Raw genomic sequence first — 56,691 nt, 5'->3', positions numbered from 1 at the left:
TGAATTGTGCTCGCTGTCGTACCAAGCGCGTTTGGCATAAACGGCACTGCTGGCAAGTACATGTCCATGCCGAGTGATGCCAATAAATCGAACGGTGATAACAACAACACCGTGGCGGCAAGGGAGTACCGCCAACTAAAGTTTTTTGAGCGCACGAAACCATCTCCTTGAACAAAGGATTTGGCGGCGCTCCCGTAGAGCAAAAGGATTCATGAGAACGCCGCAACAACCGAAAAATGAAGGTTGCTGCGGCTTACTTGTCTGCGTTCTTGGAAGTGCTCATCTGCTGACTATCTCATGATTGAATTTGAATCGTAACAACTTTCAAGCAACTCTGCGAGGAGCCTTATTGTGCGCCCAACGCCGCCATAAACGGCGACAGGGTGGCGGGCACTGTTGCAAATAGTCGGTGGTGATAAACTTATCATCCCCTTTTGCTGATGGAGCTGCACATGAACCCATTCAAAGGCCGGCATTTTCAGCGTGACATCATTCTGTGGGCCGTACGCTGGTACTGCAAATACGGCATCAGTTACCGTGAGCTGCAGGAGATGCTGGCTGAACGCGGAGTGAATGTCGATCACTCCACGATTTACCGCTGGGTTCAGCGTTATGCGCCTGAAATGGAAAAACGGCTGCGCTGGTACTGGCGTAACCCTTCCGATCTTTGCCCGTGGCACATGGATGAAACCTACGTGAAGGTCAATGGCCGCTGGGCGTATCTGTACCGGGCCGTCGACAGCCGGGGCCGCACTGTCGATTTTTATCTCTCCTCCCGTCGTAACAGCAAAGCTGCATACCGGTTTCTGGGTAAAATCCTCAACAACGTGAAGAAGTGGCAGATCCCGCGATTCATCAACACGGATAAAGCGCCCGCCTATGGTCGCGCGCTTGCTCTGCTCAAACGCGAAGGCCGGTGCCCGTCTGACGTTGAACACCGACAGATTAAGTACCGGAACAACGTGATTGAATGCGATCATGGCAAACTGAAACGGATAATCGGCGCCACGCTGGGATTTAAATCCATGAAGACGGCTTACGCCACCATCAAAGGTATTGAGGTGATGCGTGCACTACGCAAAGGCCAGGCCTCAGCATTTTATTATGGTGATCCCCTGGGCGAAATGCGCCTGGTAAGCAGAGTTTTTGAAATGTAAGGCCTTTGAATAAGACAAAAGGCTGCCTCATCGCTAACTTTGCAACAGTGCCGGGTGGCGCGCCTATTGCGCATAAAATGGCGAAGCCATGCGCAACAGGCGCGGAATCTCTGGCGTCCGGTTTGATGGCTTTGTTATGCAAAGGACTAGTCTTCAATGACGTGTAAACCACGGCGCTTTAAGTCCTCTAACGAATCCAACATTCCCCTTATTAATTCAACAGGATGCCCCTCCCAGTCTTCAACAACGCCAACAATTCTCAAGGGTTCGCAGGTTCTATAGGACTGTGTTGGATTACCGGGAAATTTTTTGTTCGTAAGATTCGGATCGTCTTCGAACGGTCCTGTTGGCTCAACTATGTATATGTAGCCGCGACCCTCGAGGCCAGACAGTGACATAGCAAGTTCAGCTCCCCAAACTGCTGGCTCCATCAAGGCTGAAAAGTAGATGTGCTTAAGAATACGACCGTCCTCGAAATGAGAGATGAACCCTGTGGTTAGCAAGTCACCAATCGCCAAATTGGCTTTGGTTCCATGATAGAACGGTCCTTGCACCTGCTTGTAATTATCATGAGAGATGGGAATCCAATCTTTTACCATTTTAAGACCCTTAATTGTTGGGATTTGGCTGCATAACGTCGCTATCAATCGCGGAAAAGGCGTAGTGCGCGAAGCGAACGAAGCTTTTTGCCGTCGATTGCATAGCTTTGTTAACCCTTTTTCCAAATTTGATAGCAATAGTTAATGTTTGAAGTAAAGTGTTGCTCAAAAACAACTTCGAAGGTATTTGGAATACTCGGGAAGAAAACATCCCCCTCTGGCTCGATGTCGATCGTCGATAAGTGGAGCGTAGAGGCCATGGGTAATGTTTCTCGGTAAATTTCTCCGCCACCAGACACTATAACGTGACCGGTGAATTCAGCTAGCCTGTCCATGGCCTCTTCGATTGACTGAAATACAACTACATTGTCATCATTTGATGTCCAACCTGAGCGGGTAACGACCGCGTATTTCCTATTGGGGAGTGCGCCCATAGATTCAAACGTCTTGCGACCCACCAGAAGCCACTGATTGTAGGTCAATGCTTTAAAAAGTAGCTGCTCCCCTTTCGCGGACCAGGGTATGTCTGGACCGCAACCAATCACGCCGTTTTTCGCTTTCGCAGCCATCAATGATACTTTCAAGGTTCTCATCCTGGGTTAACTTTGTTTTAGGGCGACTGCCCTGCTGCGTAACATCGTTGCTGCTCCATAACATCAAACATCGACCCACGGCGTAACGCGCTTGCTGCTTGGATGCCCGAGGCATAGACTGTACAAAAAAACAGTCATAACAAGCCATGAAAACCGCCACTGCGCCGTTACCACCGCTGCGTTCGGTCAAGGTTCTGGACCAGTTGCGTGAGCGCATACGCTACTTGCATTACAGTTTACGAACCGAACAGGCTTATGTCCACTGGGTTCGTGCCTTCATCCGTTTCCACGGTGTGCGTCACCCGGCAACCTTGGGCAGCAGCGAAGTCGAGGCATTTCTGTCCTGGCTGGCGAACGAGCGCAAGGTTTCGGTCTCCACGCATCGTCAGGCATTGGCGGCCTTGCTGTTCTTCTACGGCAAGGTGCTGTGCACGGATCTGCCCTGGCTTCAGGAGATCGGAAGACCTCGGCCGTCGCGGCGCTTGCCGGTGGTGCTGACCCCGGATGAAGTGGTTCGCATCCTCGGTTTTCTGGAAGGCGAGCATCGTTTGTTCGCCCAGCTTCTGTATGGAACGGGCATGCGGATCAGTGAGGGTTTGCAACTGCGGGTCAAGGATCTGGATTTCGATCACGGCACGATCATCGTGCGGGAGGGCAAGGGCTCCAAGGATCGGGCCTTGATGTTACCCGAGAGCTTGGCACCCAGCCTGCGCGAGCAGCTGTCGCGTGCACGGGCATGGTGGCTGAAGGACCAGGCCGAGGGCCGCAGCGGCGTTGCGCTTCCCGACGCCCTTGAGCGGAAGTATCCGCGCGCCGGGCATTCCTGGCCGTGGTTCTGGGTTTTTGCGCAGCACACGCATTCGACCGATCCACGGAGCGGTGTCGTGCGTCGCCATCACATGTATGACCAGACCTTTCAGCGCGCCTTCAAACGTGCCGTAGAACAAGCAGGCATCACGAAGCCCGCCACACCGCACACCCTCCGCCACTCGTTCGCGACGGCCTTGCTCCGCAGCGGTTACGACATTCGAACCGTGCAGGATCTGCTCGGCCATTCCGACGTCTCTACGACGATGATTTACACGCATGTGCTGAAAGTTGGCGGTGCCGGAGTGCGCTCACCGCTTGATGCGCTGCCGCCCCTCACTAGTGAGAGGTAGGGCAGCGCAAGTCAATCCTGGCGGATTCACTACCCCTGCGCGAAGGCCATCGGTGCCGCATCGAACGGCCGGTTGCGGAAAGTCCTCCCTGCGTCCGCTGATGGCCGGCAGCAGCCCGTCGTTGCCTGATGGATCCAACCCCTCCGCTGCTATAGTGCAGTCGGCTTCTGACGTTCAGTGCAGCCGTCTTCTGAAAACGACACCATGTGCAAACGATGTCAGAATAGAGTTAAATTTCCTATTGATTGACATATTCCGTCAAAGGTAATAGATTTCATCCTGACACTTTTGCCTTTGGAGGCATCTTGCAAGGTCAACGCATCGGCTATGTCCGCGTCAGCAGCTTCGACCAGAACCCGGAACGGCAATTGGAGGGTGTTCAGGTGGCGCGGGTGTTCACCGACAAGGCTTCTGGCAAGGACACCCAGCGTCCCGAGCTGGAAAGGCTGCTGGCCTTCGTCCGCGAGGGCGACACCGTGGTGGTGCATAGCATGGACAGGCTGGCACGCAACCTTGATGACCTGCGCCGCATCGTCCAAGGGCTGACACAACGGGGCGTGCGCATGGAGTTCGTCAAAGAAGGGCTGAAGTTCACCGGCGAGGACTCACCGATGGCCAATCTGATGCTGTCGGTCATGGGAGCCTTCGCTGAGTTCGAGCGCGCCCTGATCCGCGAACGTCAGCGCGAGGGAATCGTGCTGGCCAAGCAGCGCGGTGCCTACCGGGGACGAAAGAAATCGCTGAACAGCGAACAAATTGCCGAGTTGAAACGGCGAGTTGCGGCAGGCGACCAAAAAACCTTGGTGGCCCGTGACTTCGGCATCAGCCGCGAAACCTTGTACCAGTACCTGCGGGAAGACTGACCATGCCACGCCGCTCAATCCTGTCCGCCACCGAGCGCGAAAGCCTGCTGGCACTGCCAGATGCCAAAGACGAACTGATACGGCACTACACGTTCAACGAAACCGACCTGTCGGTGATCCGTCAGCGTCGCGGCGCCGCGAATCGATTGGGCTTCGCTGTGCAGCTTTGCTACTTGCGATTCCCTGGCACCTTTTTGGGCGTCGATGAGCCTCCGTTTCCGCCCCTGTTGCGCATGGTGGCCGCGCAACTCAAGATGCCAGTGGAAAGTTGGAGCGAGTACGGCCAGCGCGAACAGACACGGCGGGAGCACTTGGTCGAGCTGCAAACGGTTTTTGGGTTCAAGCCCTTCACCATGAGCCACTATCGGCAAGCCGTGCATACATTGACCGAGCTGGCCTTGCAGACCGACAAAGGCATCGTGCTGGCGAGCGCACTTGTCGAGAATCTGCGGCGGCAGAGCATTATCCTGCCCGCCATGAATGCCATCGAGCGCGCAAGCGCCGAGGCCATCACCCGTGCCAACCGACGCATTTACGCGGCGCTGACCGATTCTTTGTTATCACCCCACCGTCAGCGCCTGGACGAACTTCTCAAGCGCAAGGACGGCAGTAAAGTGACGTGGCTGGCATGGCTGCGCCAGTCGCCTGCCAAACCGAACTCTCGCCACATGCTCGAACATATTGAGCGCCTGAAATCCTGGCAAGCACTTGATCTGCCCGCAGGCATCGAGCGGCAGGTTCACCAGAACCGCCTGCTCAAAATCGCTCGTGAAGGTGGCCAGATGACGCCTGCTGATCTGGCAAAGTTCGAGGTGCAACGACGCTATGCCACGCTGGTAGCGCTGGCCATCGAAGGCATGGCCACCGTCACCGATGAAATCATCGACCTTCACGATCGCATCATCGGCAAGCTGTTCAACGCGGCCAAGAACAAGCATCAGCAGCAGTTCCAGGCTTCCGGCAAGGCGATCAACGACAAGGTGCGGATGTATGGGCGCATCGGTCAAGCGTTGATTGAGGCCAAGCAAAGCGGCAGCGATCCGTTCGCCGCCATCGAGGCCGTTATGCCCTGGGACACCTTCGCCGCCAGCGTCACCGAAGCGCAAACATTGGCGCGGCCTGCCGACTTTGATTTCCTGCACCACATCGGTGAAAGCTATGCCACGCTACGCCGCTACGCGCCGCAGTTCCTGGGCGTGCTCAAATTGCGGGCTGCGCCCGCCGCCAAGGGTGTGCTCGATGCCATCGACATGCTGCGCGGCATGAACAGCGACAGCGCGCGCAAGGTGCCCGCCGATGCGCCAACCGCATTCATCAAGCCGCGCTGGGCAAAGCTGGTTCTGACCGACGACGGCATCGACCGGCGTTACTACGAGTTATGCGCCCTGTCGGAGCTGAAGAACGCGCTGCGCTCCGGTGATGTCTGGGTGCAGGGTTCTCGCCAGTTCAAGGACTTCGACGAATACCTGGTGCCGGTCGAGAAGTTCGCCACTTTGAAGCTGGCCAGCGAATTGCCGCTGGCAGTGGCCACCGACTGCGACCAATACCTGCATGACCGGTTGGAATTGTTGGAGGCGCAACTCGCCACAGTCAACCGCATGGCTGCGGCCAACGACTTACCGGATGCCATCATCACCACCGCGTCAGGCCTGAAGATCACGCCGCTGGACGCGGCAGTACCAGACGCCGCGCAAGCCATGATCGACCAGACAGCTATGCTGCTGCCGCACCTCAAAATCACCGAGTTGCTGATGGAGGTCGATGAATGGACGGGCTTCACCCGCCACTTCACACACCTGAAGACCAGCGACACGGCCAAGGACAAAACCTTGCTGTTGACGACGATCCTGGCCGACGCGATCAACCTGGGTCTGACCAAAATGGCCGAGTCCTGCCCTGGCACCACCTACGCCAAGCTGTCTTGGCTGCAAGCCTGGCACATCCGCGATGAAACCTATTCGACGGCGCTGGCCGAGCTGGTGAATGCGCAGTTTCGGCAACCCTTCGCCGGCAACTGGGGTGACGGCACCACGTCATCGTCGGACGGCCAGAACTTCAGAACCGGCAGCAAAGCAGAAAGCACTGGTCATATCAACCCGAAGTATGGAAGCAGTCCAGGACGGACTTTCTACACCCATATCTCCGACCAGTACGCGCCCTTCAGTGCCAAGGTGGTCAACGTGGGCATTCGTGATTCAACTTACGTGCTTGATGGCCTGCTGTACCACGAGTCGGACTTGCGCATCGAGGAACACTACACCGACACGGCAGGCTTCACCGATCACGTGTTTGGCTTGATGCATTTGCTGGGATTTCGCTTCGCGCCGCGTATCCGTGACTTGGGCGAAACCAAGCTATTCATCCCCAAGGGCGATGCCGCCTATGACGCGCTCAAGCCGATGATTAGCAGCGACAGGCTGAACATCAAGCAAATACGCGCCCATTGGGATGAAATTCTGCGGCTGGCCACCTCCATCAAGCAAGGCACGGTAACGGCTTCGCTGATGCTGCGCAAACTCGGCAGCTACCCGCGCCAGAACGGCTTGGCCGTGGCGTTGCGCGAGCTGGGGCGCATCGAGCGCACGCTGTTCATTTTGGATTGGCTGCAAAGCGTGGAGCTGCGCCGCCGCGTCCATGCGGGGCTGAATAAGGGCGAGGCGCGCAACGCGCTGGCCAGGGCGGTCTTCTTCTACCGATTGGGTGAAATCCGCGACCGCAGTTTTGAGCAGCAGCGCTACCGGGCCAGCGGCCTCAATCTGGTGACGGCGGCCATCGTGTTGTGGAACACGGTATATCTGGAGCGTGCCACCAGTGCTTTGCGTGGCAACGGCACGGCGCTGGACGACACATTGTTGCAATATCTGTCGCCGCTGGGGTGGGAGCACATCAACCTGACCGGCGATTACCTATGGCGCAGCAGCGCCAAGGTCGGTGCGGGGAAGTTTAGGCCATTGCGACCGCTGCCACCGGCTTAGCGTGCTTTATTTAATGAGATGGTCACTCCCTCCTTCCCGGTACTATGCTGAGGACAGGCTTTCATTCGGAGAACTATCATGGAAAACATTGCGCTCATTGGTATCGATCTGGGTAAAAACTCTTTCCATATTCATTGCCAGGATCGTCGCGGGAAGGCTGTTTACCGTAAAAAATTTACCCGGCCAAAGTTGATCGAATTTTTGGCGACATGCCCCGCTACAACCATCGCAATGGAAGCCTGTGGCGGTTCTCACTTTATGGCACGCAAGTTGGAAGAGTTGGGGCATTCCCCAAAGCTGATATCACCACAATTTGTCCGCCCGTTCGTTAAAAGCAATAAAAACGACTTTGTCGACGCCGAAGCTATTTGTGAAGCTGCATCGCGTCCGTCTATGCGTTTTGTGCAGCCCAGAACGGAATCTCAGCAGGCAATGCGGGCTCTGCATCGTGTCCGTGAATCCCTGGTTCAGGATAAGGTAAAAACAACCAATCAAATGCATGCTTTTCTGCTGGAATTTGGCATTAGCGTTCCCCGAGGAGCTGCCGTTATTAGCCGACTGAGTACCATTCTTGAGGATAATAGTTTGCCTCTTTACCTCAGCCAGTTATTGCTGAAATTACAACAGCATTATCACTATCTTGTTGAGCAGATTAAAGATTTGGAATCCCAGTTGAAACGAAAGTTGGACGAAGATGAGGTTGGACAGCGCTTGCTGAGCATTCCCTGCGTCGGAACACTGACAGCGAGTACTATTTCAACTGAGATTGGCGACGGGAAGCAGTACGCCAGCAGCCGTGACTTTGCGGCGGCAACAGGGCTTGTACCTCGGCAGTACAGCACGGGAGGTAGGACGACATTGCTGGGAATTAGTAAGCGAGGTAATAAAAAGATCCGAACTTTGTTGGTTCAATGTGCCAGGGTATTCATACAAAAACTGGAACACCAGTCTGGCAAATTGGCCGATTGGGTCAGGGATTTACTGTGCCGGAAAAGCAACTTTGTCGTCACTTGTGCTCTGGAAAACAAGCTGGCCAGAATAGCCTGGGCCCTAACGGCACGACAGCAAACTTATGTAGCATAACGGCAGAAATACACCGGTTTAAAGAATTACTGATCTGGTTTTGCGAATACTGATATTGATGATACTAACGGCCCACCGGCCTGTTGAGGAACCTGTAAAACGGAAAGGCTCATTGAAGCCGTATATTTTCTGGAGGTTCATCAGGCGCGGAACTCATCAAGGCGCGGGAATAAAATCCCATTCAGACGCCGGATAGATTCAAGCAAGCCAACTTGTCGTCAAAATCGGTGTTGCAAAAACGGGAGTGACCATAGATTCCGTTTTCTGAGACGACCCCTACAATACCGACACCGATGGCTGTTACGGCGACCTTACGCAGGTCTTCACCGATAGCTCCCAGAGTCTTCTTGTCAGGAGAGAAAAGACGCACAAACCACGTCTTAATACGCAAAAACTTTTTCATGATTACCTCCATAGTTGAAGAGGAGGCGAATCATGCCTGAGAGGGCATGAACACCCCCTCAGGGTTAAAGTTTTAGGCAGACAAAGCTGTTGGCTTCGCCTTGTTCATCTTCATTGAGTTAATGATCTTCGTCGCTTCATCAGCAAACGGGCCAGTAACTTGGATAGGCTCCCTTCTTGCGAAGGAGGCTGTCACCATCATTCTCTGGCCGTGCATCAGATGACGATACCGAGACCGCATAAGCTCAACGTAGGCCGCAGAGTCCCCCTCCCACCCCTCAGGGGGAGAGAAGGGGCACACCGCGTCGTTACCAGGCGTTGTATCAACCTTCGAGACATCAATGACGGCCATACTCAGCTCTCCTTCTCGCAATGAAATCGCGCAGGTAGCGAGCATTCGGGAAACCGAGGCTTCCCTGACTCATCAGGACATCGTTCCAGTCAATCCCTTTCGCTCTGGGCGGGATCGGGAGCTTAGGCAGCAGGACGTACACACGAATGCCGCGCTTCTCCAGCTTGGCTTTCAGCACGTTCGCTGACTTCTCCCCAGTCACAGACTTATCTTTGTCAGCCCAGATCAGTACGGTGTGAACACCTTCTGGAACCTCGAAGGACTCCATTAGGGTGGCATTGACCGTTGACCAAACCGGGATTTGAGTGACTCGATAAGCTGACAGAGCTGTTTCCAGCCCTTCTGCAACACCCAGGATACCCTCAGTCGGTTCACCGAGGCGGATGGCCGCGCCATTGACATCCAAACCGTCAGGAATGGGCATCATCTTTTTGGCGTTGCCGACCTTGGCTTTTTTACCGTTTTGGGTGAGATAGGTGCGGTGGAGCGTTACCAGGTTGCCTTCCACATCTCGGATAGCGCAGACGATAGCCGGGAATTTCCCAACTTCATTGCCATCTTCGTCGTAGTAGGCCATAGCCGGATTGAACCGCAGACAGTCTGTTTTTTCTACTTCATCAACTTTGAACAGCAGCTCGCGGTTTTTGAAGTACAGACGCATTGGCTCAGTCACATGACTGGAGAACGGCAAACACTCGTTCCATACCTTCTCGATTTTCTCACGGAGACGAGCACTGTAAGCGCGTTCGCGCTCCATTCTCTTCTCCATTTCTTCTTGGAGCTCAAGCAACCAAGGCTTAGGTTGTTCACGAAACATCGGAACAACTTTCGGCTTATTTTCGCTGCTTTGCTCTTCCGGTTGTGTGGCCGCAGGTTGTACTTGCGGTGCCGGAGTTTCTACCTTGCGGTTGACCACAGGGGCCGACTCAACATGGTGACTCACCGGCTCAACACCACCGTTCGAGCGAGCGCGGAACTGCGTTACCGTAGCGCCGCGACGTTCCACCAGCCAGGTGTTGCGATGCGTTTGCATAGGTTGTTCTCTCACAACATTCCCCTGCTCGTCCTTAACTTCAACGACGACAGTTACAGGCTCGCGCCCGAGGTTTGTCATGACGATCTCATCCCCATACTTGGCTTCACTTTCACCAATGGCTCTTTCAAGATCCACGCCCCAGATGGTGCGTTCCAAACCGCTCTTGTCACGGATGAAGGCAAAGTAGCTGAGCTCGTTGTCTTCGTTATGCTCATAAGGAGCTTTACCGTGGGCAATCAGAGTACCGGCAATGGATTTTTTACGATTCTTGGAATCGAGAACCTTGTTATTCACCTTCATAGGCTCTTGCTGAACAGGCGCTTTGGCCTGGACAGGAGCTCGTGTCGGTGCAGCGGCTTGTTGATACTGGGGTTGCTCTTTCTCAACGCCCAGATAATCACCAACCTCGCTCAGGCACTGTTTAAAGTCCCAGTTATTGAGCCACATCAGCAGCTCAAAACCATCATGATTGGCACCGCATGTATTGCATACGCCGCCACCAGTCAGGTGGGCATCCTTGAACAGTCGGAAGCCATCTTTCCCGCCGTGGATAGGACAAGAAACATGACGACCAGGTTTACGGAGAGCTGGTTCAAGATGGGGCGCTAGGGCCGCCAGGATGAATAGCCAGTTTCCGTTTGCAGCTTCACGAACGGTGTCAGCTTTGTAGTAAGACATAGGTTTTCTCCTTAGCGTGAACCCCAGCATCGAGGCTTCCTTAAACCCCCGTCGCCAGGGTTTTAAGGAAACCCCGACACCGGGAGAATGTGCCAAGGAGGCTCCCCAGCCGGGGAGTTCTCCCCGGCGAGGGGTTTAAAAAGGTCGCCCCCGAAACGGAGGCGAATTTTGTGAATATCACAAGCACAAATGAGCGCCCTCTTCCGAGGCCATCATGATTGTGACATCTGCGGTTACAGGATCTGACTTAATCACAACCTCAGTGGGTTTGAAAAAGCCATCTACAGTGGGCATGGGGTAATAAAGACGAATCTTTCCCCAATTCTTGTTGTCGGTAAAAGCGACCTTTGTTTGAGCAACACAAAGCTGCAAAAACATGAAAAGGAAGTCTTCTACCGAGTGCTTACCATCTGCACCAAATACTCCATCGACAATTGCCGGGGTCACTGCCACATTGGTCAGGAAACCAGCTTGTTTACCGATGGAAGATTGGTCCACCAGCAGACCATCATTGATGGCTTGTTGACGGATTTGGGCGAGGTCCAATTTAGCTACTTGGTTCATAAGGTGTACTCCAAAGTTAATGGGTACACCTACCCCGTGCGGGGAAGTGTACCCGCATGGGTTATTGAAAGGTCACGGCCAAAGCCGAGCTTTAAGGTTCCGAGTTTTACGCTGGCTGAATGCGCCAAAGAACGGTCGGAGGAAACGAGTCAGCGACACGCTTCACATTCGCGTAAAGAGTGTCCGTAAAGACACGCTCTAAGCGACGACCACCTTGACGATAAACCAACTTAAAGTCTTGGAATTTGTTCATGGATACCTCCAGAAATAACGGGAGGTATCTCCAGCAGGAGATAGACTCCCGCAGGGATTAATAAATTAACGTTAATTTGCTGTTTGTTTTTGGCGACCAGCTATCGCACTTTTCGCTCTCCGAAGAGAACAAAATCTGCTTACTGATGGTATTCACCATGAGTAAGAAGACTTGGGAAGTAAAGCAGGGGTTTCCCCCTGCCTTGTTATGCCGCTTTGAGGTGGCGAGAGAAAAAGTCCCTGGTTTGCTGGATAGCTCCCCGGAGAAGTTCTCGTCTGTAGCCAGCGTAGCTCTTGTCATCACTGGCAACGGTCAAGCCGTGCAGACTCTCTTCACCCAGGACAATCTCGTTTTCACGAGAGAGTACCTCAACACGTAGGCCAAGCACTCGCTCTTTCCCTTCCAGGATAGAACAAATTGTTTGGTCTCTTACTTCGTCATCCCAGTGGCCCATATCGAAATCCCGCTCAGGGAGTTCAGTAACACGCACCAGGTAGTTTTCAGTGGCCCGTTCCCAAACCACTTCATCTTCGCATGGAGAGGCCTCGATCAGCGAGTACCCGTCCGCTTCGAGCTTCTTGGAAAGACTTTTTACATCATCCGCCAGCTCCAGCACAAAGCGTTCCCAGAGGTCTTGCCAGCGCTCGACCATATCCTGGTTAATCCCTTCAATGCCGGTGCCAATCATGGAATCATCATCAGGGAAGATCCCTGTGAAGTCCACGTTGTCGTCGATGTTCATGCAGTTCCAATGGCTGTAGTGATGCCCGTGACTATTCCGAGTAATGGACAGGTCACAGGAACCATATTCGCGGAGGACAGAAAGCATATTCTCAATGTCTTTCTGTGCCATCAGGTTCTGTTGTGGTCAAGTTTTTTTGGACACGCCGATCAGATGGTAGGGTTATGCACAGGCGGGCAACTGGGCGGCAGGGCTGGCCAGCGTTTCGTACTGTGCGGGTGATCGGTAGCCAAGTTTTGAATGCAATCGGGTACTGTTATAAAAGTTAACGATGTAGTCGGTGATGTCTTGTTTGGCTTCTGTATGGTTGGCATACCGAGTCTGCCAGACACGCTCCATTTTCAAATTCAGAAAGAACCGCTCCATCACGGCATTGTCCCAGCAATTACCCTTGCGGCTCATGCTGAGTACCAGACCATGGTTTTCAAGTAATTGCCGGTGTTCAGCACTGGCATATTGACTGCCCCGGTCCGAATGAACCAATAAACCCGGTGCCGGTTGGCGAACCGAAATAGCCATGCTCAACGCATCGCACACCAGCTGTGCAGGCATGGTCGGTGCCATGGACCAACCCACGATGCGACGTGAATACAGATCCAGCACAGCGGCCAGATATAGCCAACCGCTGTCGGTCCGAATGTACGTCACATCGCACACCCAGGCCGTATTGGGTGCTTCAGGCTCAAACTGACGGTTGAGCACGTTCTCTGCCACCGGCAAATGGTGTTTGCTATCGGTGGTATGAGCGAACTTGCGACGCCAACAGGCCTTGAGTCCACAGGCTTTCATCAAGGTACGACAGCGATGACGTCCAACATCATGGCCCTGGGCACGCAGGGCTGCACTCAAACGACGACTGCCATAGGTGCGACCACTGGCAAGAAAAACCGCCTGAGCATGCACGCTGTCCTGGCAAATAGGTTTGGGTGTATTGACTCTGCGACGCGCTGCGTAGTAACCAGAGCGACTGATGTCCAACGCCTGACAGACCTGCTTGATCGGGGCCTGCTTCGCTAACTCAGTGACAACATCGTGGATCACTTTATTTCCCGTGCGAAGAAGGCCGAAGCTTTTTTTAATAATTCATTGTCTGATTTTAGTCGCCTGACTTCGGCTTCCAGTTCTCGAATACGTTGCTGCTCAGCCGTTAACGGTTTACCAATCCCCGGCCTGCCGGCTGACTCGTCATCCAGTTGGTGTACCCAGCGTCGGACCACACTTTCGGTCAGCTTCATTTCGCGGCAGACTTGGCTGACGCTGACGCCTTGCTCGCGCACCATGCGCGCCACCTGTAACTTGAACGCTGGATCAAAGGTTCGGCGATTCTTGGTTGTGTCGGTTGTCTTGTCGGTCATCTCTTCATGTTCCTTGTCGGGGGGAAAACACCCGATCAAAGTGTCCATTTAAATTTGACCACAACATTCTTCACGCGGCTGACAGCATCCACTTGGCCGGGCTCAGTGCTGAATAGGCGATTCATGAGAGCTTTGACGTCATCAACGCTCAAATCCCCGTAGAAGGCTACGCCATCCCCCTGGCAGTATCCGAGACTGTACTCAATCGTCAGATCATCCGGGTATCCACACTTAACCAGTTCGTTTTGAAAATGCTGTTTAATCATTGGTATCTCCTTAATTTCAGAGGGAGACACCATCCCCTCAGGGACCGATGTCCCCCGTGGGGTTAATGTTTGGGTTAAGAAGCCTTGCGGCTTAATTCAGTATCAAATCGAGGACCTTTGAGAACCGCAGTTTTCATAACCTCGAAGTTTCTTGGGTAACGCAGCTTTGAAACTGCGCCAGCTCGGATGTCGGCAGCCTCACTTGGAGAGACTAGCCTTAACCCTTCGCTGGTTTCAGCGTAGAACCAACCGGCATAACGCTCATAGGCATTCTGCTGGTACTGTTCAGTCGCCATATTCTTCCGGATCGCCTCTGTTAAGGCCTCAACAACACCGTCATCTTTCGTGATGATGTTGAAAACATGAGAGACAGTCAGGAAGTTCCCAAAGAAGCAGGCTGCCCCAAGCCAAGGCTGGAACATTTCGCCATTTCGCCCCGTCCTCACCATTGGTTCAAACGGGTATGGGCGATAACAGTGATACTGCTCAAACATCGGGTCAAGAACGTTGTCACCCAGGACATCCAGTAAAGTCTGAATACTGTCCGGGTCTTGGCCTGCCCACTTACTCCCATTGCTGAGAATCAGTGTTTTACCGTCAGTACGCTCCAGAGCTTGTTCAAAGTTAGACATAGTGCATTCCTTTTGGTTAGGACGCACCACACCCTCTCGGGATGATGCGCCCGAGTGGGTTAGTTGAGAAGGCTTAGCCGTCAAGTCCGTAAATTACGGCGGAGCCGGGCTCCATCTCGACAACTTGTGCGCTTCCTTCTTCTATCAGCTCCTGCATGTAACCAGACTCAGCATCCGGATTACGTTCGCAGTGTTCGTCCCAGCGTTTCAAAAGCCCTTCTGTGGCTTGTCCGTGGGTCTCACCAAGGCCGATAAACTCATAGTGTCCTGTGTTTACGATGATCACCACCATAGCTAGTGCTCTCCTACAGGTCACTTGGTACATACAGGTCATCTTTGATGGCAGAAAAATCGACAGGAGACTGGTCCCCATAGGTTCGATTCACGCCACCAGCATCATCGACACTGACAAAAACCGTGCGGAGTAAACCGCTGGGCTTTGCAGGGTAAACGATGCTGACATGCTGACCTTTGTACTGTTCTGACAAAGTGCTTTGAAGCTCATCAACCGAACGGAATTTCCGGTCGCGGCCAAAGTCCTTAATCTTGATGTCGCCAGGGATTGGATTAGTCATCGTTACCCCCTGCCAGCAGTTTATCTACTGAATGGCCGAGTCCGTTACCAAACCATTTGTCCAGAGCGTCGATTTCCGGGAAGTCCGATTTCACCTGAGCAACAACACGTTCCATTTTGCTGAGAGCATCCTGGAACTCAAGGCCATTACCTGCGGCCACCTCAAGTTTGCACTTGATGTAAGCGGAGTAGGTATCACAGGCCTTAACCAGTGATTGTTCATAGCCACCGGGAGCGAAGGCTATGGCGACTGCATCCTGGAGTTCTTCGGGAAGAGTCTGGATGAGTTTGTCCTCTGCGGCCTTTTCCAGTCGTTCAAACTCACGCTGCAAAACAGCGTTTGCTTTCTTGACCGGTGTTACAACATCCGAACAGAGAACCTCGGCTGCATCATGCAACGAAGCATGAGCAAGCATGACTGCCAGATCCACCGACTTCCCTTGCTGAATGGCAATATTGCCAGCCAGGTAGGAAAGCAGGGTAACAACAGCGCTGTGTTCCAACACAGACTCCGGTTGAACAGAGTGCATCAGTGACCAGCGTTTGATCAGGCGTTGGCGCAAGGCCAGAGCTAGAAAGCCGAAATTTGAATTAGACATAGTGCCTCCAAAATTGGTTGGAGGTACACCAAAGCCGACCGGGCCTTGGTGTACCCGGTTGGGTTACTTAGTTATCTCGGGTCAAGCTGCTTAGCTATAGCGAGTAAAAACGGATGGAATGGATGATCTTGCGGGACACCCCCAACAAGCTCACGGGCTAAACCGACTGAGTTTGTAGCCAACACCTCTTTGACGGCCAGAATGATTTCATTGTCGATTTCATCCTGGATCTTTCGTTGTTGGTCCACCAGCCGACTTAACTTGTCTAGGCTCATGCTTCTCTCCTTTGTTTGTGGGAGAGAACCCAGGAGGGGTTTCCTCCCGAGGGGTTAGGTTATTGCTGTTTTGGGCCAGCTACCGTTATAGCCAGCAAGCGCTGACAATGAACAAAGAGTATGACAGCCACCTAAAAGGGTAAAACGCTGTAATTGCCCTTTTGGGGTGCAAAAGAAAAAGCCCTCCCGAAGGAGGGCTTTTTATGCGGCCAAGGACAAGCCTTGCTGTCCTCTTTGCAACTCTGTGTCGTCGCGGCGATGTAAGCGTTGAACCGCCTTGATCATCGTTCTGACATGTCGCTCCAAAGAGGCTGGATGGCGTTTTGACAGTAGGTTGATCCAGTCGAGATAGATAGCAAGCGCGGAACCTTCGGTTAGGGCTGCCTGTATCGCCTCATACTGCCCTACGGCACTCTGGACCACATCATTCATCCACTGGGCGTCAGTATTGTCCAAGAGCTCGCAGAGGGCCGTATAAGCCTTCCTTCTGGTCGCGGCCATGTAACGACGAATGTTGGCGTTTCCGCTCCCCTCTCGCCCTTCCATGACGCTCATACAGAATGCGCTGGAGTAACAAAGCATCGCGTCAGTCACGTAGTTAAACCATCGCTCCTGATGCCGTTTCTGTTCTTCCATTGCTTCCTGGTCAAGTTGCTTCTCGATGAACAACCCCGTCGGAGTACGGTGGTGCAGATGGTACTTGAACGTTAAGTGCAAGTTGACCCACCAGCGTACCGTTGCCAGTCTTCCCTTGATTTTTCGCTTCACCAGATCTTTGTACTTAGCATCGCTAAGCACTTTGACATCCTTGCGCTGTTGGATTCCTTCCATCGTCTGTAGCCCTGTAAGGCCCATCTGGTGGTAGGTTTGACCTCTTTGCATCATACGGTGATACAAAGCGCCTTTTCCTTTCGCAAGCTGGATTGCTCCGAACCGAAGGTAGAACTGCGCTGCACTACCGGGCGTATAATGTCCCTTTAGTACAGACTCCCTTAGTCGCGGGTATTCGTTCCAGATGATGAACGCAGCGGAGTCGGGATCGACTTTCACTTCATCATCTTCTGCGAAGCAAACCACCCTTCTCTTTCCGTCTGCGGTATTGATCACTTGCGCTGCCAACGGGTCATCCCCGCCGTCAAAGTAAGCCATTTCCGCTAACGGATCGGCCAAGCCATCAGAAAGCGAACCATCGCCCCAGCGACCAACCTTCAACCACAATGGCTTCGGAATTGGTGACTGAGGAACGGTTTCACACTGCGGCTCGTCTTCCAGCAAGTCCAGATCACCCATCGACCAAACCCTGTGGTAAATCTCCAGGGCATGGAAAGGCTTATCATTGAAATGATGGAAGGCCCACATGAAGTCGATATGGACTAAAGCCTCTTCCGATATGATCCGGAATTGTGGCTCTGCCATTCGACGGTTCCAGTCGTTATCCTCTGCTTGACCAGTAGCCAGCTTGTATGCCAGCTCATCAGCTCTCTTTTGCTCCATGTAGTCCATGCTGCAACAGACATGAAGCAATCGTTCTAGGAAAACAGGACTGTAAACGTCCGGCTGTATTTTGATGTATCCGCCCTCGTAAATCGTTCGACCTACGGGATGGCGGTCTTCCCATGCGTACCGGCGTTTTGCCAAGTAGCGCTGGATGCGGTTCAGCCCCGACATATAGCCATGCCTTTCAGGGTCCGTGGCAAGCAACGTCTCCATTGACTTATCCAACCCAACAGCCTGGCAAGCCCAGCAACCGAAGCGAGCGCCACAGGCGTCACTGGCCTTCTTCTCTGTTGCCGACCACACGCACTCCCCTGTTGCCGCCTTGTAAAGCTCTGCCGTAGTGACATTGCTCTCCAAGTAACTTGGCAGAGGATATGCTGAGCCCATGCCAGCGGATAGTAAGAACTCCCAGACATCACTCGCCAACCAGTTTTTCACCACATACAGCTCACCCCCATCTTTCGTCTTAATGACGCGATCTGAGCTTCCTCGCTGTTTTGCAATGTTGGCCGCACGAATAGTGCTTTCAGCATCACGACTGCCCAGCAAAAGGCAGACTTTCTGTCGAACCTCTTTGGGAAGCTCTCGCATATAAGCTGCCTTCGCTCTTTTGGCAGAGGTGATTTTTAAATCCTGGCTACACTGGCGGGCCGTGGAGTTGGAAAACGTAGGCAACCCCCTCCCAGTAAGGATTCGGCCCGTCCAACTCTGCGAGATCCCAGGCTTTGCTAGAACGATGGTCAGAGGAAGGTTTTCCTTCGCAATGAAACGCTCCAGCTCGGCCAGTTTCTGATCCGCCAGCCACCTTACCTCTGGGCTTTCGATCAGTGTGTCAGTGTGCAAGATGAAGTGGTGCTGGCTGATGGTCGCCCCACTCCTTACAGCCCGGATCAGGGCCATCAGGAACAGGTGCAAGACCGTTTCAGAATCTTTACCACTGGAATAGCCGATCATCATGGTCCACCCATCAATTAAGGCCGTGTGAATGGACTCAACCGATGACGTGATCAACGATGACAGACTGGTTCCTCTACTGGCATCAACGAAGTTCAAATCCTCGTTATCAGTCAGTTCTGACCAAACAGAATCCCACTTATCCCCACGCAAAAGCACTGGGATGGGTTGTTCTGATAGATCAAAGTTTAATGTTTGTTGCATAGGGCCTCCTGGATTAGCAGGGTGCCCATCCCTTCCGGGAAAGCACCCCGGTAGGGTTAAAATTGAATCCTGGCTATCAGACCTGAACTAGCTGCTACTCGACATCTGGTTGTCTTCGTATTGCTGCTTGGCCTGTTTCACCAGATCAATGTCACCGTCTTGCAGCTTTTGAATATCAAGCTGTAGACGAGCCTTGTGTTTCAACAGTTCAGCGACCGCATTATCAATGTGATCAATGAGCGATTGGTTTTTTTGGATGGTGTAACTGTTGAGTTCATCGAGCAGGGGCCATGCAACACTCGAATGAGTGTTGAGCAATGGGTACTCTGCTTCGATCTCACAAACCACACCGTTTGCTCCTTCTCTGTAATGAGGGAACCCGACACGCAGACCGATACGACGATCCAGCGCTGCATTCACAGTACATTCCAAAGAAGTTCGGTTTGAAAAAACATCGTTGACGTTTTTAGACATGCTATATCTCCGTTCAGTTTATGACGGAGCCCCCCTAACAGGAGGTGCTCCCGTCAGGGTTGATAATTTGCTGTTTGTTTTTGGCAGCCAGCTACCGCACTTGAGCGCCTAAGGCACTTTCCGAAGCACCCTGGGAAACCGAGATGCTTGGGAAAGCGCGGGGTTTCCCCCTGCGCTGATTACCCTTTTTAAGGGGCCGGTACGCCGATTTCTCGGCGCACTCAGGTTGAAGCTACACAGTCAAGAACCAACGTTTCATAGGGACGGTGATGTCTATCATCCCGTTTCCACATGGATTCTGGCCCCAGAATCTGTAGGTCGTCTCATAGAAGTCAAACTCAGACAAGGACTGAATCTGCGCTTCTGAGATCGGCTCAAATGGTCCACCGCAACCGATGTGCATATTGAGCCCATAATCTCGAAGCTCTAGCTCTCCGAGATTTATCGTCTTCCCGCCCACACAAGCAACCAAGTTCTGGTTTCTGACGTCGCCTTCTTTGAACAGCAAAGCTGACTCATCGTAGCTCCCATATTGGTTGGTAAACTTCACAATATGCCCGTGCTTAGGTGAGGTTTGTTCCGACAACTCTTTCAGTAATCGCTTTACGCTTTGAAATCTCGCGTACAGAGCTGGCGTAAACTGCCCAGAGTAGTTCAAGTTTGGGCAGATCATTTCAAGCATCTCATCAGGTACAGATTCAAGCCCCATTTGCGCGGCCAATGGCTTCGCCTTTTTCAGACCTTCCTCAAGCACTCTCTGATTTACAAGTTGTTCTAATGTGTTCATTTGACTCTCCACTTTCGAGAGAGCAATGCAAGCCGTCTCCGGACTTACATTGCCCGTTAACGGCTTTATTGGTTTATCCCAAGAGGTACGGAGCTACGCCAGTCAGGAAGCCCATGACTCCCAACACAGCGCCAACCACGCCCAATTTGATTGACAGTTGGACACTTTGATCCGGATGGTTCCAGAACCACTGCCAGACTTCCCAGCGCCTGGCTCTGCGAACCTCAAGATTTACAGTGTCTTTAAAACGAACACCCAGAGCATCTACCGCATCGTAATCCAGCGCGACCGCCAGCTTTGTGATGGATAAATTCCCAGGGTTGCCCATCGCATACCGGAGAACCTTTGCTTTGGTCTCTGGGTTTACGATCATAACCGGCTCCCTCCTGAAAAAACGGGTCTTGTCTTTTCGCTTGGAATCCATGTTGCGGTTATGGAACCTGGCAATGCAGTGTTGAAGGCCTGAATCCTCGGGAGGTAAAGGCACAACAGTTTCGATTTTCATGATTACTCTCCTTTCGGATAGGCCGGAGCAAAGGCCTTTCGGCATTGCCCCGGTGAGTTACTAATGAACCAAAGATGAAGTGACCATGATTGCGTCTCCGGACATCATTACCGGGAGATATTCGCAAGGCTCATGGCCGCAGCTCTTTTTAGTTCCGTTAGGTGAATAGACAGCCAATTGACCATCCATAATGTTGAAGGGCATCCCCTGTTTTTTCGCTGCCGGTGACAGCTTGAGAGTGCCCTTTGCGTCAACCAATGCCGTTGCCCAATGGAAGTCTTCACCACCGATCACCGGCTGTGATTCATCCACGACTTCGACCATGATTGGCATCATTCCAACCCAGCTCCACAGGCTGTTCCCTAATGCGAGGGCTAAAGCCTCGAACGCGGGAAAGACTACCGATTGCCCGAGAATCTGGTGGGCAATAGTGTCCGACAGACCTTGGATGAGTTCCTCTGGTATCCCTTTCACTCGACAATGTTCTGTCGGTGTAAAGATGCGAGACAACTCCGGCTGTTCTGGATGAACAATGAAAGGTTCGGTACTTCTGCATTTTGCATAGTCCTTACCTATGGTGCCGCAAAACTCATCGTCGCCAGTCAGAAGCTGGCGAGAGAACCCCTTGCCAGCAGCTTTGTCTCTCAACTCCTTCTCAGCCAGATAGTCAAATGACTTCCAACGTTCAGAATCGAGCGGAACTGGCTCCAGGATGTCCTGTATGCGACTTTCCTTGGTGCGAACAGGCTGAACCTTCTCAAGTTCAAACCCGTCGATCCCGTGGGAAAGCGCAACAACACAAAGACGCTTGCGGCGCTCAATAACCCCAAACTCATTGCCGTCGAGAATGCGCTCTTGTAGGGAGTAACCCAACGAAGAGAGCACCGAACGAATCACTTCCATCGAAGCGGTGTTCTGGTACTCAGGCACGTTCTCAATCAGCACAACGGCTGGGTTTAGCGCTTCTACGAATTGCAGGAAGTTGAAGAACATGGCACCTGCCGCCTCATGCGATTCGGCAAACTCCAACTTGTTCTTACTGCGACCTGACTTTGACGCGCCGGTACACGGTATGCCCCCCATCAAAACATCCACCTGTGGTGGGCGTTTGCTGAGATTCACAGCCTGGATTGGCGATTCGATAACAATAGAATCTTCGTTCCAAAGCTCCGGGTTATTTGCCAAAGACGAATCGAGATATTTCCCTTCCATCTCCACGGCCACAGATATGGCACTGGCAATTCCCGCCTTGTGAAAACCGGCGTGAATCGCTTTATCAAGCACACCACCCCCATGAAAGAGGCTGCATACCGAAAGCGATTCTCCATTCTCCAGCTTACTGATAAGCCGGTTGACGCGCTCGATCACTCGCTCTTGTTGATGGTGAGCAGAGATCACAATTGCGCCGTTACGGATGAACACGCGGAGCATCTCTACACCGTCAAAAACGGTAGCAAGCTCCTGCACGGTCAGATCGATGATTGGAGACACCCGGCCATTGCGCTCACGCTTACTGATGGTGAACTTACCCTCCTCTTTGACGCGAAGCACAACCTGGGAATCTTTCAGCTCCAGATCATACTTCATGCCAGGATAGTAACCTTCACGCAGTAGCTTTTGGCCTTCCAGCCAGACGCGCTTCTTGCCTCGATGTTCTCCTAACTTGGTGTTTACGATAGTAGCCATGAGCTCTCTCCTTTCGGTTGAGAGGCCACTACCGTCCCAATCGGGAAGTAATGGCCCCGATGGGTTTAAAGTGGTTCTCAGTTCACAGCGATGCCGTGAGACTGAATGGCATTAGCAAAGCCAGCCATTTGTTCAGGGAAGGTGTAGCGGTTGATGTCCTGGCTGCGAGCCAGATTGACATGCACCTTCTTCACCTTCGTTTCGTCAGAGTCGTACTTTTCAAGCGCCAGCTTCTCAGCTTCTTCCGGATCTCGGCCCAGCGAGTAGGCGTAAATCACAGAGGTGAAGCCAAGTCCTGAGCCGAATGCGTAGACTTGTTTCTCGAAATGGACGTCAGCGAAATAGATGCTGAATCCGGATTTGAGGTTATGTTTTTCCATGATGCACTCCAAATAGTTTGGGGGCGCACCACGTCCCGAACCGGGCGGATGCACCCGGTTTAGGGTTAGTAGATTGCTCAAGCTGTTACGCCAGCCTGAGCCTTTATTGCTTCAAGCACGATCTCTGCTTCCTTGATAGAACCAGTGCTGTACAGCTTATGCAGCACCCGGCCAAGGTTCACAGAGATCTTTTCTTTCACTTGGAGATACTTGACATAGAAGTCATACAGTTTCTCCGCCTGCTCAAGGTGGGACATGCTCTCAACGGGAATGGTATTCCCTGGATTGCAGTACCACTTTCCGAGCACCTTTTGTACAAATCCCTCTTTGTCTCCTACGAACTGATTTGTGCCAAACACCCCACTGGTTGGTGAGCGTTGAATAACAGAAATCGGATTCGCAAAGCTGGCAAGAGTAGTCATAGTTGTGGCTCCATGTTTGTCAGGGAACCACCAGCCCGAGGGGCAGTGATCCCCCAAGGGTTATGTAGAATGCTGTTTGTTTGGGGAGGCCAGCTACCTCACTATTCACTCTCGACAGAGAGCAAAATCTTGCTTTCCGAGGGGCACAAACTTTCACATGTGAAAGTCGATGCCACTGGGAAAGCAGGGGGTTAACCCCCCGCTTTAACCCGCGCTAAGCGGTTTAGGATAGACTTCACGCCTTCCCTTACTCCAGATGGATCGTAACCTGCTTCATCGCAGCAGACCACAAATGAGAATGGATGTACCTCATCGGACATCACCCAAGCCATCGTTTCCTGCTTGATTTCACTTCCAGCTCGACCATCAGCAAGGACTCTAAGGCTATGCCATAAAAGCCCATCACGTAACTGCCTTACCTCATCATCAGTCCATTCAGGCTTTGGCTCAAATGGAATGACTTCTGCGGTCTTCGGCTCTTCATCCAGGAAGAAAAGCGGCAGCTCAAGCTGGTTTTCCTTCTGGATCATCTTCACTGCATTCATGGTGACTCCTTTTACGGGCACCATGCCCCCACAGGGGCATGAAGCCCCCAGTGGGGTTACAGTCATAGTTACTTCACGCCTGCCAGTTGAGAATTGATGTTCTCTTCCAGCCAGCCTTGAAGCGATTCAAGGTCACGTTTGTCTTCCGTATTGCTGGCTTTACGTGCATCTTCCGACACAGCGCTCAACATGGCGTTAGCCTCAGCAAGTGATTCAACATTGTTCCCAGGGAACACAATCGTTTGACTGTGATCTTTCATGGTCTTCTCCTTTGAGAATGGAGGACCGTCTCCCATCAGGAAGAGCGGCCCCGTGGGTTAAAAGTAAAAATCCTCCAGCTCTTCATGGTCAGGCTTTCGCTCAACTGGTCGAAGCAACTCAGCTTCATCAGCGAACTCAAGCTCAGGATGAAAAGCAGGATGAAATCCTCGATGCCAGACTGGACGGTCATTATCGAGGTCTAAGTAGCAGTGCCTCCCACTGGCTGGGTGATAGCAGTAAAGCCACTGTCTACCACTAACGGTAAACGGCTTCTCTGCACCTCCACATGCCGGTACAAGGTTATCTGCTGCTATATGCGCTACAGCATCCATAGGATCAGTCCTCATCTTCGTCATCACGAACACAAAGATCACGAGCAACTATTTCCGCAGCTATCAACGCATAATCGTTGCCCTGCCAGAACCACCGCTCCGCCAGCTCATAGGCTTCGCTGGAAGGTTCGCCATAACCATGAGCCACCACGTAATCGTGGAACACTTCATGATCAAATGCCTTGCCATCAGCTTCCATGAACCAACCGACAGGGCACTCCAGAATGCGATGCCTTACGACATCTCGCTCTGAATACCCCTCTCTGACGGCTTGCTCCAACATTTCCCGCGACATACCAGGAGGAGTGATGATCTCTATGCTGATCCCATCACTTCCTGCAAGATTGTCCTCGTATGGAAGACCGGCAAGTGTAAGGTGGTTGCGCTTGCACCAGCCTATGGTCCGAAGTATCCGACTTTTGTCAGACTCCCTGGCCGTGTATCGGTTAAGCTGCATAGCCACCTCCAGCACACTCCCCATCTTCGATTTCACTTCCGAGCTCGACCATTCCAATCAGGTCAAGCTGGGTCATGTCCGAATCCAGAGAGCAGTCAATTGCTGACTGAATGATGCCTTTGTGGGCCAAGCCTAAAACCGACTTAATAGTCGAAAGCAGAGACTCGGCTTCGCTCTCGATCTGCTCCAGAATGTCTTTCCATTCCCAGTGCTCAAACGGTTGCCAAACGACCAGATCCTCAGGTTCGTCTCCCCGTTCTACACACTCAGACAAATACTCATAAGCCTTGCACCAATTCTCTTGTTGGCCCAGTTCACTGAGCACTAGAGCGGTAGCATGACCGTATGCGATTTGTTCAACTTTGGTATTGATAGACATAGTGTTTCTCCTCGTAATGGATAGAGGAGCCCCACCCGCAGGAAAGGCTCCTCCGGATGGGTTAAATTTCCAAGGTCACATCGGTTTTTGCTTTAGCGCAGCAAACCAACACTTCCCCTTCTTTGACAAATGCGATGGGCGTCTCGTCATAAGCCACTTGACCTTCGAGTAGACGAACCCGGCACATGCCACAAAAGCCACTGCGACAATGCGTTTCAACAGTGAGGCCTTTGCTTTCGATTTGCGCCAACAGCACATTGTTGCTGGCTTGAAGTTGTACGTTCATGGTCACGCTCCTTTGTTGTTGATGAGCGCGACCAATCCCCTCCGGGATGTCACGCCCCGGTTGGGCTACTCAGCAAGTGCATAGACACCTACCTCGATGCGAATAAAGAACCTGGCATCTTGAAGAACTTGCCTGACCTTTGCTTGCCAGTGGTTGTTCTCTCGATGCTTTGCGTAGGGTTCAATCTCTTTGTAAATCTGCTCCAGCTTCAACGTTTTCCCCTGTAGGGTTCGGCGTATTGCAGCTTTCCACGTAGTCGAAACCATATTGGTTGCTCGACGGTGTACGGCAGCAAGAAGACAGAGCGATGAGGCAACGTCGTTACGACGAAACACCAACAGCTTTTCATGGGCGATACGCACCAGCTTCCCGGAATACTGAGTTCGGTCACTCACACAGTTGTGCTGTGTTTTGATGATCTCATCCACCAGCTTCCCAGGTGCGATACGTTCCACAAGGCTGGACAGGTTGAAATAATCCCCATCGCGCCTCAGGTTTCCCATGAGGATTCCGTAATGCCCTCCTCGCTCACAGGCGTCATGAATATTCATAACGGCCAGCTCAAGGGCTTCAACGAACTCAGGCAAATTCATGCGGCTCATATCCCATTTGTTGGGCTCGCCCCACTGCTTACCTGAATACTGGATCATGTCCCAGTAAGGAGGGTGCCACCAGATCAGGTGTGCAGGCTCTCCGAGGAACGAAAGGAAGTCATCCCGCAACAGGTTGAACCCCTGATGCAAGTCTGTCCCTTTGAAACGGACACCAAGTTCATTGGCAACGTCGATGCTAGAGCCACCCCCAACACTTGGGTCTGCCACCAGCCCGTTCGGCTTTCTCATGTAAGACTCAATGAAGTCTTTAACGATAAAGCCCGAGCAGTTGCCTCGGTACTTGTTGTTTCCGTAAGGCCCCCTGTTTTCGTAGGAGCATACTGATGATTTGAACATGGCGTCCTCCATCATAGATGGGGCGCACCATGCTCCCATCAGGGGCCGGTTCGCCCCTGGTTAGGGATTAAGATCAAGCGTTATCTGCATACCACCAGCTAAGGCGATTGCAATCACGAAAGAAGGTTGCTTCATCAGGAGCCTTCATCATGACCACATCACCTTCGCAGTAGGTGCATAGCTCAAGCGTTGCTTCATTTTTCCAAAAGGCACTGCACCCCGATTCTTGATACACAACCTCCCATTTGGGATGTCGCAAGTACCGATGGAAGAAATCGAGAGTGTCACCATAAGGGAAGTTGAAGCGCTCCATCACTGAACCATTTTCTGTCAGTTCAGGTTTAACCTTGCCGGTTTTCAAGCGCTTCTTGATGATGCGCTGAACCCAACGAAGTCGTGCAAACAGCCGATTGGTGTCTTTCTCGTACCACTGGGGATTACGCTTGCTCCAGTAGAGCTTGGCGAAGATTTCCCCGGACAAATCCTTCATCTGGTTTTCGTTGAGCTCATCAAGAAAACGTCGAGAAGGTTTGTCGTAGTCAAGAACTGCTTCCAAAGCTGATAGGTTTTTCATAGGGACTCCTTATTGCGATTGCGGAGCCCCGTCCCCTCAGGGCTATCGGAGCCCCATAGGGTTAATTAGGGTTAATGGTTGAACGGCGATTTATCGAGGGTTGGTGAATCGAATGGCTTTACCAACGAAATCGGCCATCAGTCGATTCCCAGTAGAGCTGAAATAGCTCTGCCACTCTTTCCAACCACCAACGGATTCCACCGAGCTTGGAGACTCGAAGATACCCCAGATACGCATTTCACAACCTCGTTGCAATACTCGGTTTACCTGGTCAACCAAGTATTCCTTGTTCTGCAATGAAGAGAGGTTGCAAGGCATCTGCATGATCAGCTTTTCAGCTTGCTCGAAGTCGATTTTTTCAATCAACCCCGTGCGGGTATCCACAGAGAATGGAACCACCTGTTGACCGTGGTTAGACCACAACCAATGGGTGATATAGATCGGATTAACGCCAACTTCCGCTGGCACCAATACGCTGCCGCAAGACCGCAACAGCCAGACCAGACGTAAACCATCGAATCGATCCAGAGACTCCACATCGGTAGTGATGTCATCCTGGTAGATTTCAGGCAGCTTATGTTCGGCGGCGAGAGAGATCATTACGGATTTGAGATTGTTCAGATGAGACATGTGTGCTCCTTAAAGTAACTTGGGCACACAGAGCCTGTCAGGCGCAGTGCGCCCTTAGGCTGAGGTTGAATGCTGTTTGTTTTTGGCGACCAGCTATCGCACGTTTCGCCCTCAGAGAGGACAAAATTCACTTTCTCAGCAACCCTCAATGAAGGCCTCTGAGAAAGTGGGAGGGTATTCCCTCCTCACTTTGATTGTTCCACGAGAGCTGTGTGAACAGGAACGCTCAAACTGCCCTTTTCGGGTGCAAAGCTCAAAGACGCATCAACTGCCCCGTCTTTTCAGTTCTTCGACCAGATGTTCAGGCACCTTACTCGCAGTACAGGCCAGCAATACATCGAGGCCTACCGGCTTGTGAAAGCGCTTATTTGACCAGGAATCGCCAACTGATGACTTTGCCCAGTCGATTGCTTGCCCAAGACGGTGGAACTGCCGCCTGCCTGTGTATCCCATACGACTATCCAAAGTAACACCCTGGAACAGTCTCCAGTACATCGGAGGAATGCGCTTAGCAAGCAGTAAAAAAGGCGTCTCCGGCACTGTAGCCCTTCTACCTTTGTTCCGATGATACAAATCCAAAGATGAATGGAATTGGTTCATAGACTCTCCAAATAAAAACGGCCACCCCCGAAGGGATAGCCGTTTGTCGTTTCACTTCCTGTTAAGCTGCAAAAGCAGTCAATGACCGCTCCATCAACTTAAACAGTGTGCGTTGCAGAGCTGCCGCATCATCAATGACAATGTTCTTTTGGAACAGTCCTGACACTGCGGTAGTCTCTACCCCTATGCCGATCACCTCAACATCGCTTCGTTCACAGAGGTCAATCACTGAGCGACATGCCGGGGCGCTTTGAGGCTGCCCGTCAGTCACTACGATCAACATTTTTCGCTCTTCACGGGTCTTGGTGAGTTCAAAAGCTGCATACCACATAGCTTCCGCCATAGGCGTACCGCCAGTTGCTTTGAACCCAAACCGACCGGCCCGATTCTGAACCGTATCTCCATGCTTCACGACACTGAACACTGGCTGGTTCCGGTTGCCACCAAAAAAGGTGACTGCCGGGTTTACGCCGGGTATTGCTTCCAGAGCCATCGAAATAGCCAAGGACGCTTCCCGCGCAATGTCTTGACGCTCCTTTCCATTGGCGGCCTTGTAGGCCATCGAGGAGCTCATATCAACCAGGATGTGAACCGCCGTATTAGGGCGTTTCTTGGCTTCTGGCTTGAGGAATACGCGGGTATCACCCGTCACTACACGATGTAGTTTCCGAGCATCCACACGCTTCCCTGATCGTTGGTTACGGTGAGCAACTCGCTGGCTGGCCTGGACCAATCCGTAGAGCTGCGTTCTTATCTTTGAAGTGGTGCTCTTCACATCCCCTACCAGGCTTTTGCCAACAGCAGGGTTGTCCTGGGTGTTCACAGCAGAGCGAACAGTCATATAGCTACTGTCCCCCTTATCTTGAGCCACCCGGTTGAGCTCGGCTTTAAGTGCATCATGCGCGTCACCACGCAAATCACCGGCACCGGCATTCAGAACCTGCTGGAGCATTTTGGCCGCGTCTTGTTTCGCCGCGTCAGAATTGCCACCAGCCTGGCTTTGTCCTGCCTTGCTGCCACCATCAGTATCCGACTTGCCTTGGTCGCCCTGTCCTTTCGGATCAGATTTCCCGTTAGCATCGTCTTGCTTCTGGTCTTTACCTTGCTGATCACCACCATTGGCATCAGGCCCTTGGTTTTGATCGTTACCACTTCCGCCCTGACTGTTCTGAGGTTGGTTGCCACCAGCATTCTGCTGGTTGTTACCATCCTGACCATTCTGGGGCTTTTGCTCTTCTTTCTCCTTTTCCTCCTCGATCATCTTGATGATTTGGTCGGCCAAGGATGTCACCTCTGCGGTTGACTTAGTGTTCACAGCCTTACGCAGTAAAGCGTTCAGCCGAACAACAACACCCTGAGGGAACACGCGCTCGAATACGGGGGTAGCCGAATCGAGATAGGGTTGAAGGACGGATTGCCCTACAGCCTTGGTTTGCAACCAGTACAAACAAAACCCTGTCAGAATGGAGGCAGGGGCCTCTTTGTCTGTGACGTGCTCGTAATGACCAGCTTGAGCCATATAGCGAGCAACCTCATTCAGGGTCTGCGACGTACCGGGGAAGAGTTCCATCATGGCCCGTTCTATGCGGCAGTCCTCCAAAACGTTGGACAACTCAGCATGAAGACCTCTGCGGCGCTCAACACCAAAGTCCGTAAACCGGACATGGGCTGCTTCATGGGCCAAATACCCCCAGACAGCATCCATGTGAGGATAGTCGTCGGGGATATTCGGAACCACGATGGTCTTACCATCGGTGTATGCGTCATCGTTACCGATGGCGACTTTGACACCGAGTTTTTCACCATAGGCTGCGGCCACGATTGGTAGAGCGCTGTAAATGGTGCGTTTTTTGGACATATCTTTTCTCCTGGTAGGGAAGGAGATAGTCCACCCCTGGAGGGAATGGCTATCCCCTCCGGGTCGGTTTAGTTGAAGTGACTATTAGAAGAAATAGTCGCCATCGTCGTCAGTTTTAGGCAGCTCCTGGTTGAGAGGCTCCTCTGTCGTCTCCTCTTGGACAGGCTCTTGCTCTACCGGAGTTTCCTCAGGCAAAACCAGCTCATCCTCAACATCAACACGCTCTTCTCGAACCACATCACCGGCATTGGATTCATCTTCCGATTCACCCTCGCCTCGTTCTGCAAAACTCTTGAAGAAGTTGTCGATGTCTTCATCCAGGTCAACAGAGTTACCACCGCTGTTAGTCTGTTCTGATTGAACAGATTCAGTACCACCTACCTGTTGCTGCTTGGTTTCGCCACCCTCTGTTGCAGGGATAAGCTCACCGGCTTTATCGCTTTTCTGTTCGGCCTTTTCATCTTTAGAACGGTCCCCCATCTGGGCTCCCGAACCGCCAATGTCATTAGCCATGCCCTCTACAGTAATCGAGCCATTGGCATACTGCTCGATGCGGTCCCTCTCGCTCATGATCAGCACTGCGGCCACGACCTGATAAAAGAAAGGCGCAACGATGTTTCGGCCATCGGCATGTTGCTCGTATCCCCGGAGGGTTTGGTCGAGCAGCTTGACCAGAGGGTTAAAAGCGCTGTTCAGGAAGCTAAGCCCATCCACCTTGTCGCGGATGTTACGGAGTGTCTGCCGAGTAGTGACCGCACATTGGTCTCGACCGGCCAAACGTTCCATATAGAACTTATTCGCTTCCTGAACCACTTCGGAGATGAGATCGTCACCCAGGCGCTCAACCTTGCGGTTAAGGCGTTTGGCGTTGGCCTCATCTTCGTTCACAGGCTGGATCATGAACACCTGGTACTCAAAGCCAATCCGCTCCTCGACCGTTTCCTTTGGAAGGGCTCCGGCACGGATAGCTCGTTCATACTCAGGGTTCTCCTGACACCATTCATCCACGGCTTTGTTGTAACCTTTGATGAAATCCTGTTTCAGTTGGTTAAACTGAAAGTTGATGTCATTCAGCTTGTTACAGATTTCATCGGTCTTGCTGACGGGTACGGCAAATCCGTTCATGAACGGCATACCGAATTTCAGCAGGAGGCGACGAGTTTCTGTTTTCAGGCGATGAAAGCCTTTCAGCTTAGCCGGATCACAGATCTTCTTACTTCCCAGTTGAGCTACTTTCTCAGGTGGAATTTCACCACCCTCGCCCAGCTTGAGATCAGATGCAGACAAACGGGTTTGTCCACTCCAGATGTCAAAGTCTACGTGGATAACACAGAGGCTTTGTAGATGGTTCACTTTAGTCATGATGCACTCCAAAAAGTTGGGGGCGCACCACGTCCCGAACCGGGCGGATGCGCCCGGTTGGGCTAGTAAATTAACGTTAATTTGCTGTTTGTTTTTGGCGACCAGCTATCGCACTTTTCGCTCTCCGAAGAGAACAAAATCTTGCTTTCCGTTGGAGACTCCCAGAATCCCCAAGGGAAAGCGGGGGAAAATCCCCCACTCACCAGTAGAACGTCTCTACTTCTTCCGGCAAATCATCAAGAGGAGCAAGCACGTCCTCATCAACAATGTACCGTGGCTTCACAGAGCCAGTAACCGTTACACGGCACCGCTCTGATGACTTCTCTCTGTACTGGTCAACATCCTCAGGCTTCACGCCTGACGCCTTATCAGCCAACAGCTTTTTGTAGTCTACCCGGCCAGCCGCTTTGTATCTCGTTACCATCACACCGCAGTAGTCGGCATGGAAGTATTCCCCCATGAGGGACTTCATGGTGTCGAGATGAGGCTTTTGCCTTTCTTGAAGCTCAGACAGTCGCTGTTTCAGCTCCTGAATCTCTGCATCATAGAGGCGGTATTCCTCAGCAGCAGCAATCCAACGGTTGACCTCTTCACCTTGCGGTATGTACAGGTCTCTCTCTGGATCTTTGTCGGGCTCCTTCTTGTCTACTACCTGTTGCCAGAACTTTTTAGCCTCGGCCAAGATTTCTTGAATCATGGCTTCGTCTCGGAGTATTGGAAACTCCTGAATCTGACCTTCAAAGTAGAAGACTAACCAGCCTTGCTTGGCCCCCGTTACCAGGAGCTGGTGTTGCACCTGCGGGTAATAAAGCTGGTATGCCTTGCTGTTTGCTTTCTCAGCACAAACATCTTCCCAGACAGTCGCACTCGGGCTTTTCAGCTCGACGGGCTCCCCGTTATCTCTCAGGCCATCCAGGGAGGCCCTCATGAGCGGGTATTGAACCGATTCGACACAGGCGGGGAGCAGCATGTCATCATACTTCTCCTCGAAAGCGCGTCTTGCAGCATCTTCGTTTTCTATCCCCCGGCGAACCAGCGGATTAAGACTCAGATCGACTTCACGCGCATACCCAGTCTTCTCGGCCCACAGTCTCCATCGTGTTTTGTACGGAGACCGATTGAGCAGGATAGCGGCGTCAGTGGCTGTTACACCTTGACGCCGCCAATCAAGCCAATCTTCCTCGCGTTGCGATAGGTTGACTATTTTCATGGACCTCTCTCCAATGGTTAGGAGGGAGATCTCCCCCAGCGGGGGAGTCCCCCCCGTTGGGGTTAGTAGTAACTGCCTTCCGCGCCCTCCTCTTCTGTAACAGGGATCATGTCCTCGTCACTCAAAGGCGGCATTTCTTCGGCACCAGGTTCAGCATTTGCAGAACCACCAGCGGCGGACTCTTGCTCGTGCGCTTCCTGGTAGTCAGGTTTCGGAGGCTCCATTTGATCCATCTCCTTGTCACGAAGGAATTGAGTCGCATATTGCAGTTCCGAACCTTCATACCGTCCCTTCACATACTCATGCGCCGCAGACCATGCGTTTTCAGCAATGGCGCGATTTGCGAGTTTGGTTAGGATCGGGTCAAGCTCTTTGTGCTCAATAGCCAAAGGCTCTTGGCTTTGAACTTGAGATGGTGAAGGGAGATTGGCAATAGCCGGGTTAATGGCCGATGCCTGCTCCATTTCACGGATGCGTTCAGCTTCATCCTGGTCATAAATACCAGAGAAACCAAATGCGACACGAGAACACTGGATCAGCGACTTGTGCCGGAGTTGACGCTTGGTGTGCGTTTGCCAGGGGCCATCAACAGTGTAAGCACCATTGCGACCTTGACCCTGAAACGGTTCACGGTACACCTCATCAATGAACTCCTTGATGCGGATAGGGCGAGATCTGTCCTTACGGTAAATCACGCATTCAATCCACTCAGGGCAGTCAACTTTCGCCCCCTGCATTCTGACCATCTTGTCCGAATACACGAACTCGACGCCATCATACTGGGGATGCTCGTTGATGATGCGGCTCCAACCATCAACACCTACTACCGGAATGATCCCATTTTGCTTGTCAGGAAACGCATAGATTTCCCGAGTGAAAGGGTTCAAACCGTACTGTTCAGCCACGATCAGGAGCGTCATCATCTGCTCATCGGTCGGGGCACTTCCATCTCGCTGCTTGAATGCGGTCGCCTTCAAAGTTTCATAGAACTTTCGGGTGTCCACGCCAAACCGGCTTGCGATACGGGTTACAAGAGATTTGTTATCAGACATGGTGTTTCTCCAATTCACGAATGAACGGTTTGAGGACACCATGACCCCCTCGGGGCATGAGTGCCCCCGTGGGGTTTAGTAAGAGTTGGCGGTGTTACCCGCCAGCCAAGTGGTGCAGCCGCATGAACGGGATGTCATCATCCCAGCCATCAGGAGCGGGACCATAGCCTCCGCCCATACCACCTTGCGGTGCTGATTGCTGCACAGGAGCAGATTGCGTACCGGCTCCTGTACGTTGCCCTTTTTGGGGCGCTGCACGTTGAGAGTTGTCCTGAGGTGCATTTCCACGACCACCAAGCATCTGCATTTCAACGCAGTGTACTTCGGTGGTGTAGCGCTCGATTTGTTGGCTGTCAGTCCACTTCCGGGTGCGGTTGCTCCCTTCGAGATAGACTTGGGAGCCCTTTTTCAGGTACTCACCAGCGACTTCCGCCAAACGACCTTTAAGCACAATACGGTGCCACTCAGTATGCTCTCTTTGCTCGCCAGACTGCTTATCGCGCCACGTATCCGTTGTTGCAACGTTGAAGTTGGCAACGGCAGTGCCGCTTGGCATGTAGCGAATTTCCGGGTCAGAACCGAGATTACCGACCAGAATTACTTTGTTGACGCCTTTAGACATCATGACCTCCAAGTTATTTGGAGAGGGCCAACGCCCCTTTCGGGGAGCAAGCCCCCGTAAGGGTTAAAAAAAGTGATCCTCTTGTTCGGCGTCGATCTCTGCCAGGCGAATCAGCTCAGATACAAGGCCAAGCCTTTCTGCATCTGCTCTTACTTCGTCGTAGCTGAAACCAAACCGTTCAATGAGGGGTTTTAGTGAATCAAAACGCTCGTAGTCGAAGGTATCACCCTGTTCATCACAGAATGCCACCAGCGGCTTCTCTACGTTTGAAAAGTCATCCGCGAAACGCTGTTGCAGGTAAACCAACATCAGCAGGGGTTTGTGACCATGTTCCGGGCGGAGTTCACCAGCGCCTTCCAGCGTAGCTGGATGGATAGTGTTTTCGCCTAGTCCAGTGCTAACCCCAAGCTCATAACCGCTGTCAGTACGCATCAGCACACTGGGTAGCAAGTCATTTGAGCCTTCGCTCCGAGCAACCTCAAAGCCGATTAAACCGGCTCCTTTGGCAAAAACCCCAGCAACAAAACCTTTGAAGAGGTTTATGTCACCTGGAGGTAACTCAGAGGGCGGAGATAACAGCCAGTTGAGAGATCCCAAGCTGGCTGTTTGTCCGGCTGAAACATTCCCCCCTTCCAGCACCGTCTGTGTCTCTGCGTTTACCAGCACCTCATCCAGAAAGGTGTACCCCTGGCTGAGAAACTGTGACACATACTGGCTTTCTTTGTCCTTGTAGGACATTGGGATCGTGTCTGGGCCGTTAGCTTCAAAAGGTCCTTCGAGCTTTGTCTCAGACCAATTTTCAGCTTTCCCATCAGTGACGGTTCGGCGTAGCTCGACCATCGTGAATTGGCCTGGCTCCGAGGAGCTGGGCTCCCGGAGCAACTTGTAGCCAATGAAGACTTCTATTGTGGTTTCGTCATTGCCCCACTCTTTAGCAGTGTAACGACGGCACAAACAGTCATTTTTCTTCATGCGTCACCTCTTAGCGCCATTGGTCCCCGAACACATCCTTCGCAACACGCAGGATGGCTTCACGCTCCTCTTTGGCCGCACGGATAAGCAGAGCTTGATCCAAGGCGTATTCAAGAGCATTTGGGGCACCACGGAACGCTAGAGACAGTTTCGCCCAACGCACCAACGTCCGAGTGGACATGGTGACGCTGATCTGACCATCTTCACCGTTTTCGCCAAGAAACAGTTTGCGGACCTGATTAGCAATCCGAACCATTCCCTTCCGCACATTTTCCGGAAGTTTCGGAGTAGCACGGCCAAGAATGCTGAGTTCAGCTTCCTCATCCGCATACCCTACTTTGGTGAAACGATAGCGATCCATAGCTGCGAGGTTCTGCATCATCACCCCCTGGTACAAACCAGAAGCATCACCGGACCCCGTAGAGTTACCAGTAACGACCACACGAAACATCGGGTGCGGCTTGATGATTTCCCCGCCATTCTGAGCGATCACAAGGGGACGCCCTTCAAGGACATCGTTGAGACCAGCCAGCTCGGCAGGGTCGGCCAAATCCACCTCGTTGATGAGGAGCAGATGACCTTCACGCATAGCGACTGCCAGAGGTCCATACATGAACTTCATGACAGGTGGTTGACCAGGCTTTTCCGCGACCAGAGCGTGATGTCCAATCAGATCTGTCAGCTCCATCCGCCCGTGGGCAGTGATTTGCTGAACAGGCCAGTTGAGACGACCAGCGATCTCGGTGATACCTGAGGTTTTGCCAGACCCGGTAGGGCCGGTTACGAACAATGCGTCACCGCCAGGCTCTTTGAGATAGGCCAAGACCTCTCGCAGAAACTCTTTGCGGAAAACGTAGTTGGTATCAGTGGCAGGGATGAAAGGGTTTGAACCGTCAGCGTAGCCGATGGCCGTTACCTTCTCCGGAATGCTGGGCATACCGAAAACCTTGCTTACTGAGAATTGAGAGTATTGAGACATAGGTGCGCTCCTATTGTGACAGGCGCACCACGTCCCGAACCGGGCGGATGCGCCCGGTTGGGCTAGTAAATTAACGTTAATTTGCTGTTTGTTTTTGGCGACCAGCTATCGCACTTTTCGCTCTCCGAAGAGAACAAAATCTGCTTACTGATGGTATTCACCATGAGTAAGAAGACTTTTAAGGAGCGAGGAGAGTAGCCTCTCCTGGAGGCTACTCCCTCAATGGACGAACATCACCACATCGTCGTTTTGACCAATGACCCCGGTTTCTTTGGCCCACTTCACTGCTTCACTGTGCGCCTGGTAGGAGCTGGAATACAGTTTCGGATCAAATTTCACCTCGCGTCCATCAGCCAGATAGATGATGCCTGCGTGATCGTCGTAAACATGAAGATTCTGTTGCATTCGACATTCCCCCTGTAGCTTGTCGTCAAAGCCAACTGACACCAGAAGACTTTGAGGACAAGCCACAGAGGCTTGACCAGAAAGAGAGGGGTTGCCCCCTCCCTTTGCGTTGACTATCAGCAGTAACCGAACGATTCAGCGATTCTCACGAAAGGACGAGAGATTGCCCAACCAGCAGGGATACACAAAGCGATGATAGCGATTTCCATGATGTTGCTCCTAAGCAAAAAGGGGCAACATCCCCGTCGGGGTATGGTTGCCCCGATGGGTTTGAAAGTGTCGAAGATTACTCAGCGACAGTTATTACCAAACAAGTTCCTTGCCCTTACGAAGGTAAGTCGGGATTTCGAGATAATCCCAGTCAGGTTCTTGTTTAGCGACTTCTTGAACTTGAGTTACCTCAGGTTCAACGACTGCTTTGGCTTGTTCAGCCTTGGCAGCACGTTCTTTGATGACGGCCTGTACAGACCGCATTGCAGGAACTGCGAATTTGTTCCAAAGGAACAAACCGATACGCTGGAACACTTTAGCGAGAACGATGAAGGAAAAAGCAAATGCCTTCGCGCCTACGTACAGTGCGCCCAGAGATGCAAGCAGAACTACAATGAAAGTGATGATGTGCATGGTGTTGCTCCTATGTAAAAAAAACAGGGGCAACACCCGAAAACCGGGAGAAGCCCCCGGCTTGGGGTTAAGTAATGCCATACGGCATAAGACTAGATGCTGTTTGTTTTCGGAGACCAGCTATCTCACCTATAGCCGCAGAGCGACTAAGATGATTCAAATATAGCTCACCTTTGCTAAACAGAAAACGCTGTAACTGTCCATTTTGGGCACTTCGAGAGGTCAGGTTACAGATTGACCGCATTTATCCTTTCCAGTGCGTTTATCTGTACCTCAAATTTAGGAGTATCTCTAATGGCAGAAGCACAAGTAGCACTGGACACAAACAACGACCGCAGCAACCACTACTCTCGCCCTGTTTTCAAGCAAGTTCTGAAAGTAAACAGCCTCCAAGCTCAGCGCGTCATGGAACGCAGCTTTGAGCGAGTTTCCAACTCCCTGTTCTCCATCGACGTGATCCTTCGCATCATCGGTGAGCAGGACGAAATCGACCAGGTTGAAACCGTCATCCTGGAACACATTTCCAAGGTCTCCGAAGACCTGGACAAAGCTACCGCCCAGCTCAACAAGCTGATGGAAGACAACGGCATCGACATGATGCCCGGCTACACCAACCCGAATGAATACACCATCGAGATCAACTCTCCTCAGGTTGCTCAGTTTGCACACCTGATCCGCAAACTGGATACCCTGATGGGGATCGTTGACACTCTCTGGCTGAACACCGTACTGACCAGCAAGCAGCGCACCGACGCCACTTACCAATGGCAGCAACGCCTCATCAAGCTGGCCGGTCGAATCATCGGCATCGAGAAACGGGCTCGCATTTCCGCCCACAGCAAAGGCAAAGAAGGTGAAGTGGCCGAAGCCGCTCCGGAATCTGCAACCGGCGACAAGGAAATCGCAGACGAAGCCGAGAAAACAAAAGCAGCATAACCCAGCCCAAACCTTTGCCCCTCGCCCGAGGGGCTTTTTTTTGTCTTTTATGGTTGCATTTTTTGATGCTGTGATATTATCGAAGTAAATCAGATTCAACTCAGGTAAGAACGGAGAACAACATGAAAAAGGCTTTAATCACCACCGTGGCTCTGGCTGTAGCAGCTCTATCTGGCTGTGCATCCACCAGCAGTTACGAACCCACAGCGTACAAAACCAATCACAGTCGCGCTTACAACATCGCGGAGGCCGGTGGCCTGGTAACAGGCATCCAAGACGCTTCTGTTCCGCGTGACAAGCTGGAGCGTCTGACCGACACCAAAACGTTTGGGGCAGCCTACGTGCTGTCTGGCTACATGTCCCCTCAGCTCGGAATGACCGACTGGCAAGGTGGCTTGGTCAACCTTGCGAACTGGGCTATCGGCCCCAAACAGCATGGCGCTCGCAATAGCTTGATCGCTTGGATGCCTGCTAACGAAGCAGTTTCACCGGCAGACGCTCAGGCCAAATTTCTTTCACATGTGAAAGTTTCCATTGAGTCAGCGCTGACTGATTTGGGTGCCAATTTCACGCTTCTGTATGACAAAGACGGTCGCCTAACCTATCAGTTCTACAAGAATGAATGGGGTTGCCCGACGTGGGTGAACGGACAAAGTAAGGTAGCTGACATGTGTTCCGTTAAGGTGAAAATCGTGGAGCCTCGCCTAGGGTCAGCTCCTAATTTTGTCTCTGGCGTTCAAGGTACAGCGTATGCCTTCACATCAGGCCATGAGACCGCATACAACTTTGTGAATGTCGGTAATGGGGCAGCAAGCCATGCTCCTCAGCAAGCGATCTACGCAGCTATTAGCAAACAGCTACCAGCTTGGGCCTACCTCTACCTTGCTCCAAAATCGGTTGAGCTGGATAATGGCGAAAAAGTTGCTTTCCCTTACCTTCTTGATCAGGGAAAAGCAGAGTTATTTGTTTACCCAGAAGCGTAATCAATCTACATGAGAAAGGGGCCGAAAGGCCCCTTTTTTTATCCACCACCAGTTGGCGCGCCTGTTTGAGGGTCTATGCTGTTTGTCGCCTCTTTTCGCTTCGCGTCAATATCAATCCCTTCCAACCGCTCCAACGCCCTTTCCTGAGCATTCTTCCGCGTCCCGTCAATATTGAAGTCATTCCCTGCTCCAGTCAGCGAGTCGAGATTTATTGAGGCCGGATCAGGGAATTTACCGTTCTGCTGTAATATCCCAAGCCACTCATCCAAATTAATTTTGCTCCAATCAATTTCGGCAATTTTATCTAGTGGAATCCCTTCACACTGAGGATTTTTGGGGTCTCCAAAGTTCTGCCCCAATTGAGGGCGAACCTGTTCTTGTATAATACGAGAGAGCGGAGAATTGAAGCAGCAATACGCTTCTCTTTTTTCAATACAAGCGCCCAACACCTTAGATTTACAATAAGAGCCTACATAGGTGCAATTCTTGAGCGCTCTTTTTGCGTTCATAGTGAACTCTTCTTCCTCGCACTTATAAATCATCTGGATCATCACCATCGCAACGACATAGACGGTATATATCGTCATGGCAGTGCTAAGCCATGTTGTCGCAGTCTCCATCATTGCTTCGGCAGCTTGTTCAGATGCTGCGGCAGCCGCCTGCTCTGTTGCTGCATCTTGGCCTGCTGATTTCATGACATCCATCATCACTTCTTTGACTTGCTCTTTGAGCTGGTCAATGAGTTGATCAACAAACTGCTCTACAGGCTGGAAGAACGAATCAACAGCACCTGAAACGTTCTCTATATAACTTGTGAACGGTTTTGTGACTTCTGTCCACCCTTGAAGGGCAGGTTCCCTAAGTACCTGATAAGCACCTTTAAGCGCATTACCATCAGTCAGCCCCATCACTGCGCCATCGAGCTTTGGAACGGCCATTATTAGGTTCAGATAATCGGCAAGAGATATATTGGTTGGCTTTTCACAGCAATCAGAAACTCCCCCAACAGCTATCTTGCATTCGCCAGCTTCCCCTGCAAAAGCAGAGCAAATAACGTTTTCATCCCCGGTAGGATTGTCATCCCCATCTTGGCCTGTGCAGCTCATATCCTGCGTCATGAATTGGGCTGCATTGAGCAACGCAGTAGCGCGAGCAAAATCAGTGCTTTGTGTTTTGGTCAAATCAAGGCAGTCATCTCCCATGCAGCGTATAGGCCCACCGCACTGGTACTCAGTTTCCTTTTCCAAGGTCGGAACAGAAACATCTGTACCACAGTCATAAGTATCCTCGTGGACGTAGCACGTACCAGAACTTCCCTGAGCACCATCAACACATTTGGAACTGATGAAGCCGCACTGAGGGTTTTCTTCATATTTCTGACAGCTATCGAGATTCCCGCCCGTGTTTACCGGACAGTGCGTTTCACCTTGAGGGTCTGTCCAGCAGTCCATTTGCCCCTTATAGAAGTCATAGTCAGCTTTAACTCGAACCTTTTTGCATAGTTTTGGAATACCAGGCAAAGGTGACGGCTTGAGTTGAGATTCGCAAACTTTGATCCCATTGATGACTGTGCAGCCAGTAGCATCAGTCGGGTCATCTATACATGTGATCTCGCCTTCCGCAAAACCATCTACCACCCCTTTGGCTGAATCCATGCAGCTCTGTGGAGCCCACTCATCCTTGGTAATGGCTTTCGATGGGTCATAGCGGAGTTTTATGCGGCCAAAACCCTCACCTTCGCCACTTACTGAAACGCGGATCTTAAACGTAACAACATCACCATCTTTCACGTTCTTAAAATAGGGAGTGACATCAACATTAGGGTTTCGCTCCCAACTCGTGGAGAGCTCACATCTACCGGCTGTTTCTGGAGGGAAGTTGCCATCTGGGCCAGACCACACTTTAGTCTCTTGGCCGGACTTACCGACCCACACTTGCATGTAGTCATCCCACTTGGCGTATTCAAGCGTTGCAGACACTATGGCATCTGGATTGCTGACTTGGACCCGCGTGTACTCCTCATAAATCTTGCAGTTACCACTCCAGTAGTTGTCCCCCACTCGACCAATCCACAACTCAGTACAGCCTTCTCCACAAGATTTGAGGTTATATGGACCATCATAGTGCTTCACCACAGAGGCGTCGTAGTCATGGACAACCTCACAGTCCGCGCTTTGATCTACAACACGCTGACACCGTTCATACTCTGGAATGTGGGCGTTGATAGTATTCTGATTGATGGTTGTTTCGGCAGAACAATCCCCAAAGCCACCTGCGATGAGGTCCATATCCTCATAGGTCTTTTTGCTTAGATTTAGTACCGGGTCATTACTGAAATCAGGGCGTGATCGATTAGAGGCATCGAGAAGAACCTTGTATGCCGCACCAGAGATTGATGGATTAGCACTATTGGCATCACTCCACAGCGACCCTTTTGCATTATTCCCCACGCTGTCCATGTCATCGCCAGAGTCGTAAATGCCTTGCAGACCGCCCACATCAGGTTTATTGGCATCAGGGAAGTAATAACTATCAGGTTTATTGTTGGTCCCGCTCGTTCCGGGGAATAGATCATTGACATTAATCTGACTCCCCCCGTTCATTTGGAATTGACCGTCTTTCAACGTCGGCATAGAGATTGTGCCATCTTGCACAGTCCCCGAGCTCGACTTGAATGAGTTTGAGAGGTTTTGTCCGAAAGCCTGGGCCTCTTTACCCACCGCTGTGATGTCCTGGTCTTGGCTACCGTTAGCGTAGGAATGTATCGGCAGCGCAGACATGGTTACTGTCAACAGCGAGGCCACAGCTTTCATAAAGTAATTATGACTTCGCATTGTGTTCTCCATTTCAACCTTCCCATGCTATCTGAGAAGACAAGGGCCACCTGTACGTGTAGTGGCCCTTTTGGGGCATAATCTAAAATGCCCGTGCAAATTCGTTAGGGTCTGCTCAATTGTTACAGCAATCATTCCATCGCCAGATGGTGTAAATAGGGTCTTGCCCAATTGCCGGTATAGTTCGCGCCAGACCCCACGTAAGAGTGGATTCGCCAATTACGTGAGATGAGTTTGTCTCTGGAACCGGATGCAATAGCGTGAATTTGTACTGCGTTTTGGGTAGTGTTGGGCTAATAACGCCTCTACACATAGCCTCAGAACCCATTGTCTTCCACGCTAACCCCCGGCGATGCAAAGCAGCCAGAACCCTTGTGCTAAGAAGACTGCTATCGCGGATAACACCTTTTCCACCATTCTGGTTGCCACTAAATGGATACAGGGTGCCCCATGAACCAGCACACCAGAAAAGCTGTTTTAAAGGTTTTCCAGCGGTTGATGAGACAGCATCAGCAGTACACGCAGCCGCCGCAATTGGGTTTGCTACTGCCGCCGCCTCTGGATTGGTAAAAAAAGCGAGCTCATCATTGTTCCAGGTCGGGTCGAGCTCCGACATGTACATGATGTCGAGATCCATATACCCATCAGCATTACAGGTCTGCTTAATAAATAAATCGAGCATCACCAACAGAGGAAACGCATAGTAGTGATAGTGCATAAAAGAACCATCACCACCATCCATGTCTCCCATGCCATGATGCCCTTGGTTAGTCCTATCAAACGGGAACCTGACACCATTCAAGACTGATGAGCAGCCAGGCACTCTCTGAAATTCAACGAGCCGTGCTGGCTCCCACATAGAAGTGGTGACTCCAGGCCGAGGGACCCCTAGATTATCCTCGCACATACACAGAGGGTTGCTTACGGCTTCACTCGGGAATGATCCGCCTCCACCACTTATAGGAACCCCTGCTACTTTGATAGGGAAAATACAGCTCCAGCAGATGTCAGTAATCAGTTTTCCGCCGATCACTTCCGCATTCTGGCACCCAGGGTCAGCCGATACCGAACCAACCCAAAAGACCGCGCTAACGGCCATGATCCGTAGAATTTTTTGCATCATGGTAAGGCCTTTACGTAATTCAAATTTTTCTCCATGACAGCAGGCTTCCCGTGATAGAAACCTTGTTGCCATGACAGTCCAAGTAATTTGGCGCTCTCCCCCAATGGGAAGCTCTCCACCTGCTCAGCAATGAGCTGTATGCCTTTTCGGCGGCAGTGGAGGATGGCCGGGTAGTCTTCAAGCGACCGCAGTCTTCTCGCGTCAAACTTGCAATAGTGCCAGTCATAACGGCTCAGGCGATCCAGAGAAGAGTTTTTGTCTCCATAGTCATCCAGCGCCAGCTCAACCCCTATTTCGGTCAGAGCCTCCCATCTCGATGCGAGAGAGGCGTCCTGAATGCCCTCTGTAATCTCGATGACAAGCCGTGATGAGTGATTTTTAGCAATGTCGCGGACAACCCTACACCACGCCTTGAAGATGACGTCTGATTGCAAAGTTTGTTCGGAGACATTCAGAAAGAGAGCCGGGTACAGATCCAAGCAATAATGAAGGTTGTCCTGAATGAACCGTGCCATCTCCATATCCACCAGTCCCCAATAAGGAGGAGATGACAGAGAGGATGGTGTAAGAACCCGGCCTTCGTCGTACCAACGAGCCAGTACCTCAGCAGCGACAAACGAACCTGTGCCGACGTCTTTAATTGGTTGGAAAGCCGGGGCAAAAATCATTCACCGCCCTCCTCAGCAAGTTCGCGGACAACAAACTTCTTGCCTCTGGCAGTAATGACGCTCGGTGTGTGCTCCAGCTCGAACCGGGTAATCAGATCTGGCGTCAGCAGATATACCGGCGCGTCAAAGTTGTCGGTGACACTCTTGTAGGAATCCCAGCCTTTGTCTTTGTCGAACTCTGTGGCGATATAGGTGATCCGTTGTACGCCAGGCTCCAGCTTGATTTCAGGCAGCTTCTTGGCGAGTAGTTCCATTTGCTTTTTGTCCAGCGGGTCGAAAACTACGACCGCTTGGGTAAATGGCCGCGTTCCAGGCTTGCAAACTTCCTTCGGATCGCACAATGGGTTGATCACGTCACCCGCGTGAGCGAACACAGTGCCATCCGGAGTGCTGATGTCACTGGTGATCATGACGCTAGGGTCAATTTCTCGTGTTCGAGATTTTGGCGCTCTTGGCAGCTCATTGAAATTCTGCTTGGTCCAGAAGCGCTCTATAGCCTGTTTCTTCTTCTCTTCCCAGTCGATATTGGCAAGGCGTTTCTTGGCAACATCAATAAGGTCTGGCTCACTGATTTTCTCCACCGGCCCCTTAACGCCGAGATCGCCTTTTTCTCCGTTATCCACTTCCCGAGCCAACCATACCGGGTCGGACAACCCGGAGACCTGGGCGACGACGTTTGGTTGTTCGCCAGGCAGCGGCTCATCCTCCAGCATCACAATCGTGGGAACGGCTGTGATGTTGTACGTTTTGAACAACGTAGGGTTGATGATGATGTTCGGCACTGGGTCTTTTTTGGCCGCGAGCGCCTGAATAGCTTTAACTCCCTGCCCCAAGTTCATTCCTTCCGGGATGCCACGGAACACAATTACAGAATCAGGCTGGCCTGACACCGCCGTTAGGACGTCATCTAACCCCTGTTCGCCAAGAGACAACGAGGCGAAAACCAGTATCCGATGGTCAGAGTAGATACCCTTTTCAGCCTGTTTCCGGTGCATCTCCTTGAGCGTTGGGTTAGTAGTTTGGAGCTGCTTGAAAAATGCCTTGGCTTCGGCCTGAGCCTCGTCCATGTGTTGGTTTTGCAACAGAGATGGCATTTCCATCTTCTGGGCCTTTTGGGCAATTTGCTTTCCTTGCTCAATAAGCGCCTTATCCTGCTCTGTGAGCGGAGACTCTTGAGCGTATGCCCCGCCAGCCACAGAGAACATCAACGCCACCAGAACGCTCTTAGAACAGGGGATATGCGCGGCCAATGATCTGATCATTTTTCACAGTCCCCCAGTAACGTGAGTCGAAGCTGAATGGGCTTTTGCCCATAAACCAGTAGTTGTTCTCTTTCAGCGTGGTCTTGCCGTAAAAGTGGCTCTCTGGCAGATGTAGTTTCCCTGCGAGCTGGAGCCCCTCTCCGACGACATCACCATTGACGGTGATCTTCCACTTATCGTTGATCTCGACTTTATCCCCCGGCATACCGGTGAGGATTTTGACCATGCGAGTCCCGTCCTTGTAGAAAGGCTGCATGTTCTTGGCTTGGAAGGCGTAAACCGCTCCCCTCTCCAGAGTTTGGTCGTTCAGATCAATGAGGAAGAAGGTGTAACCCGGCAGGCACTTCTCCTGTTGTGGATCAATGCCAATACGGTAGCGGCTGGCAAAGGCCGCACCAGCAGCCCAAAGAACCACTAGTGTCACACCTGCCTTAACCCCGAAGCGCTTCCAGGATTCCTTTTTGACGAAATACTTCTTGAGTGGAAAATTCATTTCAGCACCTCATCAGGGAGGTACACGTCACTTGGAGCCCCGACGACAGCACTTGCGTCAAGGACCAAATAACCTGCGTCTTTCAACTTCAAAATTGCGTCATTGGTCTTGACCATCAGCCTTTCAACTTCCTCCTGAGAGGCACCAGCGGGATACGCCGACGCCACTTTAGCGAAGTCAACCACGACCACTGGCGGGGTTTGATTCAAACGCTGATGGATGCTTGCCGTTTGTTCGCTCATCACGTAGTAGCTACCGCCGAAGCCACCAGCGGCACCGAGAATGGCGGCGATTGCGATTGATTTAATGTCCATTACTGTCTCCCTGGTTATGCAGCCTGCCGACGGCTTCGCATTACGGCCTTGATTGCCTCAGGTATGCTCATGCCTTGTTTCACAAACTGGTCGATGGCGTTAACGTCCACCGGATCGGTCGAATAAAGTAGCTTCTGGAAGTCGCCCACTATCAAGCGACCGACGCCCATACCGCTCTTCGATTTGATAAAGATTTCTGAGTACACGCCTTGGATGGTGTGTACCGTTTTGAGGGTGTGGAACCCGCCCTCTGAAAGGGTCAGACGACCGCTACGTTTAACAGATTCCACGGTTTCTTCGGTTTGGCCGAGCAAGTACATGCTGGCCGAGTTCTCCGCGATGGCGCGGCCCACTGCGTTCTCATAGAGGTCGTTGATGGACTGCGTTGCAATGACAACGGAGCCACCGTACTTACGGAATTTGCGGTAGGCATGTTCCATGAAGACCGAGACCTCGCCCTCTTTGAGCAGGTCCCAGGCCTCATCCACGATGACGACTTTCTTGCGGTTACGTTCACCCAGGAATACTTCTTGCTGGATCTGGTAAATAAGCTGGAGTAGTACAACCTGACGCAAGTGCTTACGCCCTTGCAGTTCATCGAGCTCCAGTACAGTGAACTGGTTCTGGAAGCTGACGTTGTTCTTGCGAGAGAAGTATTTCCCGTAGCTGCCCTGCGACGTAAAGGCGTAGAGCTGCTGACCAATATCCTTGAGGCGCTGGTCATTTTCTTCTTCCAGGCAGCGCTCAGCGATGTCGTCAACCTTCATCTCTTTACCTTTCTCTTCCCACAGGCGAGAAAGGACCTGTTTCAACGCAGAGATTTGCCATTCATCCAGCAAGCCCTTAGCCGAAGCCATCGCACAAACGAGGCTGACTATCGCGTCTTCTTCGTCCTCGTAGTTCTGTATGAGCTCAAACGGGTTGAGGCAGACGTGCGTTCCTTCTTCAAAGTGAACGAAGTCGCCATTGAGCATTTCCGACAACTTCTGGTAGGACTTACCGGCATCAATAACCCAGACCTGAGCCCCCTCGGACAAGTAGGAAAAAATCAGTTCGTTGGTAAGGAACGATTTACCCGAGCCGGATTCGGCTGCGATCACCAGGTTCTTGTTGGTATTACTGTCGTGAAGAGACAGACTCATGAGCTGGCCGTTGCGGGAAATCAGCGCTGCATGATAGGTCCCGGTCCCCTTCCATTCCCCAAACACCGGCAGGACCACAGCAGCCTGCTCGGTTGTCATGGTCTTGTAGCGGAATAGGTCTCGCACTGCATCCCGGTCGGTACAGAATGGCAGGCAGTTGAGGAACATCGGCAGAGCAACGAACTTGTCCTCCATCAGCTCGAACCGAGATTCACGCCAGATGTTTCGTGCGGCCATCGCCGCCGCTTCAACACGTTCTTTGGTTGGAGCAAATAAAACCACCGAGTAGGTGATCTTGACTGGCTTAGCCCCCTCTTTCATGGACTCATAGAGAGTGTCGAAGCTCTCCTTCTTGTCCGCCAGCACCGGCACGAATTTGAGCATCGGCCCGTAGGCTTGGTTTACAGTGAACTGGCGTTTGCGCTCCAGAGTGTTTTTCGTGCTTTCTGCCTCAGGGAAAAAAACATTGGTCACGACCATGTAGTTTTCTTTGATGCTGGAATTGCCGCCGCTGAGATCCCCGGCATAGGTCAACGCATCACCAAAGTAGAAAACGTCAGGCAGCTTTTTCGCTGACATGACTTTCGCGTGGTAGTCACCCAGCCTGATGCCATTCTTGCTGACTTCCACGTCGGTGCCGTAATCGAAGATTTGCTCGCAGATGGGCTTATCCATCTCCCAATCCACAGAGTCATGTCGCCATGAAGCATCTGGCCCCCAATTCAGGATGGTGCTCATGATCCGGATGTAGTTCACCGCCGTCATTGTGCGAGGACGCAGACCAACGGTTTGAAGCGATGATTCGACCTTCGTGCGAAGCTGTGCGAGCTGCTGGAGTTCGCTTTCAGTCGGGTTATTGTTCTTGATGGGGACTTTGCACGTAACGAACAGCTTGAGGTCTTGGATCAAGCCATTGTCGTAGATACCTTTGTTGGTCTTGGCAAATATGCGATCTGTCGTGTGGTGCTGGAGGAAGTTAATCCGTTCCTTGATAACAGATGTCAGCAGCTCGTGACGGAAGCCATCACGCAAACCCATCATCCGGTACATCTCCTGATTGATGTCCGGGGAGCGGAACAGGACAAACTGGAGCGTAGTCTTCGACGGGAACTCCTGATTCAGGAAACCGTTCATTCGCTCCTGAACTTTTTCATCGGCACCACACAGGGGCTCACACATGAAACCAAAGCCTGCACTGTGATCATCCATAAGGAAGACATGATCGTCTTCGTCATAGGCCAGGACAGGAATAATCCCGGCAGCTCGCAAGTGCTCCGGGATCAACGTTTCTTCGAGTTTCTTTTTGATGGTTACGATCATTCAGCACTCTCCAACCATGATTTCAGGTTCTTCGGACGTCCTTTGCTGACACGACCATCCGGAGCAACAACGAACGGAACGCCCTCAATCCCAATGAAATGAGCTGTCAGCAGCGTTTGGTCGTATTGGCCGGGGTCGCAGGTTTCTTTTGAAGGAAGGGAACCCAGGGTGTTGTTCATCAGCGCATCAAGCGCGTGGGTTTTGTCTTTCGCGCAGTACAAGTTTTTTGCCAGGCGGTTGGACTCAGCACCCAGAGCTGGAATCACGATAAATTTAAAGGTGTAATCATCCACCAGCGATTTGGCATCACCCATGAGCTGATGGCAAACCGCGCACCTAGGATCAACAAAGACCACCACCTCTTTGTCACCACGCCCCATCGACACAGTGTTCAGCGTGTCCACATCCATGCCCATGCTCTTGAAGTGGATACGCTCCGCTACATCCCTCATTTGGGACATCGTGTTGAGGGGCTTCTTGCTCCACAGGTCGTAGATTTGTCCTGAAATAACAAATCGTCCGTTTTCAGAGAGGAACATGATCTGCCCATCACTTTGGACGGCTCGAACCCCTTTGATGGGTAGCTCTACAATGTCCTCTATCTTCGCCGCTCTGGGATCGGTGATTTCCAATTTCGATGACGCATGAGCCGTGCCGGTAATAATCCCGAACACCATCAGCGCCCCAAGTAATTTTGTCCGCATGTCTATCCCCTAAGATTGGATTACTGGATGCTGGGCAGTGTATCCGGGGGATGGAAATAGACTCGCCTCTGTAATAGCCCAATTTGGACAATTCCAGCGCGATACAAAAAAAAGCCCGGTCTGAACCGGGCTTTGAGAGGAATGAACCTTAGTTCATGGTAACAGCTTCGGATTTGCCCCCAGAGTCATCGACCCCAACCAGAGAGATGGTCGGCATCGTTTCATAGGTGCCCTTGCTGATAGTCACTCGATCAGAGCTGATGCTCTGCAACTCACCGGCAATGGTCCATTCGTAGGACTTCATGCGGCCATCGGTATCTTCGCAGTTCGCATAGACGATCCACGACCCAACGGTCTCTCGTGAGCTCAGGCTACATGCAGGCAACTTGTTCTCTGCAACATTGATGTTCACCTCGCCCTCAGCTTCATGCCCCATTTCTGAGGTTATTTTCAGCTTGATGCTGTGCTCACCAGCGCCCAGAGTTGCTCTGCCGTAGTAACCACTGCTTTCCAACGGTGTACCATCTACCGAATAAACACGAGTCGAAATACGGTCGCGTGGGTGGCCGCCAGAAATGTACGGTCGCAACAGCACATCCAGAGGCTCACGCTCGTATTTGTTCGAGCCAGAGTATTGCAGGTCAATGGCATAGGGCGCTGCCTGGCCGATCTTGAGCGGTTGCTCGATCACGGTCTCATGGCCGCGAGCATCACGGACAGTGACCTTGATGTTGTAATCACCCGGCTCATTGATCACAAAGGACCGGACAATATCCTGCCGCTGATCCTGAATCACAGCGCCTTCCGGCAACTCCCACTCGTAGGTCGGCTCTTCCAGCTTGCCGTTGAAGGCAATTGGCCGCACTGACGCGGTGATCGTCGCAGGAGCCACGTCTGCGTTCTTCCTAACCTGCATTCCGAAGCTCGGCCATACATACTGCCAAACGCGGGAGCGTAGGCTATGCGAAGCCTCTGCACCCTGATCTCGGTATCCTTCGATCCAGGTGGTGTACTTCGTTTCTACAGTAGCCTGATTGAGGTCAGTGTCAGAGGGTTCGTACTCAGCAGTATCACCCTGCACAATCGAGCCATCAGGCAGCGTGAAGAACCCGTTCAGCTTCACGTCCATCCCACGGTAAGGCAGGCTGGTTTCGGCTTTGAACACATACTTCTTACCGGTCTCAATAACTCGCGGCCCTGTCACGTAAGGACGAGGTGCCTTCACTGCTCGGAAGTCAACCGCCGTTTTCGCAACTTCATAGGCATAGCCGTCATCAGCCGGTGCCGTGGCAGAGCGCACACGAGCCCACAGGCGGTATCGGGTTTCTTCATCGCTCGAAAGCGTGATGCTATCCCCTGTCTGCGCGTAGGTTTTGCCACCGTCAGTAGACCACTCAACAATGGCATTGCCACCGGAGATTGGCTCATCGTTCAACGTCAGGTTCGCTGTGTACTTGCCTTCACTTCCGACAAACAACGTGGTCGGGCCGATAACAGCAATATCAGGTTTGTCGTAAGCGACAACACTGACCGCTTCGGTGTACTTTTCCGCACCTGAGTTGACGTTCACCACCTTGGCCCGAACCTGGTACTCCCCCTTGTCGAAGGTCTTCACAAGCTGATACTTGTATCGATCTTCTGGGATGAACTGCTCCCAGGTTTTACCGTCGTCCTTACTGGTTTCCCACACAACCTGGCCGGTAGCCCGGAGATCCTGACGGTCGTCCAAAGATAGCTTGAACACAGCAGTGAACGGAGCTTCACCAGACAACTTGCGAGCCTCCACGCCAGCACCGATGGCACCACCGCGAAGCACTGTCAAGAAGGCAGGTCTGATAGACAACTCTGTGCGGTTGTAACCCTCAACAGGGCTTTCCAGAACAGCCTCAGCAGCGATACGGACGGAGGAAGTATCCACACCAGACAGGTCTACTGAGAACTGAGCTTCACCGTTCGATGCTTCCGCATAATCAGTGAGCGCAACCGTCTCGTTGTAGGCCTTTTGCTGGATCAGGCGTACTTTCCACACCCCCATCGTGTTAGCGTCATAGTCACCATCAGGTTTGTACTGATCACGGATGAGAACCCTAACCGGCAATGCCTGGGTGTCAATCGCGGTATCACCTTTAACTTCAACGATAGGACGGATACTGTCAGAAGGTGCAGAGATAGCCCGGTAGACAACCTCAGTCTTCACATCAGGCACCTTGTTGTAGGCCGCGTTCACCTTGTAGGTGGTCTCCTCCCACAACGCTCGCTCATCGGTATTGATGCGGCGATACACCTTATTGGTGGCACCCCATCCCGGAGTGAAGGTCTCAGACTCAAGAACATCCGAGTTGCGCGATATGGCAATATCCAGATCAGCTCGTTCAGAGTTGATAATGGCATCACCCAGGTAGTTACCTGTCATCGGCACCAAGTAGATGTTGTCTTTGAAGTTGTAGTCGGAGGCTAGTTCAACGGTCGGAGCTGGTGGGTCAACCGCTTCGACATTGAAAGTCTCGTCGTTCAACGTCACCCTAGTGCCGTTACGGGTGAAAATACTTACCCGCCACCCCAGTGGATGAACGCCGTTGGAGGCCAATGAACCAGAGAGCGAAGGTGATTCCGATAACGGGTCTTGGACCAATCCATCGGGGATCTGCTGCCACTCGAACAGACAGGCACGGCTTGCACTACCAACAGCCTTGTTCGCGGCCTCTTTTTTCGCACGGTCTGCGCTGAGGGTTATAGAACAGTCTGGCCCCTTGCTCTGCTTGAAGTTCACATCAAAATCTTCAATGACGCGATTCACCTGAGCAATGTCATCAATCGGGGTGTAGCCAACAGAGCCATAGGCAGTAGTTACCGTCAGGTTCTGAGAGCCAGACCCAACTTTTACCTTGGAACCGTCACCACTGAACAGGTACAGGCTGTATTCGACAGGTTGTTCACCAATGCTCACAGCCTGCCCCACCAGCCCAGCAACTTTCATCCCGTTGTTGTCCTGCGTAGTTTGTTCAGCCTCATCTGGAGTTCTGTCCCACTGGAGCAAACACACCGGGTCACGAATTGGGTCTGCGGCCATAGCCACATCCTCTTTCGTGGTGAACCGGCAAGGCACACCCGACTCTGGCAGGGCATAGATTTTCACTGGGTCAATGACCTGGCGAATTGTCCATGATTCAGCAGAGAGCTTAGCCGTCCCTTTCCAGGTATTGATGTCCACAACCAAGATGGGTGAGTTCGGCGCGGAGGTCATGACAAGAAGGCTGGAAGAGCCGACCACATCAGGAACAGCAGGTTTAACCGGAATGCTCAAACGACCACCTGACGCACCGAAATCATGTTGGCTCATGATCCCCATTGTCTGGCCTGGCTCGATACGCACCCCATTAACCACCAGCGGTACTTTCGCATCAGAACGTAGGGTCGCAAACACGTCGTATGAACCTGTCACGACAGCACCATCACTGAGCGTCAGCGGCTTGGTTTCGATGATCCGTTTGCCATCTGCATGAACAAATTCATGAGTGACAGCGGGGACCATGACCTTGCCATCCATCCCATCCGCCAGCATTACCTGACGAGGTTTGTACTCGAAGCCAACAGCCTTTTGAACCGCATTGCCTTGTGCATCCTCACCGGAAACAGTCAGCGTGTAAGATTCCCCTTCCTTCAAAGAAGGGAACATTACCGGGTACTCAAGGCGGAATCGACCTTTCGACTCCTCACGCCAAGACAACTGCACCTTGTCATTGGCAGGCCCCCCTACAAGGGCAATAGAGGTCAATTTAGGTGAAGGGTCGATAGCATCAGCCAAGGTAATAACAACATCATCTAGAGTCTGGATAGCTGCTCCATCTGCCACACTGAGTGTCATGGTTGGTGGCGTTCTATCAGACGTTATCTGGAACATTGGTTGTCGCGTTAAAGGCCCGTGCATCTCCTCTGCTGCGGCAACAAGACTGTATTGCCCCTCAGGGAGAGTTTTAAGATCCCACTGGTAAGTGTAGTTCTCCCAGTTGTTGGCTATTAACCCACCAGTTGGAGACAGCTTGTTGCCTTTGCTATCTTCAATCCATGCACTTCGCAGACGCAGCCTATCAAAGTAAGCGCCTCGTCCTGGCTGGTTAACGAATAAGGTAAATACCTTGCTATTTTGATCGAACTGCTGACTTAGCTGAGGGTAGTGCTGATCGTTCCAGTTAACCTCTGCCCAAAGAGGATTCGAGCGAAGAGATTTATCCGGATTGAAAACTGTCGCATTATCGTGGACGTACCCTGTTGTGCCTTTAGCCATTGTGAAGCTATTTGCAATCACGCAGCTATCTTGACCAACAGGAATTTCACAGCTTCCCCTGTGAACGGCAGTTTGAACGTAAGGCCTTGGTTCAACTTTGACACGGATACTACTAACAGTGACAGGAAGAACAGAATTGTTCACCCAGTAGCGGTAAAAACTAGACCATCCTATATCACTGTAATTGTAGTCCACACCCAAAAGTCTGGGACTTTTAGGCGCTGATGGAGAGAGTGTGAGGTTATAAGCAATACCGCCTCCCCCCCACTGGCCGAAGTTCACCCAACGCCAATAATTGCCGTCGGTATTGCCATAAGGTGCGGTTGTGACGAGATAAACATAGCTGGCATCTTCTCCTACCTTGGACATCTCTCCCAAGGCATTGGTCATATTTATCCCACCTTCTCTATACTCATGCCAGTTATCACGCGGAACACGCCAAGCTAACTTGATTGGGTTAGTTTTAACTGTCATGCCCTCAGTGTAAGCAACAAATCCGGTTAATCCAGGGCCTAAGTTGTTTGTACTTGAAGGGTCATAAACACCAAAAGGTGCAGACGGAGCATTGGTTATGCTATCAAACATCACTTTTTGACGAGGTGAAAGATAGCTATTTCCAGCGCTATCGCTTATCTCAAACTGAAGTGTAAACACTTCATCCAAGTCAGAGGCTGGGAAAAAGCCAGATTGGAAAGACTGTCTAGCTTGTCCGTTAGCGTCATCGTAGTTCACGGATACATCTTTGTAGAGTGAACCGTCTTGACGATACAGCTTTGCTTTGACGCCTTTGATGGGTGACTCATCAGAGATTCCTGACAGCAAAAAGGCATTATCCTCAGAGCCACCTAGACCCAGTTTCCAAACATCACCGCTAGTAACCTGCCCATAGTTACTATAAACCGGGGCAAGCGAAGAGTAGGTTGGCGGCGTCACATCGACAGTAAGAGGGTATTCATCCGTCTGTACTGTAGAACCATCAGAGGCAAGAATTTCCGCCCTGATAGTGTATGCCCCACCAACTGGAGCTGGTAGTTGAAGTTCCGCACCATAGTAGGATTTTCCACCCACTGTGATGCGATCAGTAGCCCCAAGAAGGTGGCTGGTCGCTGTCGAAACCACTGTTCCATCCGACCGAAGCACCGAAATCTTTACCTTTCGGTCGATACCGGCACTCAAGGCAAACGAGATATTGCCCGTTGGGTTGGCATAGTTGGCATTCGGAGTCAGAGACCGTTGCGTACCATCTGGAGCCTTAAAGGTGTATTCCAGCAGCTCTGCATGAGCAGCACCAGCGGTAAGAACCGCCAGAGCCCCAAGCATCGCCGGAATTTTAGGCTTGAAATTGATCATCGCATTCTCCATTCGTTTTGAGTTACAAGAACCCAATGCTGGAGGTTACGGGAGGGAGTGCATAAACATGGGCTGTGGAAGTGCCCTTTTTGAGCAAATAAGGAAATCCTGAATTGTGTGGGAGAGTGTGTTCAGCGTGGTGTGCTTGGTCAAGACCGAATGGGCTACGGATTGAGAGGGCACGATGGGTGCATGCTGTCTGTCTGCTGATTGCAGTAAAATTAGTGGGATGACGCCACAACTCATAAAAAAAGGTTTAATTGGCGGACTGGAGTGCGTCTCGCTAATAAAACTGTATAAATCCGCGATCACCAGATGCGGTTTCCATTGCAAAATATGCTCTTTTGCTAACAGGAGATTATTGATTCCTGATACCAGAAATGAGGAGCTGAACCTGCCAGAATGATTAAGCAAGGCCTCTATCCCTGTGCGGGTAAAGTGGCACCGGTCAATCACTAAAATTTTAAGCATAAACGTTTCGCATTCAGAAGAGGGGCAATCGACTTTCTGGTTTCAGAAAGCCCTTCATCATAGAGAACTCCGATGAGTGCCAAATGCGGGAACTACGCCGCTAATTATGCTTAATTCTTGCTTTTAGCAGGCGGTGAATAAAAAGGTTGAAATTCATTTTCTTCCGGGCAAAAATGCCATTTCACACATTAGCTTTGCAGGACGACCTGCAAACGCTTCTTTCACCGGGGACGGCCCCATTGTTCTGGAGCCTGATATGTCCTGGATCGTTTTATTAATTGCAGGTTTGCTCGAAGTTGTCTGGGCGATTGGCCTGAAATACACCCACGGTTTTACGCGTCTTACGCCAAGCATTATCACTATTGCGGCGATGATCGTCAGTATCGCCATGCTCTCTTGGGCAATGCGCACGTTGCCTGTAGGAACCGCTTATGCGGTCTGGACCGGTATTGGCGCTGTTGGGGCGGCCATTACAGGGATTTTGCTGCTGGGTGAGTCTGCCAGCCCGGCACGTTTGCTGAGCCTTGGGCTGATCGTTGCTGGCATTATTGGTCTGAAGCTGAGCACTCACTAAGCGCCAGGCTGTTTCACCCAAATCAGTTTATTCACTTCAAACCCTTCCCGGGTCGCGATGGCTAACATTTGCTGTTTCATTTCATCTGAAATAGTAGGGGTCCGTGAAAGGATCCACAGGTAGTCGCGATCCGGACCACAAACCAGCGCGTGACGATATTCCCGGTCGAGTGCAATTACGTTATACCCGCCATAGAAGGGGCCGAAAAAAGAAACCTTAAGCGCGGCTCTGCTTGGGTCGCCGGTGAAATAGGCTTTCCCTTCCGTTTTCTGCCACATCTCCCTGTCAGGGTTATAGCCCTTGTTAATAACGTTGATGCCGCCGTCGTCGCGCAAGCTGTATGTTGCGGTCACTTTATCCAATCCGCGCTCGAAACGATGGTCGAAGCGCGCAATTTCATACCAGGTTCCCAGATAGCGTTTGGCATCAAAGTTATTTACCACGGTAACGCCTTTCGGCGGTGTCGGGGAGCTACACGCGACAACCAGGAATGCAGCCGTAACTGCAGCAACGACGGGCAAAATGCGCATGGGATTTTCCTTGCTGTATTTTTGTTAAGTGTAGATGACAACAGGAAAAAAAGAGAAAGAAAGGAGGCCCAATATCCTGGGCCTCATCGTCAGTTATTGCAGCTTTTCAAGAATGCGCCAGGCCGCCTCGACACGGACAGGGTTAGGATAGCTTTTGTTTGCCAGCATCACGATGCCAAGGTTTTTTTCTGGAACGAAGGCTACGTAGCTGCCAAATCCACCAGTGGAGCCCGTTTTATGCACCCATGAGGCTTTCACTGCGGGGGCGGGCGGGTTTACCTCAACGGCGGGAAGCGCTGCCAATGCCACTTTGCTGTCGCTGCCGTTGATGATCGAATCAGCTTTCAGCGGCCAGTTCAGCATCTCCCAGCCTAATCCCTGGTACATATCGCCAATACGCCAGTAGCGAGACTGCGCAAGCGCAATGCCCTGCTGGAGCGTTTTCTCCTGAACGTGGCTGGCATCCATGTTGGCCTGAACCCAGCGGGCCATATCAATAACGCTGGATTTCACGCCATAGGCTTCGGCGTCAAGTTG

Annotated in this window: 57 protein-coding genes and 3 pseudogenes (2 of these 60 running past the window's edge); 8 read left to right on the top strand and 52 right to left on the bottom strand. The window is 51.9% G+C overall.

Going from position 1 to position 56,691, the window contains the following annotated elements; translation table 11 throughout:
- On the bottom strand, window positions 1-155 hold the 5' portion of the coding sequence (locus JY391_RS23180) for a chloramphenicol efflux MFS transporter CmlA5 (RefSeq protein WP_012300772.1). The gene continues 1,105 nt to the left of window position 1, outside the view; the window shows 155 of its 1,260 coding nt (coding positions 1-155); its start codon is at window positions 153-155; its stop codon lies off the left edge, out of view.
- A gap of 297 nt (window positions 156-452) precedes the next feature.
- Between JY391_RS23180 and JY391_RS23175 the strand changes: the two genes are divergently transcribed.
- Window positions 453-1,157, top strand: coding sequence for an IS6-like element IS26 family transposase (locus JY391_RS23175; protein ID WP_001067855.1), 705 nt, complete (start codon window positions 453-455; stop codon window positions 1,155-1,157).
- 146 nt (window positions 1,158-1,303) lie between these two features.
- On the opposite strand, the gene JY391_RS23170 is transcribed toward JY391_RS23175, so the two are convergent.
- Together JY391_RS23170 and dfrA14 are read right to left on the bottom strand one after the other, a co-directional pair.
- Window positions 1,304-1,756, bottom strand: a complete 453-nt coding sequence (locus JY391_RS23170) for an NAD(+)--rifampin ADP-ribosyltransferase Arr-2 (protein ID WP_000237816.1) — start codon at window positions 1,754-1,756, stop codon at window positions 1,304-1,306.
- 110 nt (window positions 1,757-1,866) lie between these two features.
- Window positions 1,867-2,340 carry a trimethoprim-resistant dihydrofolate reductase DfrA14 gene (gene dfrA14 / locus JY391_RS23165; RefSeq protein WP_004201280.1) on the bottom strand — a complete coding sequence of 158 codons (474 nt, stop codon included), beginning with the start codon at window positions 2,338-2,340 and terminating at the stop codon, window positions 1,867-1,869.
- Window positions 2,341-2,495: 155 nt separating this feature from the next.
- Here dfrA14 and intI1 point away from each other — a divergent pair, with 155 nt between their 5' ends.
- From intI1 to JY391_RS23145, 4 genes are all read left to right on the top strand, one after another.
- Window positions 2,496-3,509, top strand: a complete 1,014-nt coding sequence (gene intI1, locus JY391_RS23160; protein ID WP_000845048.1) for a class 1 integron integrase IntI1 — start codon at window positions 2,496-2,498, stop codon at window positions 3,507-3,509.
- Between the two features lie 305 nt (window positions 3,510-3,814).
- Window positions 3,815-4,372, top strand: coding sequence for a recombinase family protein (locus tag JY391_RS23155; RefSeq protein WP_001162012.1), 558 nt, complete (start codon window positions 3,815-3,817; stop codon window positions 4,370-4,372).
- 2 nt (window positions 4,373-4,374) lie between these two features.
- Window positions 4,375-7,347, top strand: a complete 2,973-nt coding sequence (locus tag JY391_RS23150; protein WP_001138073.1) for a Tn3 family transposase — start codon at window positions 4,375-4,377, stop codon at window positions 7,345-7,347.
- A gap of 78 nt (window positions 7,348-7,425) precedes the next feature.
- Window positions 7,426-8,430: an IS110-like element IS4321 family transposase gene (locus JY391_RS23145; RefSeq protein ID WP_020442388.1), complete on the top strand. Its 1,005-nt coding sequence runs from the start codon at window positions 7,426-7,428 to the stop codon at window positions 8,428-8,430.
- A 181-nt stretch (window positions 8,431-8,611) separates the two neighbouring features.
- On the opposite strand, the gene JY391_RS23140 is transcribed toward JY391_RS23145, so the two are convergent.
- The 37 genes and pseudogenes from JY391_RS23140 to JY391_RS22960 form a co-directional block, all read right to left on the bottom strand.
- Window positions 8,612-8,833 (bottom strand): hypothetical protein, encoded by a 222-nt coding sequence (locus JY391_RS23140; RefSeq protein ID WP_000714163.1) that lies wholly within the window; start codon window positions 8,831-8,833, stop codon window positions 8,612-8,614.
- 72 nt (window positions 8,834-8,905) lie between these two features.
- A complete protein-coding gene (locus JY391_RS23135; RefSeq protein ID WP_000268337.1) occupies window positions 8,906-9,184 on the bottom strand; it encodes a hypothetical protein in 279 nt (92 codons plus the stop codon).
- Window positions 9,171-10,898 (bottom strand): DUF7146 domain-containing protein, encoded by a 1,728-nt coding sequence (locus JY391_RS23130; RefSeq protein WP_000122922.1) that lies wholly within the window; start codon window positions 10,896-10,898, stop codon window positions 9,171-9,173. Before JY391_RS23130 ends, JY391_RS23135 begins: the two co-directional genes overlap by 14 nt.
- Window positions 10,899-11,075: 177 nt before the next feature.
- On the bottom strand, window positions 11,076-11,462 hold the full coding sequence (locus JY391_RS23125; RefSeq protein WP_001077336.1) for a hypothetical protein: 387 nt from the start codon (window positions 11,460-11,462) through the stop codon (window positions 11,076-11,078).
- A gap of 458 nt (window positions 11,463-11,920) precedes the next feature.
- Window positions 11,921-12,577 (bottom strand): annotated as a pseudogene (locus tag JY391_RS23120) (hypothetical protein); the annotation flags it as partial.
- 42 nt (window positions 12,578-12,619) lie between these two features.
- A protein-coding gene (locus tag JY391_RS23115; RefSeq protein WP_085955245.1) for an IS3-like element ISKpn18 family transposase occupies window positions 12,620-13,812 on the bottom strand; the annotation gives its coding sequence in 2 pieces (ribosomal slippage) (window positions 12,620-13,536 and window positions 13,536-13,812; 1,194 coding nt in all).
- 53 nt (window positions 13,813-13,865) lie between these two features.
- Window positions 13,866-14,078: pseudogene (locus tag JY391_RS23110) on the bottom strand (hypothetical protein); the annotation flags it as partial.
- 74 nt (window positions 14,079-14,152) lie between these two features.
- Entirely contained in the window at window positions 14,153-14,710 is a 558-nt protein-coding gene (locus tag JY391_RS23105) for a hypothetical protein (RefSeq protein ID WP_000064432.1), read from the bottom strand.
- A gap of 73 nt (window positions 14,711-14,783) precedes the next feature.
- Complete coding sequence (locus JY391_RS23100; RefSeq protein WP_000260293.1) at window positions 14,784-15,002, bottom strand: hypothetical protein; 219 nt, start codon at window positions 15,000-15,002, stop codon at window positions 14,784-14,786.
- A gap of 13 nt (window positions 15,003-15,015) precedes the next feature.
- Window positions 15,016-15,285, bottom strand: coding sequence for a hypothetical protein (locus JY391_RS23095; protein WP_000184110.1), 270 nt, complete (start codon window positions 15,283-15,285; stop codon window positions 15,016-15,018).
- Window positions 15,278-15,883, bottom strand: a complete 606-nt coding sequence (yfbR, locus tag JY391_RS23090; RefSeq protein WP_000071870.1) for a 5'-deoxynucleotidase — start codon at window positions 15,881-15,883, stop codon at window positions 15,278-15,280. Before yfbR ends, JY391_RS23095 begins: the two co-directional genes overlap by 8 nt.
- Before the next feature lie 71 nt (window positions 15,884-15,954).
- Window positions 15,955-16,158: a hypothetical protein gene (locus JY391_RS23085; RefSeq protein WP_000050847.1), complete on the bottom strand. Its 204-nt coding sequence runs from the start codon at window positions 16,156-16,158 to the stop codon at window positions 15,955-15,957.
- Between the two features lie 201 nt (window positions 16,159-16,359).
- Complete coding sequence (locus JY391_RS23080) at window positions 16,360-18,813, bottom strand: adenine nucleotide alpha hydrolase family protein (RefSeq protein ID WP_001187969.1); 2,454 nt, start codon at window positions 18,811-18,813, stop codon at window positions 16,360-16,362.
- A gap of 87 nt (window positions 18,814-18,900) precedes the next feature.
- Complete coding sequence (locus JY391_RS23075; protein ID WP_000042274.1) at window positions 18,901-19,287, bottom strand: hypothetical protein; 387 nt, start codon at window positions 19,285-19,287, stop codon at window positions 18,901-18,903.
- A 232-nt stretch (window positions 19,288-19,519) separates the two neighbouring features.
- Entirely contained in the window at window positions 19,520-20,074 is a 555-nt protein-coding gene (locus JY391_RS23070; protein ID WP_001093867.1) for a hypothetical protein, read from the bottom strand.
- A gap of 73 nt (window positions 20,075-20,147) precedes the next feature.
- The gene (locus tag JY391_RS23065) at window positions 20,148-20,579 is read right to left on the bottom strand and encodes a hypothetical protein (protein WP_000687894.1); all 432 of its coding nucleotides are present in this window, start codon (window positions 20,577-20,579) and stop codon (window positions 20,148-20,150) included.
- A 60-nt stretch (window positions 20,580-20,639) separates the two neighbouring features.
- Window positions 20,640-22,265, bottom strand: a complete 1,626-nt coding sequence (locus JY391_RS23060; RefSeq protein WP_000201432.1) for a DNA cytosine methyltransferase — start codon at window positions 22,263-22,265, stop codon at window positions 20,640-20,642.
- 77 nt (window positions 22,266-22,342) lie between these two features.
- Window positions 22,343-22,645: a hypothetical protein gene (locus JY391_RS23055; protein WP_000410925.1), complete on the bottom strand. Its 303-nt coding sequence runs from the start codon at window positions 22,643-22,645 to the stop codon at window positions 22,343-22,345.
- 77 nt (window positions 22,646-22,722) lie between these two features.
- Window positions 22,723-23,067: a hypothetical protein gene (locus JY391_RS23050; protein ID WP_000209093.1), complete on the bottom strand. Its 345-nt coding sequence runs from the start codon at window positions 23,065-23,067 to the stop codon at window positions 22,723-22,725.
- Window positions 23,068-23,258: 191 nt separating this feature from the next.
- Window positions 23,259-23,612, bottom strand: coding sequence for a hypothetical protein (locus JY391_RS23045; protein ID WP_000994741.1), 354 nt, complete (start codon window positions 23,610-23,612; stop codon window positions 23,259-23,261).
- A gap of 68 nt (window positions 23,613-23,680) precedes the next feature.
- The gene (locus tag JY391_RS23040) at window positions 23,681-23,872 is read right to left on the bottom strand and encodes a hypothetical protein (RefSeq protein ID WP_000651508.1); all 192 of its coding nucleotides are present in this window, start codon (window positions 23,870-23,872) and stop codon (window positions 23,681-23,683) included.
- A 337-nt stretch (window positions 23,873-24,209) separates the two neighbouring features.
- Window positions 24,210-24,662, bottom strand: a complete 453-nt coding sequence (locus tag JY391_RS23035) for a hypothetical protein (RefSeq protein WP_001176699.1) — start codon at window positions 24,660-24,662, stop codon at window positions 24,210-24,212.
- Window positions 24,652-25,041 carry a hypothetical protein gene (locus JY391_RS23030; protein WP_000026577.1) on the bottom strand — a complete coding sequence of 130 codons (390 nt, stop codon included), beginning with the start codon at window positions 25,039-25,041 and terminating at the stop codon, window positions 24,652-24,654. The genes JY391_RS23035 and JY391_RS23030 overlap by 11 nt, the downstream gene beginning before the upstream one ends.
- A gap of 61 nt (window positions 25,042-25,102) precedes the next feature.
- A complete protein-coding gene (gene yfaE, locus JY391_RS23025; protein WP_001102700.1) occupies window positions 25,103-25,327 on the bottom strand; it encodes a class I ribonucleotide reductase maintenance protein YfaE in 225 nt (74 codons plus the stop codon).
- Window positions 25,328-25,392: 65 nt separating this feature from the next.
- Window positions 25,393-26,277, bottom strand: coding sequence for a hypothetical protein (locus tag JY391_RS23020; RefSeq protein ID WP_000477209.1), 885 nt, complete (start codon window positions 26,275-26,277; stop codon window positions 25,393-25,395).
- A gap of 73 nt (window positions 26,278-26,350) precedes the next feature.
- Window positions 26,351-26,851: a hypothetical protein gene (locus tag JY391_RS23015; protein WP_000793769.1), complete on the bottom strand. Its 501-nt coding sequence runs from the start codon at window positions 26,849-26,851 to the stop codon at window positions 26,351-26,353.
- A gap of 90 nt (window positions 26,852-26,941) precedes the next feature.
- Window positions 26,942-27,481: a hypothetical protein gene (locus tag JY391_RS23010; protein WP_000018872.1), complete on the bottom strand. Its 540-nt coding sequence runs from the start codon at window positions 27,479-27,481 to the stop codon at window positions 26,942-26,944.
- Window positions 27,482-27,745: 264 nt separating this feature from the next.
- Entirely contained in the window at window positions 27,746-28,081 is a 336-nt protein-coding gene (locus tag JY391_RS23005) for a hypothetical protein (protein ID WP_001447572.1), read from the bottom strand.
- A 61-nt stretch (window positions 28,082-28,142) separates the two neighbouring features.
- Window positions 28,143-29,939, bottom strand: a complete 1,797-nt coding sequence (locus JY391_RS23000; RefSeq protein ID WP_000039319.1) for a VWA domain-containing protein — start codon at window positions 29,937-29,939, stop codon at window positions 28,143-28,145.
- Between the two features lie 84 nt (window positions 29,940-30,023).
- Complete coding sequence (locus JY391_RS22995; protein ID WP_000170087.1) at window positions 30,024-31,301, bottom strand: DUF3150 domain-containing protein; 1,278 nt, start codon at window positions 31,299-31,301, stop codon at window positions 30,024-30,026.
- Window positions 31,302-31,500: 199 nt separating this feature from the next.
- Window positions 31,501-32,511 (bottom strand): YqaJ viral recombinase family nuclease, encoded by a 1,011-nt coding sequence (locus JY391_RS22990; protein WP_000706865.1) that lies wholly within the window; start codon window positions 32,509-32,511, stop codon window positions 31,501-31,503.
- A 62-nt stretch (window positions 32,512-32,573) separates the two neighbouring features.
- Window positions 32,574-33,563, bottom strand: coding sequence for a phage recombination protein Bet (gene bet, locus JY391_RS22985; RefSeq protein WP_001282585.1), 990 nt, complete (start codon window positions 33,561-33,563; stop codon window positions 32,574-32,576).
- A gap of 94 nt (window positions 33,564-33,657) precedes the next feature.
- The gene (ssb, locus tag JY391_RS22980; RefSeq protein WP_000987165.1) at window positions 33,658-34,188 is read right to left on the bottom strand and encodes a single-stranded DNA-binding protein; all 531 of its coding nucleotides are present in this window, start codon (window positions 34,186-34,188) and stop codon (window positions 33,658-33,660) included.
- 60 nt (window positions 34,189-34,248) lie between these two features.
- On the bottom strand, window positions 34,249-35,157 hold the full coding sequence (locus JY391_RS22975; protein ID WP_000739139.1) for a hypothetical protein: 909 nt from the start codon (window positions 35,155-35,157) through the stop codon (window positions 34,249-34,251).
- A 10-nt stretch (window positions 35,158-35,167) separates the two neighbouring features.
- Window positions 35,168-36,136, bottom strand: a complete 969-nt coding sequence (locus JY391_RS22970) for an AAA family ATPase (protein ID WP_000085160.1) — start codon at window positions 36,134-36,136, stop codon at window positions 35,168-35,170.
- A 219-nt stretch (window positions 36,137-36,355) separates the two neighbouring features.
- Entirely contained in the window at window positions 36,356-36,541 is a 186-nt protein-coding gene (locus JY391_RS22965) for a hypothetical protein (RefSeq protein WP_001186917.1), read from the bottom strand.
- Between the two features lie 303 nt (window positions 36,542-36,844).
- Window positions 36,845-37,165: a hypothetical protein gene (locus tag JY391_RS22960; protein ID WP_000547566.1), complete on the bottom strand. Its 321-nt coding sequence runs from the start codon at window positions 37,163-37,165 to the stop codon at window positions 36,845-36,847.
- Between the two features lie 294 nt (window positions 37,166-37,459).
- Here JY391_RS22960 and JY391_RS22955 point away from each other — a divergent pair, with 294 nt between their 5' ends.
- Both JY391_RS22955 and JY391_RS22950 read left to right on the top strand, forming a co-directional pair.
- The gene (locus tag JY391_RS22955) at window positions 37,460-38,101 is read left to right on the top strand and encodes a hypothetical protein (protein ID WP_000796664.1); all 642 of its coding nucleotides are present in this window, start codon (window positions 37,460-37,462) and stop codon (window positions 38,099-38,101) included.
- Window positions 38,102-38,223: 122 nt separating this feature from the next.
- Window positions 38,224-39,084, top strand: coding sequence for a hypothetical protein (locus JY391_RS22950; protein WP_000709517.1), 861 nt, complete (start codon window positions 38,224-38,226; stop codon window positions 39,082-39,084).
- 38 nt (window positions 39,085-39,122) lie between these two features.
- On the opposite strand, the gene traN is transcribed toward JY391_RS22950, so the two are convergent.
- From traN to JY391_RS23940, 10 genes and pseudogenes are all read right to left on the bottom strand, one after another.
- Complete coding sequence (gene traN, locus JY391_RS22945) at window positions 39,123-41,918, bottom strand: conjugal transfer mating pair stabilization protein TraN (protein WP_001256484.1); 2,796 nt, start codon at window positions 41,916-41,918, stop codon at window positions 39,123-39,125.
- Between the two features lie 115 nt (window positions 41,919-42,033).
- On the bottom strand, window positions 42,034-43,041 hold the full coding sequence (locus JY391_RS22940) for a TraU family protein (RefSeq protein WP_000983282.1): 1,008 nt from the start codon (window positions 43,039-43,041) through the stop codon (window positions 42,034-42,036).
- On the bottom strand, window positions 43,038-43,709 hold the full coding sequence (locus JY391_RS22935; RefSeq protein ID WP_000575345.1) for an EAL domain-containing protein: 672 nt from the start codon (window positions 43,707-43,709) through the stop codon (window positions 43,038-43,040). Before JY391_RS22935 ends, JY391_RS22940 begins: the two co-directional genes overlap by 4 nt.
- On the bottom strand, window positions 43,706-44,971 hold the full coding sequence (locus tag JY391_RS22930) for a TrbC family F-type conjugative pilus assembly protein (RefSeq protein ID WP_001447719.1): 1,266 nt from the start codon (window positions 44,969-44,971) through the stop codon (window positions 43,706-43,708). The genes JY391_RS22935 and JY391_RS22930 overlap by 4 nt, the downstream gene beginning before the upstream one ends.
- Window positions 44,934-45,464, bottom strand: a complete 531-nt coding sequence (locus JY391_RS22925; RefSeq protein WP_001010740.1) for a S26 family signal peptidase — start codon at window positions 45,462-45,464, stop codon at window positions 44,934-44,936. Before JY391_RS22925 ends, JY391_RS22930 begins: the two co-directional genes overlap by 38 nt.
- Window positions 45,461-45,778 carry a hypothetical protein gene (locus JY391_RS22920; protein WP_000351984.1) on the bottom strand — a complete coding sequence of 106 codons (318 nt, stop codon included), beginning with the start codon at window positions 45,776-45,778 and terminating at the stop codon, window positions 45,461-45,463. Before JY391_RS22920 ends, JY391_RS22925 begins: the two co-directional genes overlap by 4 nt.
- Before the next feature lie 14 nt (window positions 45,779-45,792).
- A complete protein-coding gene (gene traC, locus JY391_RS22915) occupies window positions 45,793-48,240 on the bottom strand; it encodes a type IV secretion system protein TraC (RefSeq protein ID WP_000637384.1) in 2,448 nt (815 codons plus the stop codon).
- A complete protein-coding gene (locus JY391_RS22910) occupies window positions 48,237-48,944 on the bottom strand; it encodes a DsbC family protein (protein ID WP_001259346.1) in 708 nt (235 codons plus the stop codon). Before JY391_RS22910 ends, traC begins: the two co-directional genes overlap by 4 nt.
- Before the next feature lie 148 nt (window positions 48,945-49,092).
- The gene (locus tag JY391_RS22905; protein WP_000606835.1) at window positions 49,093-54,579 is read right to left on the bottom strand and encodes an Ig-like domain-containing protein; all 5,487 of its coding nucleotides are present in this window, start codon (window positions 54,577-54,579) and stop codon (window positions 49,093-49,095) included.
- A 99-nt stretch (window positions 54,580-54,678) separates the two neighbouring features.
- Window positions 54,679-55,050: pseudogene (locus JY391_RS23940) on the bottom strand (response regulator); the annotation flags it as partial.
- 256 nt (window positions 55,051-55,306) lie between these two features.
- On the opposite strand from JY391_RS23940, the gene sugE reads away from it, so the two are divergent.
- Window positions 55,307-55,624 carry a quaternary ammonium compound efflux SMR transporter SugE gene (sugE, locus tag JY391_RS22900; RefSeq protein ID WP_000118520.1) on the top strand — a complete coding sequence of 106 codons (318 nt, stop codon included), beginning with the start codon at window positions 55,307-55,309 and terminating at the stop codon, window positions 55,622-55,624.
- Here sugE and JY391_RS22895 read toward each other — a convergent pair.
- Both JY391_RS22895 and JY391_RS22890 read right to left on the bottom strand, forming a co-directional pair.
- A complete protein-coding gene (locus JY391_RS22895) occupies window positions 55,621-56,154 on the bottom strand; it encodes a lipocalin family protein (protein WP_001221666.1) in 534 nt (177 codons plus the stop codon). The genes sugE and JY391_RS22895 overlap by 4 nt on opposite strands.
- Window positions 56,155-56,247: 93 nt before the next feature.
- Window positions 56,248-56,691: the final stretch of an extended-spectrum class C beta-lactamase CMY-4 gene (locus tag JY391_RS22890; protein ID WP_015056382.1), read on the bottom strand. It continues 702 nt past the right edge of the window; the window shows 444 of its 1,146 coding nt (coding positions 703-1,146); its start codon lies beyond the right edge, outside the window; the stop codon is at window positions 56,248-56,250.

Source organism: Citrobacter sedlakii, assembly GCF_018128425.1.
GTDB classification, from domain to species: Bacteria; Pseudomonadota; Gammaproteobacteria; order Enterobacterales; family Enterobacteriaceae; genus Citrobacter_A; species Citrobacter_A sedlakii.
The sequence above is the reverse complement of the archived record's forward strand: the minus strand, read 5'-3'. Positions and strand labels throughout refer to the sequence as shown.

What these genes read in the sequence shown, in the direction of transcription:
- JY391_RS23045 (WP_000994741.1), bottom strand. Translation starts at nt 23,612, where the DNA reads ATGAATGCAGTGAAGATGATCCAGAAGGAAAACCAGCTTGAGCTGCCG.
- JY391_RS23085 (WP_000050847.1), bottom strand. Translation starts at nt 16,158, where the DNA reads ATGAGCCTAGACAAGTTAAGTCGGCTGGTGGACCAACAACGAAAGATC.
- JY391_RS22910 (WP_001259346.1), bottom strand. Translation starts at nt 48,944, where the DNA reads ATGCGGACAAAATTACTTGGGGCGCTGATGGTGTTCGGGATTATTACC.
- JY391_RS22965 (WP_001186917.1), bottom strand. Translation starts at nt 36,541, where the DNA reads ATGCAACAGAATCTTCATGTTTACGACGATCACGCAGGCATCATCTAT.
- JY391_RS22975 (WP_000739139.1), bottom strand. Translation starts at nt 35,157, where the DNA reads ATGAAGAAAAATGACTGTTTGTGCCGTCGTTACACTGCTAAAGAGTGG.
- JY391_RS23010 (WP_000018872.1), bottom strand. Translation starts at nt 27,481, where the DNA reads ATGTCTCATCTGAACAATCTCAAATCCGTAATGATCTCTCTCGCCGCC.
- JY391_RS23005 (WP_001447572.1), bottom strand. Translation starts at nt 28,081, where the DNA reads ATGAACCAATTCCATTCATCTTTGGATTTGTATCATCGGAACAAAGGT.
- JY391_RS23070 (WP_001093867.1), bottom strand. Translation starts at nt 20,074, where the DNA reads ATGAACACATTAGAACAACTTGTAAATCAGAGAGTGCTTGAGGAAGGT.
- intI1 (WP_000845048.1), top strand. Translation starts at nt 2,496, where the DNA reads ATGAAAACCGCCACTGCGCCGTTACCACCGCTGCGTTCGGTCAAGGTT.
- JY391_RS23035 (WP_001176699.1), bottom strand. Translation starts at nt 24,662, where the DNA reads ATGCAGCTTAACCGATACACGGCCAGGGAGTCTGACAAAAGTCGGATA.
- JY391_RS23140 (WP_000714163.1), bottom strand. Translation starts at nt 8,833, where the DNA reads ATGAAAAAGTTTTTGCGTATTAAGACGTGGTTTGTGCGTCTTTTCTCT.
- JY391_RS22990 (WP_000706865.1), bottom strand. Translation starts at nt 32,511, where the DNA reads ATGAAAATAGTCAACCTATCGCAACGCGAGGAAGATTGGCTTGATTGG.
- JY391_RS23075 (WP_000042274.1), bottom strand. Translation starts at nt 19,287, where the DNA reads ATGTCTAAAAACGTCAACGATGTTTTTTCAAACCGAACTTCTTTGGAA.
- JY391_RS23080 (WP_001187969.1), bottom strand. Translation starts at nt 18,813, where the DNA reads ATGCAACAAACATTAAACTTTGATCTATCAGAACAACCCATCCCAGTG.
- yfbR (WP_000071870.1), bottom strand. Translation starts at nt 15,883, where the DNA reads ATGTCTAATTCAAATTTCGGCTTTCTAGCTCTGGCCTTGCGCCAACGC.
- JY391_RS23065 (WP_000687894.1), bottom strand. Translation starts at nt 20,579, where the DNA reads ATGAAAATCGAAACTGTTGTGCCTTTACCTCCCGAGGATTCAGGCCTT.
- ssb (WP_000987165.1), bottom strand. Translation starts at nt 34,188, where the DNA reads ATGATGTCTAAAGGCGTCAACAAAGTAATTCTGGTCGGTAATCTCGGT.
- JY391_RS22935 (WP_000575345.1), bottom strand. Translation starts at nt 43,709, where the DNA reads ATGATTTTTGCCCCGGCTTTCCAACCAATTAAAGACGTCGGCACAGGT.
- JY391_RS22955 (WP_000796664.1), top strand. Translation starts at nt 37,460, where the DNA reads ATGGCAGAAGCACAAGTAGCACTGGACACAAACAACGACCGCAGCAAC.
- JY391_RS23030 (WP_000026577.1), bottom strand. Translation starts at nt 25,041, where the DNA reads ATGTCTATCAATACCAAAGTTGAACAAATCGCATACGGTCATGCTACC.
- JY391_RS23135 (WP_000268337.1), bottom strand. Translation starts at nt 9,184, where the DNA reads ATGGCCGTCATTGATGTCTCGAAGGTTGATACAACGCCTGGTAACGAC.
- JY391_RS23145 (WP_020442388.1), top strand. Translation starts at nt 7,426, where the DNA reads ATGGAAAACATTGCGCTCATTGGTATCGATCTGGGTAAAAACTCTTTC.
- JY391_RS23125 (WP_001077336.1), bottom strand. Translation starts at nt 11,462, where the DNA reads ATGAACCAAGTAGCTAAATTGGACCTCGCCCAAATCCGTCAACAAGCC.
- traC (WP_000637384.1), bottom strand. Translation starts at nt 48,240, where the DNA reads ATGATCGTAACCATCAAAAAGAAACTCGAAGAAACGTTGATCCCGGAG.
- JY391_RS23015 (WP_000793769.1), bottom strand. Translation starts at nt 26,851, where the DNA reads ATGAAAAACCTATCAGCTTTGGAAGCAGTTCTTGACTACGACAAACCT.
- JY391_RS22895 (WP_001221666.1), bottom strand. Translation starts at nt 56,154, where the DNA reads ATGCGCATTTTGCCCGTCGTTGCTGCAGTTACGGCTGCATTCCTGGTT.
- JY391_RS23060 (WP_000201432.1), bottom strand. Translation starts at nt 22,265, where the DNA reads ATGGCTACTATCGTAAACACCAAGTTAGGAGAACATCGAGGCAAGAAG.
- JY391_RS22920 (WP_000351984.1), bottom strand. Translation starts at nt 45,778, where the DNA reads ATGGACATTAAATCAATCGCAATCGCCGCCATTCTCGGTGCCGCTGGT.
- sugE (WP_000118520.1), top strand. Translation starts at nt 55,307, where the DNA reads ATGTCCTGGATCGTTTTATTAATTGCAGGTTTGCTCGAAGTTGTCTGG.
- JY391_RS23170 (WP_000237816.1), bottom strand. Translation starts at nt 1,756, where the DNA reads ATGGTAAAAGATTGGATTCCCATCTCTCATGATAATTACAAGCAGGTG.
- JY391_RS22930 (WP_001447719.1), bottom strand. Translation starts at nt 44,971, where the DNA reads ATGATCAGATCATTGGCCGCGCATATCCCCTGTTCTAAGAGCGTTCTG.
- JY391_RS23055 (WP_000410925.1), bottom strand. Translation starts at nt 22,645, where the DNA reads ATGGAAAAACATAACCTCAAATCCGGATTCAGCATCTATTTCGCTGAC.
- JY391_RS22925 (WP_001010740.1), bottom strand. Translation starts at nt 45,464, where the DNA reads ATGAATTTTCCACTCAAGAAGTATTTCGTCAAAAAGGAATCCTGGAAG.
- JY391_RS22970 (WP_000085160.1), bottom strand. Translation starts at nt 36,136, where the DNA reads ATGTCTCAATACTCTCAATTCTCAGTAAGCAAGGTTTTCGGTATGCCC.
- JY391_RS22905 (WP_000606835.1), bottom strand. Translation starts at nt 54,579, where the DNA reads ATGATCAATTTCAAGCCTAAAATTCCGGCGATGCTTGGGGCTCTGGCG.
- JY391_RS23105 (WP_000064432.1), bottom strand. Translation starts at nt 14,710, where the DNA reads ATGTCTAACTTTGAACAAGCTCTGGAGCGTACTGACGGTAAAACACTG.
- JY391_RS23000 (WP_000039319.1), bottom strand. Translation starts at nt 29,939, where the DNA reads ATGTCCAAAAAACGCACCATTTACAGCGCTCTACCAATCGTGGCCGCA.
- JY391_RS23020 (WP_000477209.1), bottom strand. Translation starts at nt 26,277, where the DNA reads ATGTTCAAATCATCAGTATGCTCCTACGAAAACAGGGGGCCTTACGGA.
- JY391_RS22950 (WP_000709517.1), top strand. Translation starts at nt 38,224, where the DNA reads ATGAAAAAGGCTTTAATCACCACCGTGGCTCTGGCTGTAGCAGCTCTA.
- yfaE (WP_001102700.1), bottom strand. Translation starts at nt 25,327, where the DNA reads ATGAACGTACAACTTCAAGCCAGCAACAATGTGCTGTTGGCGCAAATC.
- JY391_RS22940 (WP_000983282.1), bottom strand. Translation starts at nt 43,041, where the DNA reads ATGATGCAAAAAATTCTACGGATCATGGCCGTTAGCGCGGTCTTTTGG.
- JY391_RS23150 (WP_001138073.1), top strand. Translation starts at nt 4,375, where the DNA reads ATGCCACGCCGCTCAATCCTGTCCGCCACCGAGCGCGAAAGCCTGCTG.
- JY391_RS23100 (WP_000260293.1), bottom strand. Translation starts at nt 15,002, where the DNA reads ATGGTGGTGATCATCGTAAACACAGGACACTATGAGTTTATCGGCCTT.
- traN (WP_001256484.1), bottom strand. Translation starts at nt 41,918, where the DNA reads ATGCGAAGTCATAATTACTTTATGAAAGCTGTGGCCTCGCTGTTGACA.
- JY391_RS23095 (WP_000184110.1), bottom strand. Translation starts at nt 15,285, where the DNA reads ATGACTAATCCAATCCCTGGCGACATCAAGATTAAGGACTTTGGCCGC.
- JY391_RS23175 (WP_001067855.1), top strand. Translation starts at nt 453, where the DNA reads ATGAACCCATTCAAAGGCCGGCATTTTCAGCGTGACATCATTCTGTGG.
- JY391_RS23040 (WP_000651508.1), bottom strand. Translation starts at nt 23,872, where the DNA reads ATGAAAGATCACAGTCAAACGATTGTGTTCCCTGGGAACAATGTTGAA.
- JY391_RS22995 (WP_000170087.1), bottom strand. Translation starts at nt 31,301, where the DNA reads ATGACTAAAGTGAACCATCTACAAAGCCTCTGTGTTATCCACGTAGAC.
- JY391_RS23130 (WP_000122922.1), bottom strand. Translation starts at nt 10,898, where the DNA reads ATGTCTTACTACAAAGCTGACACCGTTCGTGAAGCTGCAAACGGAAAC.
- JY391_RS22960 (WP_000547566.1), bottom strand. Translation starts at nt 37,165, where the DNA reads ATGCACATCATCACTTTCATTGTAGTTCTGCTTGCATCTCTGGGCGCA.
- bet (WP_001282585.1), bottom strand. Translation starts at nt 33,563, where the DNA reads ATGTCTGATAACAAATCTCTTGTAACCCGTATCGCAAGCCGGTTTGGC.
- JY391_RS23050 (WP_000209093.1), bottom strand. Translation starts at nt 23,067, where the DNA reads ATGACTACTCTTGCCAGCTTTGCGAATCCGATTTCTGTTATTCAACGC.